This window comes from Pseudomonas sp. SJZ103, assembly GCF_007828335.1.
Classification (GTDB): domain Bacteria; phylum Pseudomonadota; class Gammaproteobacteria; order Pseudomonadales; family Pseudomonadaceae; genus Aquipseudomonas.
On the sequence record NZ_VIUN01000021.1, the window covers coordinates 57672 to 103261 of the forward strand.

The following is a 45590-nucleotide window of genomic DNA, read 5'->3' on the forward strand; positions in this document are numbered from 1 at the left end:
GCTCAATTTCTGAATAGCTGGGTGGTCGCGCCCAGTGGTGATTATGTGAGTTGTGTGGTCAGCTTGATGGCCGAGCGCAGCCCTTCAGGTGAGGTGGTGGGGGTGCTGGCGCTCGCCCACGACATCACTGAGCTGCGTAAGCAGCAAGTGCTTGAAGATGCGCGTTTACGCATATTCGAAACCATGGCCACAGGGGCTCCTTTAGACGAAACGCTGGCGTTGCTGGTGGGCTACCTTCAGTTGGCCTTGCCCCACCGTTCCTGTGGCGTCGTGCTTGCCGACCCGCAAAGTCTCGGGTCGTCGGCACGCAAGCCTTCTGCCCCGACTCTTGGAGAAGGCGTTCCTTCATTCTGGTCCGAGCCCATCGTGGATAACCAGGGGCACATCCTGGGGGCTTTCGAGTTATCTCAGTCGCCTGGTTCCCTGCCGCAAGAGAGCGACCTGCAGCGCGTACGCCAGACCTGTCACATTGCGGCCATTGCCATTGAGCGCTTGCGCTCCGAATCGTTACTCAGGGAGCGCGAGCGCCGTTACCGGGATATTTCCGACCATACCCTGGACATGTTGTGCCTGCTGGAGGTTACGCCACTCGGTGACCTACGCTGCGTTGAGGTCAACCCCGCGTTGCTGCAGGTGCTTGGAAAACCGCATGATGATGTTATCGGCGAGGCGCTGGAGTCGATTTTTGGTCGGTCGAACGCGCGAAAAATCCAGACGCTCTACGAGCAGTGCAGGGCCGCCGCACGGGTGGTGGAGTCGGATGAAGGCATGCTGGTTCGCAACGAAGTCCGTAACTTGCATTTTACCTTGGTGCCGGTGGCTGATTCCGGCAGCGCGGGCCAACGGGTACTGGTGATCTGTCGCGATGTGACTCATCTGACCAGGGCCCGGCAAAAAGAACTGGAACGCCAGCACGACATCAACGCACTGGTGGAAAACAGCCCGGACGCGGTCGCCCGATTGAGTGCTCAAGGCGAAGTGCTTTATGTCAATGCGCAGTTGAGGAAGTGGGTGGGCGGTGCCTGGCCGGAACTGATGGGCATGCCCATGGATGAGGTGTTTCCCCTGAACGCTCAGTCCCAGCTTTTTCGAGAGTTGGTGGCCCAGGTGATTCAGCAGAACAAAGCCACGGAGCAGGAATTTTTATTGTCGGGTTTGAAAACCGCGCCCAAGGTGGTGTTGATCCATTTTGTCCCTGAGCTTGACGGCCAGCGCGTCGTCAGCGTACTGGCCGTGGGGCGCGATATTTCCAAGCTGCGCGCTGCGGAACGCCGCCTGGCCAATTCCAACGCCCAATTACGTGACCTGTCGACCCGCCGGGAAACGGCGCGGGAAGAGGAACGCAAACTGATCGCCAGAGAAATCCATGATGAACTGGGCCAGCACCTGACGGCACTGCGCATGGGCATCTCGTTATTGAGGTTTCAGTTCGGCACCGATACGCCTGAGCTCACCCCTCAGGTCGAGCGCTTGATGGCCCTGACCGATAAGACGATCCAGGTGGTGCGTGATGTCTCCACCAGCCTGCGACCCTCCGCGCTGAACCTGGGGCTGGTGTCCGGTCTTGAATGGCTGACAGCCGAATTCGTCACCTCTACCCGGGTTCCCTGCGCGTTGAACCTGCCTTTGATTCCCTTGACCCTTCCGGACACCCACGTTACCGCTGCATTTCGCATCGTGCAGGAGTCGTTGACCAACATCGCCCGCTACGCCGAGGCGACACAGGTCAGCGTGACCCTGACCCCGCAGGAGACGCACTGGCTGCTGGAGGTCCAGGATAACGGCAAGGGGTTTGACCCCGATGCCGTCGGCCGCAAGACGTTGGGCCTGGCAGGCATGCGTGAGCGTGGCTTGATGTTGGGCGGCAAAGTGATCATTTTCAGCCACCCCGGACAAGGCACGACGGTCCAGGCTTTCATTCCGATGCACAAGGATAGGTATTGATGATTCGAATGCTGATCGCAGATGACCACACCATCATGCGCGAAGGGCTCAAACAGTTGTTCTCGCTGGTCGCCGATTTGCAGGTAGTGGCCGAAGCCGAGAGTGGAACGCAACTGATCGAATTGTTGCGTCAGGTCGAGATCGACCTGTTGCTGCTCGACATGAATATGCCGGGCATCAGCGGCGAGATCTTGATCGCGCGCCTGCATACCCAGTACCCGAACCTGCCGATTCTGGTGTTGAGCATGCATAACGAAATCCATATCGCGCAACGGGCATTACGTGCCGGTGCGCTTGGCTACCTCACCAAGGACCGCGATCCCGAAACCCTATTGGTGGCGATCCGTCGGGTGGTCAGCGGCCAACGTTACCTGGACCCTGGGCTGGCAGAACAGATCGCGCTGCAGAGCAGTGGCTTGAAGCAGCAGACCTTTGTCGAGAGCTTGTCCGACCGCGAATTCCAGATCCTGCGCTTGCTGGCGCACGGCATGAGCGTCAACCAGATTGCCGAGCAACTCGTCATCAGCAACAAGACGGTCAGTACCCACAAGACTCGGCTGATGGAAAAAATGGGATTTTCTTCCACCGCCGACATTGTGCGTTTCGCGATGACCCTGGGTATTTCGTGACACGCGTACGGGGGTAGGAATTTTCCTAGCCTGATTCCCGGTATCCCTACCCCAGAATAGGGATGCTCCGATGGTGGCGATGCCATTATTGGGCCAGTATTCCCTTCAAGCAGCCGAATTGCCGATCAGGCGGTGGCGACAGGCTTTGACTGGGAGATAGACCGTGACCGATCAGACACCATTTCCTAGAGCGGCTCTGGCTCTGTTTCCCGTCGCCTTTGCGGGCCTGCTCGGCGGACTTGCGATTGCCTACAGCGAGCGCTTCAGCCTGGAGGCGATGGTGGCAGGTGCCGCGTTGTTTGCGCTGTGTATTGGCATGGGCTTGTGGACGAACAAGCGGTACCAGGCACACTGCAATCGCCTTCAGCAACAGCTTGATCAAGCGGCTTCGGTGCCGCCGACGCTGGCCGTCGATAACGGCTTGGCACAAGTGTGCGTCAGCGTGCTGCCGATCTGGTCCCGGCAGATAGAAGCGGCTCGCTCGATCAGTGAAACGTCGATCCTCAAGCTCAGCGAACGCTTTGGCACGCTCTCCTCAAACATCAGTCACAGCGTGTCCAGCAACGGCGGCCAGGATGCCTCGCAACAATTGGTCGACTTGCTGGAAGTCGGCCAGCATGACCTCAATTCCATCGTCCTGGCCCTGCGTGCTGCGCTCTCCAATAAAGAGAATGAACTCAAGGAAGTCATGCAACTCTCCGGGTTCACCGAGCAACTTCAGCAGATGGCCAAGTTTGTCGGTGACATCGCCAGTCAAACCAACCTGCTTGCCCTCAACGCGGCTATTGAAGCCGCGCGAGCCGGGGAGGCGGGACGAGGGTTTGCGGTGGTCGCAGATGAAGTGCGTAAGTTGTCGAGCATGTCCGGCGAGACCGGGCGCAAGATCAGCGAAACCGTGATCACCGTCAACGCCGCCATTGCCCGTACGGTGCAAATGTCCCGCCACCACGCCGAACAAGACACCCTGACCCTCGCCGATTCGGAGCGCGTGGTCTCGCAGGTCATCGAACATTTTCGCGCGACCGCCCAGACCATCGTGCGCAACAGTCATGACCTGCAGCAGCAGAGCGCCAACGTCGCCGACGAGATTGCCCAGGTGCTGGTTGCCCTGCAGTTCCAGGACCGCGTCAGCCAGATGTTGACCTTGATTACCCACGACCTGGACAAGTTGCAGCAGCAACTGGACGAGCGCAATGAGTTGAGCCTCGGCGGACATACCCTGGCGCCGATGACCAGCGACCGTTGGCTGCACGAGTTATCAACGGCCTACACCATGCCGGAGCAGCACGCCATTCATGACGGTAAACCGCATGCGAAGGCGGATGCCAACGAAATCACTTTCTTCTAGAGGAGCTTTTCCGATGAGCAAAACCATTCTGATCGTCGATGACTCGGCCTCCATCCGGCAAGTGGTCAGCATCACGCTCAAAGGCGCCGGTTACGACGTGATCGAAGGCTGTGATGGCAAAGACGCCCTGAGCAAATTGGACGGTCGCAAAATCCACCTGATTGTCAGTGATGTGAACATGCCCAACATGGATGGCCTCAGTTTCGTCAAGGCCGCCAAGCTGTTGCCGGCCTACAAGTTTACGCCGGTCATCATGCTGACCACCGAAGCCAGCGATGCGATGAAGCAGCAAGGCCAGGCCTCCGGCGCCAAGGCCTGGATGGTCAAGCCCTTCCAGCCGGCGCAAATGCTGACTGCCGTCTCCAAGTTGATCCTGCCATAGCGATGACCAGCGACCGCTGGCCAGGAGGTTTGCATGAAAAGCTCCGTCCCGATGCTGCGTCGAATCCAGGTCATGGAGGGCCCGCTGACGATCTATACGGCTGCCGAGCAAAAGGACGTGCTGTTGTCGTTGTTTCCTCTGGCCCATGAAGTGGAGTTGGACCTGTCGAATGTCGACGAGCTGGACAGTGCCGGGTTGCAGCTGTTGATCCTCATCAAACGCGAGTCCCTCAAGGAGGGAACCCAGCTGTTGCTGAGCAACCCCAGCGCTACGGTGAGCGAAGCACTGCGCCTCAGCGGTCTTGACGACTACTTCACCAATGCCTGTTTCACCCAGTCGGTCGGAGCGTAATCGTATGGCCCAGCCCATGAACATGGATGATGTGCTGCAGACTTTCATTGCCGAAAGTCGCGAGCTTCTGTTGCAAATGGAAGATGCGCTGCTGCAGATCGAGAAGTCGCCGCAGGACCTGGACACTATCAACGGCCTGTTCCGCGTGGCCCACACCATCAAAGGCTCGGCCGGCCTGTTTGGCTTGATGCCGATCGTTGAGTTCACCCATGTCGCCGAAAGCGTGCTGGACCGGGTGCGCAGCCTGGAGGTGCGCGTCGATGAGGCGCTGAGTGCGTTGTTTCTCGACGCCCGCGACCATATCGGCCAATTGATTGACCTGTTGGCCGAGGACGGCAACCTGGATCGCTTGGATGAACCGCTGCGGGCGCAGGGTCAATCGCTCATTGAGCGGCTGTCGCTGTATCTGGAGGCGGCGGTCTCGACGCCAGCGCCGGCCCTTCAAGCGACGTCGCCGGCGGATGAGCAGGGCGGCAGTCCCGGCCATTGGCATTTGTCCCTGCGCTTTGGCCCGGATGTGTTGCGCAATGGCATGGACCCCTTGGCGTTCCTGCGTTACCTGAGCACGCTGGGGCGTTTGCTGCACACCGTTACCTTGTTCGATGGCTTGCCACCCCTGGCCGCCATGGACGCGGAAACCAACTACCTGGGGTTTGAACTCGCACTGGCCAGCGACGCCCCCCTTGAGGTGATCGACGGTGCCTTTGATTTTGTCCGCGAGGACGCGCTCGTGCAGATCCTCGCACCACACGCCACGGTGCAGGCATGTCGCGCCCATCTCGACGCACTACCCGAAGACAATGCCGGGCTGCTCGAGCTGTTGGTGCGTTGCGGCACACTGACCGAGGCCCAGGCCTTGCTCGTGACCCAGGACGCTGAGCCCGCACCGGTCGAGACACGCAGTGAGCCTGATGCCCAGGATCCGACGACGCCGTTGATCAAGGCCGGCAAGGCTGCGGCGAGCAACGAAGCCAGCCTGATTCGGGTCGATGCCGCCAAGCTGGACCAACTGATCAACCTGGTCGGTGAGCTGATCATCGCCGGTGCCGGCGCCAACCTGGTGGCGGTGCGCAGCGGCATCGGCGAGATGATCGAAGCCACCAGCCTGTTATCGCGATTGGTTGAGGAAGTACGCGACTCGGCACTGACCCTGCGCATGGTGCAGATCGGCGCGACCTTCACGCGGTTCCAGCGTGTGGTGCGGGACGTCTCCAAAGAGTTGGGCAAGGACATTGTGCTGCACATCGGCGGCGGTGAGACCGAGCTGGACAAGACCGTCGTCGAACGCATCGGCGACCCGCTGACCCATTTGGTGCGCAATGCCATGGACCACGGCATCGAGCCGGCGGCGACGCGCCTCCAGCGTGGCAAGCCGGCCCAGGGCACGGTACGCCTGAACGCCTATCACGAATCCGGCAGCATCGTGATTGAGGTGTCCGACGACGGCGGCGGCCTGGCCAAGGACAAGATCCTGGCCAAGGCCCGTGAGCGTGGCTTGGTGGGAGAGGGCCAGCAGCCGTCGGACAAAGACATTCTGAATTTGATCTTCGAGCCGGGATTCTCCACCGCCGACCAAGTCAGCAACCTGTCCGGCCGTGGCGTGGGCATGGACGTCGTGAAACGCAATATCACGGCGTTGCGCGGCAGCGTCAGCCTCGAGAGCGAACTGGGGCAGGGCACCACTGTGCGGATCCGCCTGCCGCTGACGCTGGCAATCATTGACGGCTTTCTGATCGGAGTGGGCAAGGCTTCCTATGTCATTCCGCTGAATATGGTCGAGGAGTGCATCGAGCTGGCGCCTCAGGCGGGAGCCGAAACCGATTACCTGGACCTGCGCGGGGATGTGCTGCCGATCCTGCGGTTAAGGGATCTGTTTGATGTGCAAGAGCCCGGAGGCAACCGCGAGAACGTGGTCGTCGTGCAATACGCAGGCCTGCGGGCCGGCCTGGTGGTAGATCGCTTGCAGGGGGAGTTTCAAACCGTGATCAAACCACTCGGCAAAGTGTTTGGTGACGCCCATGGGCTGGGCGGTTTCACGATCCTCGGCAGCGGAACCGTCGCCCTGATTCTGGACATACCCAATTTGCTGGGACGTATTGCCAAGGAAGCCACACACCGTTCGACCCCCAATTCTTTATCGACTCAATGAAGCGTCATCAGGAGTGCCTCGCCATGACCGTTATCAGAAACATCATGTTGTTGGTTTTCACGGCAATGCTGGGTGTCGTCGTGTTGGGTGGCACCAGCCTGTATCTGGCTGGTGAAATCAAGACGAGCGCCAGCTATGCCAACGTCAATACGGTGCCCAGCCTGCTGGAAATCGACCGTGCCGCAACAGCGTTCACCGACCTTCACGCATTGCAATGGCAGCGCTTGAACGATCCCGGAAAAAATCTGGTCGCCAGTTACGCGGACAGCGTGGCACAGGACTTCAGTGTGGTTGGCAAAGCCCTGGATCGCTATCAGGCCGAGTTGACCTCCGACGAGCATGACGCGTCGCTGTTGAAACAACTGCGTGGTCACTTGGCTGAGTTCGCTGCCTTGCAGGCGCGCTTCGACAAGCTTATCGACAACGGTGATCAAGCCTCGGCCCGTACATTGATTGAGACGAGCCAACCGTTGCAGACCACGGTGATTTCAGCGATCAGTGAGCTGCGCGAATACAACCTGGAGCTGGGGCGAAAAGGCCAATTGCAAGCCACCGCCATCGAGAAGAATGCGCGCTACATCATCCTGTTGGTGAGCGGCCTGACTCTGTTCGCAACCATCCTGGTCGGCACCTTGCTCGGGCGTAACCTGATGCGCCGGCTCGGTGCCGAACCGACCGTGGTGCAAGCCTATGCGGCACGTCTATCGGCTGGCGAGCTGAATGCCAAGGCGACGCTCAAGCAGGGCGACACCACCAGCCTGATGGCGAGCATGCAGCAGTTGGGCGCGAACCTGCACGCGTTGATCGTGGAGATGGACCGTATGTCCAGTGAACACGACAAGGGCGAGATCGACGCACAGATCGATGCCGGCCGCTTTCATGGCAGTTACCGCTCCATGGCCCAGGGCATCAACGATATGGTCAACGGCCACATCGCGGTGAAGAAAAAAGCCATGGCCTGCATACGCTCCTTTGGTAACGGTGATCTGTCTGCACCCCTGGAACAATTCCCCGGCAAAAAGGCCTTTATCAACGAAAACATCGAGCTGCTGCGCACCAACATCCTGGCGCTGATCAATGAAATGCAGCACATGTCCAGCGAGCATGAAAAAGGTGACATTGACGTCATGATTGACGTCGAGCGGTTCGCGGGCTCGTACCGTGATATCGGCCAGGGTATCAACGAGATGGTCAACGGCCATATCAGCGTGAAGAAAAAAGCCATGGCCTGTATTCGCGCGTTCGGCGAGGGCGATTTGTCCGCTCCGCTGGAGCAGTTCCCGGGTAAAAAGGCCTTTATCAACGAAAACATCGAGCAACTGCGTGCCAATATCCTGGCCCTTGTCGAGGACACCAGCCAGATCAGTGACAGTGCGCTGATCGGCAAGCTGGACACCCGGCCTGACGTGGCCCGGCACCAGGGGGATTTCCGCCGCATCATCGTCGGGATCAATGGTTCTCTGGACGCAATCATCGTACCGATTACCGAGGCCATGGACGTGTTGTCGGCGATGTCCGGTGGCGACCTGACTCGCACCATTACCGGTGACTACCAGGGCAAGTTCCTCGAGCTGAAGAACTCGGTCAACGACACGGTGGAAAAACTCTCGGAAATCATCGGCGAAGTGCGCGGGTCAGCGGACTCGCTGTCGAGTGCCTCGGAAGAGATCTCCGCCACCGCCCAAAGCATGGCTCAGTCGGCTTCCGAGCAAGCGGCATCGGTCGAACAGACCTCGTCGTCGATGGAGCAAATGTCGGCGTCCATTTCCCAGAACACCGAAAATGCCAAGGTCACCGACGGCATGGCGGGTAAAGCCAACAAGGAAGCGTCGGAAGGCGGTCGTGCCGTGAAGGACACCGTGGCAGCGATGAAAACCATCGCCGAAAAAATCGGCATCGTCGATTCCATCGCCTACCAGACCAACTTGCTGGCGCTCAACGCAGCGATCGAAGCGGCACGGGCCGGCGAGCACGGCAAAGGCTTCGCCGTGGTCGCGGCCGAAGTGCGCAAACTGGCGGAGCGCAGCCAGATCGCCGCACAGGAAATCAGTGAAGTGGCCAAGAACAGCGTGGCCTTGGCCGAGCGGGCGGGCAACTTGCTGGACGAGATAGTGCCTTCGATTGCCAAGACCTCCGACCTGGTGCAGGAAATTGCGGCTGCCTCGGAAGAGCAATCCATCGGTTCCGAGCAAATCAACAGCGCAATGTCGCAGATGAGCCAACTGACCCAGCAAAACGCGTCGGCCTCCGAGGAGCTGGCGGCGACGGCCGAGGAAATGAGTGGCCAGGCCGAGCAGCTGCAGGAACTCATGGGGTTTTTCACCGTGCAAAGCAAACGTGCCGGACGCAATGTCTCGACGCCCCAGATCAGCCGCGCGATGTCCACGCAGGACCATGACAGTCGCTCCTTGGACGGCGGTTTCGTCCGCTTTGGGAGTTGACCCATGGGCACCTCAGCGGTCAGGCAGGGCGCTGTCGAACCTGCGCCGCCAGTGGATGAACCGTTGCAGTACCTGACCTTCCTGGCGGCTCAGGAGATGTACGCGGTCAATACCCTGAGTGTTCGTGAAATCATCGAATACAACCAGGTGACCACCGTACCGATGATGCCGGCATTCCTGCGGGGGGTCATCAATCTGCGCGGCTCAGTGGTGCCGGTCGTGGACCTCAAGGCACGCTTTGACAAGGGGACGACGGAACTGGGCAGTCGGACCTGCATCGTCATCCTTGAGGCCGCGAAGGAGGGCGAATCCCAGGTCCTGGGGGTGGTGGTGGATTCGGTCAGCGAAGTCATCGAGATACTCGACATTGATATCAAGCCCGCACCGGCGTTCGGCAATCATATTCGCACCGACTTCATCCGGGGGATGACCAAGGTGCGAGGCGAGTTCGTCACGCTCCTGCAGATCGAGCATGTGCTGTGTGTCGATGAGATGGCCGGCCTGATGTCTGTTTGACGAGCACACCAGCGCCTGCGGGCGTGACTGGAAAGTATTTGATCCGAGGTGAATCATGGCCCTACCCATCGACAGTCCAGGCAATGCCACAGTATCGAGCCCGAGCCAGTACCTAACCTTTGTGCTGGGGGAGGAGATGTTTGCCGTGGGCACGCTCAACGTCCGGGAAATCATCGAATACGGGCCGATCACCAGCGTGCCGTTGCTGCCTCCCAGCATACGCGGGGTGATTAATCTGCGTGGCGCGGCGGTCCCCGTGCTCGACCTGGGGGTGCGCTTTCGCGGCGAACGCACGGTGCAGACCCCAAGGACCTGCTTTGTGATCATCGAGGTACAGGCCAATGCCCAGCGCAAACCGGTGGGCATCATCGTCGATGCGGTCAGCGAGGTACTGGAGATCGCCGATCAGGATATAGAGCCTTCGTTGAATTTCGGTACCGATGTGAGGGCCGATTTTTTACTGGGTATCGGCAAGCTGGAAAGCGGTTTTGTGCTGTTACTGGACATCGGTCGCGTGTTGTCCCTGGAACAGGTCGATGCGCTGTCCAACCTTGAGTCTTCGCTACCTTCGATCGCCTGAGTGTGCTGTGGGAATGTCCTTATGAACGTGATCCTTTCTGACGCCGAGTTCGCGCAGTTTCGTGACCTCATTTATCAAATCGCGGGCATCAGCCTGTCCGATGCCAAAAAACAGTTGGTGAGCACTCGCCTGGCCAAGCGCTTGCAGGTGCTCACGCTCAACACTTACGGCGCTTACTACAGGGTGTTGATGAAGGACAGCGCGGAGTTGCAGGTGGCGGTGGATCTGCTGACGACCAACGAAACCTACTTTTTTCGTGAGCCCAAGCATTTTGATTTCCTGCGTGATGTAGCGTTGCCCGAACTGCGTGGCAGCGGATCTTTGCGCATATGGAGTGGCGCGTGCTCGACCGGTGAAGAACCCTATACCCTGGCGATGGTCCTGGCTGACAACCTCGCCGGCCGGCCCTGGGAGATTGTCGCATCGGACATCAGCAGCAGGGTGTTGGACAAAGCCCGCCTTGGGCGTTATCCCCTCGACGGCACACGTGGCATCCCTGAGGCGCTGCTGAACAAGTATTGCCTCAAGGGCGTGGGCGCCAACCACGGTTGTTTCATGGTCGACCCGGCGCTGGCGGCAAAGATCAATTTCCAGTCGATCAATCTGAACAACCCGCTGCCGAAACTGGGAATGTTTGATGTGATCTTCCTGCGCAACGTGATGATCTATTTTGACAACGACACCAAAGTGCAAGTGGTCAAGCGACTGATCAGCCACTTGAAGCCGGGCGGGTACTTTCTGGTCAGCCATTCGGAGAGCCTCAACGGCATTACCGACCAGCTGCGACTGGTCAAGCCTTCCATCTACCGGAGGCCACATGCCTGACAGCCGACCGTCCAACGAGGTGTTCCTGAATCCTGGCGATTGGTTTTTCGGCTCGGGTGCGATTCACCTACGTACGGTGCTGGGGTCGTGTGTTGCCTTGGTGTTCTGGCATCCCCGGCGCTTGCTGGGGGGCATGTGTCACTACCTGCTGCCACAGCGCGCCGTGGCCAAACCCGGCGTCCTGGATGGCCGCTACGGCAATGAGGCGTTTGAATTGTTGCTCGCTCGAATACAGTCGATCAAGGCCCGGCCTGCTGAGTTCAGGATCAGCGTATTTGGCGGCGGGAACATGTTTCCTGGGTTTGTGCGCTCGGACAACGATTACGTCGGCCAGCGCAATGTCGAGCAGGCCATGCGCCTGCTCGATCTGCATCATTTGCAGTGTCAACACTTTCATGTGGAAGGCGTGGGTTATCGGACCATTGTGTTCGATCTCACCAGCGGCGAAATAGAACTCAACTACCTGGCCTTGCGAACCCCTAGCAGCCCTCATGGAGAGCGTGCGACATGAGCCTTATCAAAGTGCTGATCATTGATGATTCCGCCGTGGTGCGTCAGGTGCTGACGGCGACCCTGGGGCAAGACCCCGCTATTGAGGTGATCGGCGCGGCGGCAGACCCGGTGTTTGCCATGGACAAGATGAACAAGCAATGGCCGGATGTGATTGTGTTGGACGTCGAGATGCCACGGATGGATGGCATTACGTTCCTGAAGAAGTTGATGGCCGAACGCCCCACGCCCGTGGTCATCTGCTCCACGCTGACCGAAAAGGGCGCGGCCACGACCATGCAGGCCCTGGCGGCCGGCGCGGTCAGTATTGTGACCAAGCCACAACTCAACCTGCGTCAGTTTCTGACCGACAGTTCTGATGAATTGGCGGGCGCCGTCAAGGCCGCTGCCCGGGCCAACATGAAGCGTATGGTGCCGTCCAGTGAACGGGTACCGGCAAGGCTGACGGCCGACGTCATATTGCCCGCGGGTACCCAGGCGATGGCGCGCACCACCGAGAACATTGTCGCCATTGGAACGTCCACGGGCGGCACCCAAGCCCTGGAGTTGGTGTTGACCGCCTTGCCCAGGGTTTGCCCGGGAATCGTGATCGTGCAGCACATGCCCGAACACTTCACCGCTGCGTTTGCCGAGCGCCTCAATCGACTGTGCGAGATCGAGGTCAGGGAGGCGAAGAACGGTGACCGGGTTACCCCCGGTTGCGCGCTGATTGCCCCCGGTGGCCGACACATGGTGCTCAAGCGCAGTGGCGCCCAATACCAGGTGGAAATTGTCGACGGTCCGCCGGTCAGCCGCCATCGACCTTCGGTTGATGTGCTGTTTCGTTCGGTTGCCCGCAGTGCCGGGAGTAACGCGTTGGGGATCATCATGACGGGGATGGGCGACGATGGCGCCCGGGGCCTGAAGGAAATGCACGACAACGGTGCCCGCACCCTGGGCCAGGATGAAGAGTCCTGTGTGGTGTATGGCATGCCCAAAGAGGCGTTCAAGCTGGGTGCCGTGGAGCGTGAGTTGCCCCTTGAGCAGATCTCGGCGGCGATTCTGCAATCCATGCATCAGCGCCGCTGACTGTTCAGCCTGGGCATAACGGCCACGCTTTCATGCATCGAGCGCCTGCTGCCGGGCAATTTCCTGATTGCGCAGAATAAAGCGTTGCAACTTGCCACTGGGGGTCTTGGGGAGCTGGTCGACGAACTCCACTTCCCGGGGATAAGCATGCGCGGCCAGGCGTTGCCGCACATGCAGGCGCAGTACTTCGGCCAGCTCGGCACTCGGCTGATACTGGCTGCCGAGTACGACAAAGGCTTTGATCAGCTCGGTGCGCTGCGGGTCGGGCTTGCCGATCACCGCCGCTTCGATCACCGCCGGGTGTTCGATCAGCGCGCTCTCGACGTCGAACGGCCCGACGCGGTAGCCGGACGTGGTGATCACATCATCGTTGCGGCCAACGAAGCTGATACTGCCGTCGTCATTCAGTTCCACACTGTCGCCGCTGAGGTAATAGCGGCCCACAAAGGCCCGAGTGGGCATACCCAGGTAGCCGTCGAACCAGCAAAGGGGCGAGCGCTCGCGATCCACCGCCAGGACGCCCGGCTGACCCGCCGGCAATTCCCGATGCGCCTCATCCAGCACGACGATGCGGTAGCCGGGCACCGCATAACCCGCCGAGCCCTCACGGACCGGGTGACGCAAACCATGGTGATTGCACAACACCATGCCGATTTCCGTCTGGCCGTAATGGTCGTGAATGGTCACGCCGAGTTGCTCGGCAAACCAACGGATCACGTGTGGGTTGAGCGGCTCGCCGGCACTGCTGACGGCACGCAGGCGGCCGCGCACGGCGCCGGCGAACGCTGCGCCTTCGGCAATCAACAGGCGATAAGCCGTGGGTGAGCCGGCCAGATGGGTGATTGCGTACTTGGCAATGACTCGGCACGTACTCTCCACCGTGAAAGGGCCGTTGTAGAACAGCGTGGCATGACCACACGCCAGCGGGCCGGTCACTGCGTAATACAGGCCATAGGCCCAGCCGGGATCGGCCAGGTTCCAGAAGCGGTCGTCCTCACGCAGGCCAATCGAATCGCGCATATAGCCCTTGAAGGCCAGCATGGCGCGCAACGGCACTTCCAGAGGCTTGGCCGGCCCCGTGGTACCCGATGTGCACATCAGCAGGAACGGCGCGTCGGCGTCCAGCAGCACCGGTTCGCATTCGGCGCCCTGGCAATCCAGGGTGCTCCAGAACGGGTAATCGCTTGGGTTTCGCGGGCAGTCGCCGGTGATGACGACGCTTGGGCAGTTGGCAATCTCATCCAGCTTGGGACGGTTTTGGGGATCCGTTACGATCCAGCGCGCGTTGGAGCAGCCCAATCGTTGCTCGATCGCCTTGGGACCAAATGCGGTGAAGAGCGGCTGATAGACAGCGCCCACCCGCCAGGTCCCCAAGATGGCAATCAGCAGTTCAACCGTGCGTGGCATCAGGCCGGCAACGCGGTCGCCCGGTTTTACCCCTTGCTCGCGCAAAAAATGACCGAAGCGTGCAGCGCTGGCCTGCAACTGGCTGAATGTGTATTGCGTGGCGCTGCCATCCTGCGCTTCGCAATACAACGCCACGGCGTCGTCGTGGGCGTGTCGGTCGCAGCATTCGACGCAGGCGTTCAGGGCAGTGAGGTCGCCGTGCAAAGCCCGCTCGGCGGTCTGCTGGTAATTGAAGGATGTGGCCACAGCTTGATAATCACGCATAACGATACCTGGTTCTTATTGTTGGGTGTGTACTGCCAATAGTTGCGTTGCCCACGACTTGCCCATTGAACGACGACGCGTCGCTGAGGGGGCTAGCTGTCCATCATGTCGGCCGCTTGCTGGGTCGCCTGGCTGGTGCGGGTCGCCAGCTTGCGAACTTCATCGGCGACCACCGCGAACCCGCGTCCGGCTTCGCCAGCGCGGGCGGCCTCAATGGCAGCGTTCAATGCCAACAGGTTGGTCTGGCTGGCGATGCCCTGGATGGTGGCGACAATGTGCGTCAGCTTGCGCAGGGTCTCCTGCATCACTCGGTGCTGGTGTTCCTGAGCCTCACGCAGGGTGTTTTCTTCATGGTGGGCATGGATATCGGTGATGGCGCCCACCACTCTTTGCGGGGAACCGTCCTCTGCGCGGCGCGTTTGCCCACGGCCGCGAAACCAGCGGTAATTGCCACTGCTGTGCTTGAGCCGATAATCGACATCAAAGGGTGTTTTTCCGCTGTGGTCTTCGACGTGGGCGACAAACGCCGCGATTGCCCGCGCGCTGTCGTCTGGATGCAGGCGTGAGGTCCAGCTTTCCAATGTATTGGGAAATTCCTCAACCGTGGTGTAACCCAGCAGTCGCCGCATTTGCGAAGACCACCAGATGGTGTTTTTCGGGTTCGCCGGATCACCCGCCACCACCTCAATGTCCCAGAGCCCGTCATGGAGCATTTCACGGGAAATCTCGAAGCGTGTGGCCGCCAGTTCGAGTGACTCTTCGTGCAGGCGCTGTTCATGGATGTCACGCAGGTTTCCGCCGATGGCGACCGGTACGCCTTGCGCATCGCGGCGCGCGACTCCGCTGATCCTGCACCAGCGATAGTCACCGTCTGATGCAAGGGCCATGCGTACGTCCAGCGTAAAGGGGGTTCGCCCGCTGCGATCAGCCAGGTGCCGGGCAAGCGCGTCAAGATGGCGTTGCCGGTCCGTCGCGTGCAGTTGCTCGTTCCAGCGGCCAAGTAGATCAATACCTTGGGTCGGGATCGACGCGGACCCTGTCCACCTCATGGCCCACTCCGGCGCGGGTGCAGCAACACCTGTCGGTTCCAGTTCCCAAAACAGTTCACCTGCGCCTTGAGCGATAAGCGCCCAGCTAGCCTCCCGTTCCTGCAGAAGCGCGTCGCGGCGGGCCAGGTGCTCGGCCAATTGGGCGGCTTCCAATGCCAGCGCGTGTGTCTGTGCTTTCAGTGCTCGCCGCTCTTGCAGCAATGTCTCGACGCCCGCCAGGATGCGTCGCAATAACGGGTTGCTCGACGACAGCGGTGTACTCGCCTGGTCAGGCTCATCCAGTCTGTCGGCAAGCGGAGCCAATACCCAGCGGTTGGTTCGGCTGAAAAAGAGCATGGGCCACCTCTATCTCGGATCAAATGGGGTCGATCGCCATGGGCTGTGTGGGTATGCGGACAAGGGCCCGTTGGTCAAAGGCTGTCGCCCCTGGCAGTGCCTGCCAGGCCAGGGGGCCGGCGGCGATTTCCCGCGCACTCAGCAGGCAGGTGTCGAGCTCGCGCTGTAACGCGTCGGTGTCGAGCCCCTGGCCGATAAACACCAACTCCTGCCGGCAGTCGCCGACCACGCTGTCCCATTTGGCCATGAGGCTCTGCAGCCGATATTCATCCTGGGGCCATTGCGACGGCTCGATGAAGTTCCACCAGCGCCCGACATAGTCCCACTGGAACCGCTTGCCGCTTTGCACCAACAGGCCGGTTTCCAGGTGGCGGCTGGCAATCCAGAAGTAACCTTTACTGCGCAGCAACCGCCCGTTGCACCAGGGCCGCTCGAGAAAGTCGAGCAAACGTTGCGGGTGGAACGGTGCGCGCTCACGGTACACCCAGGACGTTACGCCATAGGTGTCTGACTCGGAGACCGCCGCGTCTGCCACTTCCATTTTCCGCATCCAGCCCGGCGACGCCGCGAGGCTGGGTAAATCAAACAGATGGGTGCCAAGGAGGCTGGCTAACGGCACGTTGCCGTGGGCCATCGGCAGGATCCGCGCAGTCGGGTTGAGGCCCGTGAGGATCGCCTGCACGGCCTGGTAGTGCGCCGCATCGATCAGGTCCAGCTTGTTGACGAGAATAACGTTGGCGTACTCCACCTGTTCGATCAGCAGATCGGCCAGATGGCGCTTGGGCGCGTCCGGTGTTGCGTCGTCGCGGTCAACGGTGTCCGGTGATTCGAGCAGTTCCTGGAAACGACTGCCATCGACCACCGTTACCAAGGTATCCAACCGCGCCAGTTCGCTGAGGCTGAAGCCCTCAGCGTCAAGGAAGGCGAACGTCTCCGCGACCGGCATCGGCTCGGAGATCCCCGTGGATTCAATCAGCAGGTAATCGAAACGCTGCTGGCGTGCGAGCATACTGATCTGCTCGAGCAAGTCAGCGCGCAGGGTGCAGCAGATGCAACCGTTGCTCATCTCGATCAGCTCATCGCGACCCCGGTGCAGCGCGACATCGCGCTGCACCTCTTCGGCATCGATATTGACTTCGCTCATGTCATTGACGATGACGGCCACGCGCAGGCCTTCGCGATTGCGCAGGATATGGTTGAGCAGGGTGGTTTTGCCGGCGCCGAGGAAGCCCGAAAGGACCGTCACCGGCAGTCGACTTGCCTGGGCGCCGTCTGTCATGGGTTCACCGCGCCCGCGCCGGCGGCCTTGTCCAGGTAGCTTTCGAACAGGTCGACCACCACAAAACCCTCATCGGCCGCATCCCCCCACAAGTCTTTCACGGCAAACTCGACGTGGTAGGTGGGTTGATGGGCGGCGCTTACATCGCCATGGCCAATCGCGTCGGGGAAGGGCCATTTCTCTGACGTCCGGTGCAGGACCACGCCTTCCTTGCCGCGCACGTAGGCGGGCATGCGGATATGCCCGGCCACATATTCGTCTCGCACGACCACCCGATCTCCCACCTCGAAGGGCGGCCGCCCCGTGATCGCCGCGCGGCCCTCGGCATGGGCGGGATTCGCCAGCTTGAAGTGGGAGCCCAAGGCCTGATCAAGCTCAGCCTGGGTGATCACGCCGGTTTCGACCAGCAGGGTGGCGGTCGCGATGACGTAGCGTTCGTAGTACTGGGTGCCGACATGCTGGCGCACGTCCAGGCGTTCGACGGCGTGACGCACTTCGTCCACGCTGAACTTTTTCAAGTGGTCGGCACCGATGAACATCAAGCTGTAGGCCAGATGTTCCCAGTCCTGCTTGAACACCTGTTTGTAGCTCAGGCTATTGATGGTGTGAGGGACTTTTCCAAAGCCTTGGAAACCGCCGAGATCGTGAAAGCCATCCATAATCAAAACTCCGGGAGTGAACGATGATGAGGTGTTGTTTTCAGCCCACGCGGGGCAGGGCGACGCCAATCAGCACGTCTTTGGTCACCAGCGTTCGAAGCTGCTCTTCGCTCATGTGTTCTGAGCCTTCAGGCCTGACCGGCACGACCAGGTAGCGGCTTTCGGCGCTGGTATCCCAGACCTTGACCACCATGTCCCGCGGCAACTCCGTTCCCAGTTCGCGCAGTACCGTACGCCCCTCCCGGACCAGGCGTGCGCGAAACTCGAAACCCTTGTACCACTCCGGTGGCAGGCCGAGGACCGGCCAGTTGGTGCAGGAGCACAGGCTGCAGACAATGACGTTCTTCACCGTCGGCGTATCCTCCAGGGCGACGATGTATTCGCCCTGGGGGCCGGTGTAGCCGAACTGGGCGCACGCAGCGGTGCCGTCCTTGAGCAACAGTGCCCGGAACTGCGGATCGACCCATGCCTTGGCCACCACACGGGCGCCGTTCTCGGGGCTCCAGCCGTGCTCCATCAATTGCGTGAGCTGCTCGACATAGCCCTCCGGGATGAGTTCCTTGCTCTTGAGGACTTGAAACAATGCCCAGGCTCTTTCGCCGGGGGTTGAAGTAGCTGTACTCATGGGGTTATTCCTATCAGTCAACACGGGGGTAAAGTCATTGGATTTCTTATCGTTCTTCGGGCGCCGGCGACGCCCGTAGGCGGCTCAGAGCGTGCGCCAGTCCACGGATGCTTCAAACGCCGCCGCAGCCTGGTAAAGGGTGCCTTCGGCATAGTGTTTGGCGACGAGCATCAGCCCGACGGGCAGGCCGTCTACCCGCCCGCACGGAATCGACATGGCGGGATGCCCGGTGATGTCCTGTGGCGCGGTGTTGCCGATCATTTCCAGTGCGCGCGCCACGTACTCAGTGATCGAGCAATCGGCCGGTGGGTGGGGTTGGGCGATGATCGGCGTGGTCGGCATCACCAGCAGGTCGTAGGTCTGGAGTGCCTTGTCATAGCCCTGTCGGGCAAAGCGCGCGAGGTTTTGCGCTTTGGCGTAATAACGCCCGTTGTAGTGGGTGAGTCCGTATTGACCGACGAACATGCACAGCTTGAGCGACGCGGATAATTGGTCGGCCTGTTCGCGCCAGCCGGCCTGTTTGTCCAGCAGGCCGACATCGTAGAGGCCTTTCCAGTTAAAGCCCGCGCCGTTGCCATGCATCATCTGCATGGTCAACCCTTCGCAGCCGATGGGGTGCCACAACGACCCTGCCAGGTTGTGCTCGGGAACGGACACCGGCTCGACATGCGCGCCCAACGCCTCGAGACGGGCGATGGCGTCACGCACTTTCTCGGCGACGCGAGGATCCTGGTTGGCAAGCGCAAACCCCTCTTGCAATACGCCGATCCTGAGCCCGCGCACACCCCTCGCCAGGTAGCTCTGATAGTCATCGACCTGCGGCGAGGCCTGGCGTGGGTCAAGCCCATCCGCGCCGGCCATGGCTTGCAGCATCAGCGCGTTGTCGCGCACGTTGGCGGTGATGGGGCCGACATGATCGATCGTGGCTTCAATCGCCATGACCCCGGAGTAGGGCACCAGGCCGTGGGTCGGCTTCATGCCGTAGGTGCCGCAGAAGGACGACGGGATTCGGATGGACCCGCCTTGATCACCGCCAACGGCCATGTCCACCTCTCCGGCTGCGACCAACGCCGCACTGCCCGAGGAAGAACCGCCGGCGGCGTAACCGTGACGATGGGGGTTGTGCACGGGGGCCGGATCAGAAGTGTGGCTGCCGCCGGACAAACAGTAATGCTCACAGGTGGCCTTGCCCAGGATCGTCACCCCGGCATCCAGCAGACGCGTGACCACGGTGGCGTCGAATGACGGTACGAAACCGGCCAGCGGCGCCGCGCCGTTCATCATCGGCACACCCGCCAGGGAAATGTTGTCTTTCAACGCGACGGTTTTGCCGACCAGCAGGCCCTCACGGGCACCGTTCACTTCAGCCCGGCAGTACCAGGCGTTCAGCGGGTTTTCCTTGTCCGAGGGCCGATAGCCCGAACTGCGTTCGTAGCGTATGGGCGGAACGAAATCAGGCAGTTCGTCGACCAGGTCGTAGGCGTCGAAACTCGGTTGCATCAGGTCCAGATACTGCGCTGCCTGTTCAGGCGTCAGTTGCATGTGCAACTGGGTGGCGAGGTCCTGCAGTTGATCAAGCGTGGGACGAATAATGGCCATGATTTTCCTTGAATTCATCGGTGGTCGGTGGGAAGACGTGAGGCTGTTCAAACACTTCCTGCACCTTCGGGGTCGGATCATTCCGGGTGGCAATGGAGAACAAATTAGGCCTGTTTTGCCACGGCGGCTTGGTTGAACAGGACACTCGTTTGGCTGAACAGGACAGCTCAGCCCGGTGCCACTTCAAGGGCTTGGCTTTTGACGAACGGCACCATTCCCAGCGCGACTCGACGAGACTTCATGGTCAAATACCTGCCAAAAAGTGGCCCCGACCTCATGCGCTAGAGACGAGGGCCAAAAAATAATCGGGACGAAGGGCGCGGTGCCGGGTGTCAGCTTTGCGCGACACCTGCATCACGCAACATGCCGGTCTGCGGGTGGCAGTTGATGTACTCGAACAGCTGGCTCTTGGCGTCCGAGACCGACACTTCGTGGTACAGCCGCAATTTCACCAGGCCGGCCGCCACGCGGAAGAAGGTGACGAAAATGCGCAGGTGGGTGGGATGGGATTCCGCCCAGCGTTCCAGTTTCTCGACCGAACGCCAGTGGCCGATGTTGTAGCTCATGTCGAGGAAGTTGCCGTCGAGGTCGATGTTGCGTACGAATCGATTGCTGTAGCAGCCCAGGGGCGCCCCGTTATCGCGCAGGAAATCCATGCCGTCCTGCAACGTCGGCAGGATTTCGTCGAGGTACAGTGAACGCTCGTCAGCCTCGGCGTCAGCCCAATCCTGGCCGGAGCGTATCAGCGCGATGTTGTCATGGCCCATGACGATGACGCGGCCACCTTTGGCCGGGTCGCCCAGCACCACCTTCAGTTCGCCCGTGGGGCTCATCCAGTTCGTCTGGGACGCCGGGAAACGATCGCGCATCGAGCCCCAGTAACCGTGCTCTTCGATCTCGCCGCTGGTCGTGTCCATGATCGCGCCCACCCCCGGCAACTGCTTCTGGAAGGCGTAGAGGGTTTCGAATTGCTCGGCACGCGGCGCGGTGATTTCGCGAAAATAACCCAGGCCGTCGTTCAGGCGATCCGGCGATGCCCACCAGTCATTGACGGGCGGTGATCGCAACCAGCGGCAATAGGCCGCCGCGTCCTTCCAGTAGCCGACGATCATCAGGTTGTCGTAGCCACTGTTGTCCGTGTGGTGGGTCAGATCATGGGTCTGCGGGCCGTCGGGCAGGCTGAAGCTGCCGACGATGTCGCGCATGGCCTTAAGGGCGCGCGCACGCTGCGCCTCACCGCGAAACTGCACGCCCAGGTAGGCCATCACCACTTGCTTCAAGTGTTCGTCGGCGCGGCCGACCCACATAGGGAAGGGCGGCTGGTAGTCCTCGGGCACACGGCGGGACAACGTCCGTGGGCATCTAAGGTGTTTGTCGATCGCAGATTCCATGGGCGGCTCCTTGTTTTTTTTCAGGTTCAGGCGTAGCGGGCTGGACAGGCCGTGAGGTCATAGTCAGGCATGTGCGAACCGCCTCGCTTTGTTCGCCAGGACAACCGTTTGGTTGGAAAAGACAGGTGCCGGATGCCAGGGCTCAGGAGCGATAAAGGGGGCTGGGCGTGGTCTGAATTTTGCTTCCCAGGATCGACCGGCAGCGTGTCGCTGCTTCAAGTCGTTGCATTAAGGTGAGTGCCATGGCTCAGAACAATCAATATTCCACCCTTGCCGTTTCGCAACCGCGTCGCTTCGATTACTGGAAAGAAGTGGTGTGTCGCCATTGTCTTATGGCTGACAGCAAACCCTCGACCCAGAGCGATTTCAACGGAACGCTCCAGGTCTCCGGTGTGGGGGCGCTGGATGTCTCCAGGCTGTCGTCCCCGCTGCATCATTGGGTCCGTTCCGAGCGGCATTTACGCAGTGGCCCCGCAGAAGACCTGTGGCTGGGCTTCACCCTCAATGGGTATGGCGAAATTGAGCAAGAGGGGCGCAAGGCCACACTGGGGGCCGGTAATTTGTTCCTTTATGACGCAACCCGACCGTTCCGATTCAGCCTGGGGGGGAGCGAAAACCACTTGATGCGCATCCCTCGGCAGTTACTGACTGAGCGGTTGCCGCGTGTGGCGGAATGCACCGCAATGGTGCTGGATGACCGCCGCCCCGGCGTGGTGCCGTTGCGCGAGATGCTGCGCCAGATGGCGAACACTCCCGTGCTTCTGGAGGATGGAGGCATTTGCAATCGTTACTCCAACACGATAATCGACCTGCTCGTGATCAGCCTGGAACTCCAGGACCTGAAGACGACTCATCAGGAGCTGGATCTTTATGCGCGGATAATGACCTATATCCAGCACCACTTGAGCGAGCGAGAACTGTCGATCGAGCTGATCGCCCAAGCCCACCACGTGTCCACCCGAACGGTGACCCGTGCATTCGCCCGTCATCAGAAAAGCCCGGTCGCAGAGATCTGGAAAGAACGGCTGAATGCCAGTCGCGCGGCCATCGAGTGCGGCCAGGTGCGCAGCGTTTCCCAAGCCGCACTGGACTTCGGTTTTTCCGATTTCTCCCACTTCAGCCACGCGTTTCGCAAGGCGTTTGGTGTTGCGCCTCACACGCTCTTGACGCGCAACTGACGGGGCCCCAAAAAAAGGCGGGGGTTATTGGCGTCCTGCTCGATAAAATTGACGAGATGAAAGGGTTAAGTTGCTAGCGATCCCCCTGCCGATTCAAGCCCGAGTCGCGACCGACGCAGCCTCGCCGGGGCTCGGCAGCTACGGATTTGACAGGCGTCAGGAATGCTCGATCACCATCACCGCCGTGGTGTCCGCCTCAAGTGCCTCGAACACATGAGGCACATTCGCCAAGTAGCTGATGTAGTCGCCGGCGTTGAGCAATACCGGGCCACTCGCCGGGCCGATACGTGCACTGCCACTGCACAGCACCACATGCTCTACGGTGCCCTGCGGGTGAGGCTGAGACAGACGAACTTCGCCGGGCTGCACCTTGAGTCGGTAGATATCGCGCTGTACGCCGGCCGGGCAATCGGCAAGCAGTGTCGCTGCGTAATGGGCCGTCTCGGCATAGGCGGTCATGCCCTCGTTAGCGCGAATCACCCGCAGGGCCTGCCGGGGCTGTTCGAAGAACCGGGTGACTTGCAAGCCCATGGCCATCGCCAGCGACCACAAGGTTTCGATGCTGGGGTTACCGATGCCCGACTCCAATTGAGACAAGGTCGACTTCGCTACCCCGGCGCGCTTCGCCAGCTCGGTCAAGGAAAGCCCGGCGGCCAGGCGCTCGCGCTTGATTGACAGCGCCAGCAGATCGATTCGACTCGGATTATTTCCCGGCAGGTTGTTCGTTATATCGGTCATTTGTTTTATAAACCATCCTTGAATAGGTTGACGCTCTTGGGGGGTATGTTCAGTATATCGGCCATTAGTTCATTATAAAGTTGTATTTGCCAGCCTATTTCCCCGCGAACGGTGGCTTGGGCCAGGGTGATGTCGATAGCAAGGAAGCCATAAGTGATGAAGTCGAAAACCCGTGGGACGCTCGAAATGACCTTGGCCATGGCCATCTCCGGCACAGTCGGCTGGTTCGTCGTCATGTCGGGGCAGAGCCCGGAGGCGGTGGTGTTCTGGCGTTGCCTGTTCGGCGCCATGGCGATGCCGGTCGCGTACCTGGTGCCTGGGGGGCTGCGCAGCGCGCGGATCGCTGCCCGGCCATTCATTCTGGTGTGCCTGGGCGGGGTGGCGCTGATCCTCAACTGGGTGCTGCTGTTCGGTGCCTACACACATGCCTCTATCGCCATTGCCACGGTGGTCTACCACGTTCAGCCGTTCATGCTGGTCGGCCTGGGTGCGCTGTTTTTTGCCGAACGCCTCAGTGTCGCCAAGGTCGGCTGGCTGCTGTTGGCCTTCGCCGGGCTGATGCTGATCGTGTCCGCCAAGTGCCGTGGGCAGGCCACCGGCGCCGACTACCTGCTGGGCGTCTGCCTGGCGCTGGCTTCGGCCTTTTGCTATGCCGTGGCGGCGGCTATCACCAAGCGTCTCAAGGATTTTCCCGCGCACCTGATCGTGCTGATCCAGATGGTGGTCGGCGTGCTGGTGCTGGCACCGTTCGTGGACTTCACTGGGGGCGAAACGCTCAAGGGCGCCTGGACTTACCTGATCATTATCGGGGTGGTCCATACCGGGCTGATGTCGACCCTGCTGTACAGCGCCATCCAGAAAATCCCCACGGCACTGGTCGGGGCACTGTCGTTCATCTATCCGATTGTCGCTATCCTGGTCGACTGGGTAGCCTTCGCCCATCCCCTCAGCACCCTGCAAGTGATGGGCGCAGGCGCGATCCTGCTGGCGGCGGCGGGCATGAATTTTGGCTGGTCGCTGGGCCGCGCGGGGCGTCAGGACGTGACGTAAGGTCGGGCGCCCAACCGCCATCGAGTCAAAAGACGTCACGCCAACCACTGGCGGCAATGCGCCTGGGAAGAACATCCATGAATACTCATGGTTCTGGTGTCACGGCCTGTCATAATCCGGGGGGGCGCGCCTGGATCCGGGAGCGAGTGGCGCAGAGCCCGCCCGTATCCATGGCTCTCGGCAGTCCGGCCCGCTTTCACAACCCTCTAGGAGTCCGTGCCATTCATGGTGCTGTTCAATCGATTGAGCGCGTTTTCGATCCAGGCGCGCAGGGCACTGGGACTGGTGTGGGAAACCTCACGGCCACTGTTCACGGGGCTGTTGCTGGCGACGATTGTCGCCGGACTGCTGCCCGCACTGGCCGCCTGGATTGGACAGCGCATTGTTGATGGCGTGGTCCACGCCATGCAGGTTCATGCGGCCGGCAGCCAGGCACCCGTGTGGCTGGTGATGCGCTACGTGCTGGCCGAGGCCGGTGTGCTGGCGTTGTTGGCGGCGGCGCAACGGGCGCTGTCGATGCAGCAGTCGCTGCTGCGGGTGAAGCTGGGCGTGAAGGTCAACTTGATGGTCTTGGAGAAAGCCCAGACCCTTTCGCTGCTGCAATTTGAAGACGCTGAGTTCTACGACAAGTTGGTGCGTGTGCGCCAGGGTGCTTCGACGCGCCCGCTGAGCCTGGTGACGAAAGGACTGGGGTTGGTGCAGAACCTCATTTCGCTGGTCAGCTTTGCTGTCCTGTTGGTGCACTTTTCGCCGTGGGCCCTGTTGATTCTAGTGGTCGGCGCGTTGCCGGTGTTCTTCGCCGAGACGCATTTTTCCGGCAATGCGTTCCGCTTGTTCCACCGGCGTGCACCGGAGACGCGTCAGCAGAACTACCTGGAATCCTTGCTCTCCCACGAGTCCCATGCCAAGGAGGTCAAGCTGTTTGGCCTGGCACCGCTGTTCCTCCAGCGCTATCGCGACAACGCCCAGCGTTTGTATACGGAGGACCGCCAACTGACGCTGCGCCGTGACGCCTGGGGCTTCGCATTGGGCCTGCTGGGCACCGCAGCGTTTTACCTGGCCTACGCCTGGGTGGTACTCGACACCGTGCGTGGCCAGACGAGCCTGGGCCAGATGACCATGTACATCGTGCTGTTCAAGCAGGGGCAAGCCGCAATCACCGCCAGCCTCAGCGCCATTGCCGGGCTGTACGACGACAGCCTGTTTCTCTCGGACCTGTATGAATACCTTGAAACCCCCGTGATCACGCCGCGCGGCCGACTCACCCAAGGGGCGCGCCCTGGCGATGGCCTGCGCTGCGAACAGGTGGGTTTCACCTACCCGGGTGCTGAATCTGCCGCGCTGCGCAATATCAACCTGCACCTGGCACCGGGGAAAAGCCTGGCGCTGGTGGGTGAAAATGGCTCCGGCAAAACCAGCCTGATCAAACTGCTGACCCGTCTGTATGCCCCGGATGAAGGCCGCATACTGCTGGATGGCAGCGACCTGCAGGAGTGGGACGAACACACCCTGCGCCAGCGTATCGGCGTTATTTTCCAGGACTACATCCGCTACCAGATGACCGTCGGCGAAAACCTGGGGGTGGGTGACGTCGACGCCCTGGACGACCAGGTACGCTGGCGCAGCGCTGCCACTCAAGGCGTGGCGGCCGATTTTATCGAGCGCCTGAGCCATACCTATTCAACCCAGCTGGGACGCTGGTTCGGAGGTCAGGAACTGTCCGGTGGGCAGTGGCAGAAAGTCGCCTTGTCGCGGGCGTACATGCGTCAGGATGCCGATCTGCTGATCCTCGATGAACCCACCGCCGCGCTGGATGCCGGGGCTGAGGCGGCGGTGTTCGAGCACTTTCGCGAGCATGCCAAGGGCCGCATGACCCTGTTGATTTCCCACCGTTTTTCCAGTGTGCGCAGTGCGGATCACATTATTGTGTTGGAACGCGGGCAGATTCTGGAGGAGGGCAGCCATAGCCAGCTGATGGCTGCGGGTGGACGTTATGCCGAGCTGTTCGACGTTCAGGCGCGGGGTTATCGTTAGGAAACCCACCGCCGCGTATCTTCCGATCCCTTCAAGCGACGTGTGCGGACCTCTATTTGGCAGGGCCGGATTTGAACACGCCGCTGAGTACAAACGCATAGCGTTCCGGGCGGATAAAGAAGGTGGTGCGGTCGCAGCAGCGCCCGTCGGCAAAGTAAGAGCTGCGCTCCATCACCAGCAGCGCGGTGCCGCGTTTGACGTGCGGGATGCTGGCCAGGCTGGTATCGGCCGTTTGCGCACGAATGGCCAGGTCGGCACGGATGACGGCCAGGCCGGGTGAATTCGTCGCGATCCTCGGGCCGTCCGGTTGCGCCTGGGCGGCGCACGCATCAAGGACCGCTATCGCGGCGCCTACTGGACCGGAGAAAGGCGCGTGACGGGAGCGGTCATCAACGGTTTTCGCGCCTTGGGCCTCGATCACCCGGAGCAAACCGTATGGCGCAAGGACGCCACGACCCTGGCCTTTCGCACCGACACCAACGGCGAAACCGACAGTATCGAAATCGACCTGTCGCAATTGGCCGGCGCGACGTTGCAGATCCGCAGCCGCATCGACAACTACATCAAGGTCGGCGATCCGTCTGAACCCCAACGCGGGGTAAGCCCGCTCGCCACAAGGGGCCGGTTCAGCTCAGGCATTGCGCCCCGGCTTTGGCCACCTGTGCATCCTGGCCAGACTTGACCCCGGACACACCGACGGCGCCGATTACCTGGCCGTCGACGATGATCGGCACACCGCCTTCGAGGGAGGTCAACAAGGGCGCTGACAAAAAGGCATAGCGTCCGCCATTGACAATCTCTTCATACCCTTTGGACTCACGCCGACCCAGTGCCGAGGTGCGGGCCTTTTCGGTGGCGATGTAGGCACTGACCGGCGCGCAGCCGTCGAGGCGTTCAAGGGCCAGGGGATGGCCGCCGTCATCGACAATGACGATGGTCACGGCCCATTGATTGCTGTGGGCTTCGGTGCGTGCAGCCGCAAGGATTTGGCTGACTTCGGTCTGGCTCAGTACGGCTTTGGTTTTCATGGGGATTCTCCAGTACTGGGTGAGGGCAACGCGGCCTCGACCAGTTCGATCCAGTGCCTGACCGGGGTGCGCCCCGCTCCGTCGAGGTGGGACTGGCAGCCAATATTGGCGGTGGCGATGACGTCGGGGTGGCCGCTTTCCAACGCAGTGAGCTTGTTATCGCGCAGTTGTCGCGACAATTCGGGCTGGGTCAGCGAGTAGGTGCCCGCCGAGCCGCAGCACAGGTGGCTGTCGGGAACAGCGGTCAGGTTGAATCCCAGGCTTGTCAGCATGGCTTCAACGGCACCGCCGAGTTTTTGCGCGTGCTGCAACGTGCAGGGGCAGTGGAACGCCAGGCGCTGGTCGCTGTGTATGCCAAGCTTATCCAGCGGCTCGCCGCGCAGCACTTCAACCAAGTCCCTGGCCAGGGCACTGACCCTTTTCGCCTTGTCGGCATACGCCGGGTCGGTGCTGAGCAGGTGGCCATAATCCTTGATAAAGGCACCGCAGCCGCTGGCGGTTTGCACAATGGCCTCGGCACCGCTTTCAATGCTCGGCCACCATGCATCGATGTTGCGCCGCGCACGCTCAAGGCCGGCCGCCTGAGCGTCGAGGTGATAGTCCACGGCACCGCAGCAGCCTGCCTCATGGGTCGATATGACGCTGATCCCCAGTCGATCCAGCACCCGCGCCGTGGCGGCGTTGGTATTGGGGGACAGACTCGGCTGCACGCAGCCCTCAAGCATCAATACCTGGCGGGCGTGGTGTGGGGTCGGGCGCGGTTTGACCGGGTAGGCGCGGCGAGGCAACTTGGCCTGCAAGGTGTTGGGCAACAACGCCCGAAATAGCTGGCCACTGCCGATCAGCACGTTGAATAGCGCGGGATTGGGAACGACGCTGCGTAACCCTTCGCGCAGCAAGCGTTGACTGAGCGGGCGTTGCACTGCCGCGTCGACCACCGCCCGGCCGATGTCGAGCAAATTGTGATAGTCGACGCCGGAGGGGCAGGTGCTTTCGCAGTTACGGCAGGACAGGCAACGGTCCAGGTGCTCCTGGGTCTTGCGCGTGACTTCATTGCCTTCGAGCACCTGCTTGATCAGGTAGATGCGTCCCCTCGGGCCATCCAGTTCATCGCCCAGCAGTTGATAGGTCGGGCAGGTGGCATTGCAAAAACCGCAGTGCACGCAACTGCGCAGGATGCTTTCGGCTTCTTCAGCGCGAGGCAGTCGGCGGGCGTCTTCGCTCAAGGTGGTCTGCATGGTTCAAAGCTCCGCGTACAGGCGACCGGGGTTGAAGATGCCCCGTGGATCGAGTTGCTGCTTCAGATTCCGGTGGTAGCGCATCAAGGTGTCGGGCAGCGGTTGGAAGGGACTGTCGATCAGGCCCGGGTGGTAGCAGGTCGCATGCCCGCCGAGTTTATCGACCACCGTGCGAATGACACTCGCGTCGGCGTCGGATTTGAGCCAGCGCTGGGCGCCCCCCCAATCGATCAGTTGCGTCCCTGGCAGCGACAATCGGGGCGTGTTGTGCGGCAAGGACAGGCGCCAAAGGGGCAGGTCCTCATCGAAGAAACTCAACCGGTGTTCGTTCAGGTCATGCCAGTAGGCAGCGTCCAGACACTCACCGCCCAGGCGGTCATGGGCCGCCGCCACCGAGCCTTCACCCCCTTCGAGTCGCAGGTGCAGGCGCTGGCCATCGTGACACGCGGCGCTGATCGGCAGCGGTTGTTGCCCCCATTCCGCCAGGCGCAGCAAGGCACGGTCGGTGTCCAGCTCCAGGCTTATGCTCAAGGTTTGCCGTGGTTTGGGCAGGACCTTGAGGGACACTTCGGTCACCACCCCAAGCGCGCCGTAACTGCCGGCCATCAAGCGCGACAGATCGTAGCCGGCGACGTTCTTCATGACCTCGCCGCCGAAGCGCAAATGCTTGCCCTGTCCGGTGATCAGCCGTGTTCCGAGGATGAAGTCGCGGACCGATCCTGACCACGGGCGCCGTGGCCCCGAGAGTCCGCTGGCAATCATGCCGCCCACGGTGGCGTGTTCACCGAAGGAGGGCGGTTCGCAAGGCAGCATCTGTTGCGAGGCGTCCAGCACTTCTGCCAACTCTGCCAAGGGCGTGCCGCAACGGGCGGTGATCACCAGTTCAGTCGGGTCGTAGCTGACGATGCCACGGTGGGCGCGCGTGTCGAGGACTTCACCTGTGACTGCGCGTCCAAGGAATGCCTTGCTGTTGGAGCCCTGGATACGCAGCGGCGTGGCGTTGTTCAGCGCCTGGTTGACCTGCTCCAGCAGCACTGCGCTGGCGTCGATAGCGTGTTCGCTGTGCATCAGAAACGCTCCAGGTCGGGGAAGGGCATCTGACCCAGATGAACGTGCATGGCGCCAAACTCGGCGCATCGATGCAACGTCGGGATGTTCTTGCCAGGGTTGAGCAATCCGCCTGGGTCGAATGCGGCTTTGACGGCGTGGAACACGTTCAGCTCATCGCTATTGAACTGGGCGCACATCTGATTGATCTTTTCGCGGCCCACACCATGTTCACCGGTAATGCTGCCGCCGACCTTCACGCACAATTCGAGGATCTTGCCGCCCAGGGCTTCGGCGCGATCGAGTTCGCCCGGTTGATTGGCATCGAACAGGATCAGCGGGTGCATGTTGCCGTCGCCGGCGTGGAAAACATTCGCTACCCGCAGGTCGTACTCGGTCGATAACGCCGCGATAGCGTGCAGCACGCCAGGCAGTTCGCGGCGCGGGATCGTCCCGTCCATACAGTAATAATCCGGTGAGAGGCGGCCCACCGCCGGAAACGCATTCTTGCGCCCGGCCCAGAAACGCACGCGTTCGGCCTCATCGCGAGCCTGGCGCACTTCGGTGGCGCCGGCCTGTTCCAGCACCTGGCGCACGCGGTCGCAGTCGTCGTGGACGTCGGCTTCTACGCCATCGAGTTCACACAACAGAATCGCTTCGGCGTCCACCGGGTAGCCGGCGTGAATGAAGTCTTCGGCGGCGCGAATGGCCAGGTTGTCCATCATTTCCAGGCCGCCTGGGATGATGCCGGCGGCAATGATGTCCCCCACCGCACGGCCAGCCTTTTCGACGCAGTCGAAGGCTGCCAGCAGCACTTTGGCCGTTTGTGGTTTGGGCAGCAGCTTGACCGTGACCTCGGTGATCACCCCGAGCATGCCTTCGGAGCCGGTGAACAACGCGAGCAGATCGAAACCCGGAGAGTCGAGGGCCTGGGACCCCAGGCTCACGTGTTCGCCGTCGACGGTTAGCACGTCGACGTTGAGCAGGTTGTGCAAGGTCAGCCCATACTTCAGGCAATGCACGCCACCGGCGTTTTCCGCCACATTACCGCCGATGGAACAGGCGATCTGCGAGGAAGGGTCCGGCGCGTAATACAAGCCAAATGGCGCAGCCGCCTGGGAAATCGCCAGGTTGCGTACCCCCGGCTGAACCCGGGCGGTGCGGGCGGCGGGGTCGATGTGCAGAATGTTGTTGAAGCGCGCCATCACCAGCAACACGCCTTTTTCCAGCGGCAGCGCACCGCCGGACAAACCAGTGCCCGCACCACGAGCCACAACCGGTACACGCCGCTCATGGCAGACTCGAAGCACGCCCTGCACCTGATCGATGTGGCGCGGCAGCACCACCAGCATGGGCGTGGTGCGATAAGCGGAGAGGCCGTCGCATTCGTATGGCTTGAGCGCTTCGCGCTGGTGCAGGATTTCCAGATCAGGCAACCGAGTCTGCAGGGCGTGCAGCAGCGCCTGTTTGTCGACGTCAGGCAGGACGCCGTCGACGCGTTCATCGTAGAGAATGTTCATAGTCGGTAGGCGACCCTCAGTTGTTTTTATTCGAGGTCTGTTCCGATGCAGCTGGCTTGCATCATTCGCCTGGGGCGTTTTACTGTCTATGGGTTGTTGGTCTGGTCGAACCAGTTGTTTAATCGTTGTTTCTTTATTCGGTTAAAAAAGACCATCAAAAACAGTTGATTAGCCAGGTGTTTGAGCACTGGCGAGTCGGACGCTGAAGCTGGTCATACCAGTTGGAGATCGCATGGACAGCACAGAAACGGGCCGTACCCAGCAAGTTGCCGACGTGGTCTGTGAGCGGATCGAGCGCCTGATCGTCGACGGTGTGCTCAAGACCGGGCAACTGTTGCCCTCGGAGCGGCGGTTGACGGAAAAACTCGGCGTCTCGCGTACCGCCCTTCGCGAGGGACTCAAGGTGTTGCGCGCTCGCGGGATTATCAACACCCAGCAAGGCAAGGGCTCATTCGTGGCCGACCTGTCGGGGCCGGGCGTGGCGTCACCGCTGCTGCACCTGTTCAGCTCGCAGCCGCGGACGCTCTACGACCTGTTCGAGGTGCGTAGCCTGCTCGAGGGCGAATCCGCCCGCTTAGCGGCCCTGCGTGGCACCGACGCCGATTTTGTCCTGATCACCCGCGCTTATGAGGCATTGCTCGATGCCCACGGCCATTTGCTGGAGGCGAGCGAACATGCTCGGCTTGATCATGCGTTCCACCTGGCGATCTGCGAGGCGTCGCACAACCCGGTGCTGGTGCAGACCTTGCGCTCGCTGACGGACTTGCTGCTCAACACCGTCTTCGCTTCGGTCAACAACCTCTATCACCGTGAACCGCAGAAGCGCCAGATCGATCGCCAACACGCACGGCTGTATAACGCCGTGACCGGGCGCCTGCCGGAGCAGGCGCGCAAGGCGGCCATCGCGCACATCCAGAGCATCTGCGAAAACCTCAGGGAAATTGAAAGCGAAGAGCAACGGCTGATTCGGTCCACGTTGCGACTGGAGGGGTGGGCGTGATGCAGCGCCTGGGTCTATTATTCATTTTAGGAATAAGAATAATAGAATATATTCCTTGGTCGTATTAATCATCATGCTACCTTGCTGTCACCGGACCGCCGGATATGTTCAATCCTATTGTTATGGTACGACTATGTCTGGCGCCCGAATCTTCCAAATCAGCCTTGAGGCTCTGTCGCATGACGGCGCCCACGCAGCGATTTATCACGCCGGCAATATCCGCATCAGTTCTTTTTCCTCCATTGCCGTTCCATTCGTTACCGGCAAACCTCTCCCTTGTCAGGCCAACAGCGAAGCCTGCAGTGCAATCAGCGAAGGCTTGGCGTTTCTTCTCTACGCCATGTGAATCGTCGTTGTTGGGTGGACTGCCCCCGGCATCGTAGACATCTCCAGCTAAGGCTCTGTCCAGGCGCAGGTGAGCGCCTGGTAGAGCACGTCACGCTTCTCAAGCTGGAAAATGAGAGACCCAGCCGGAGCGGTCTCATCCTCAAACGACTCAAAAACTTACCCAGCAGTGTCGGTCTGCCGTCATTGAAGCTCCTCAAGGAATTCACAGCCATTATGAACAACGCTAAAAAACTGACTCTAGTGGCTGCTCCACCTGGCACAGATTTCCATCGCGGTGACGGTTTCAATAAGAAGTTCGTCGCTTCCAGATGCTTGGTACTTGCAGTGTCGCTTGGTGGGTTGTCGACATTAGCTTCCGCCGCGTCTCAATCCCCGCCGTGTGAAACACCACCGGGCGGGATAATGTTCATTACTCAAGACTGCGTCGATCCGGAGTTCGACCGCCCGGTAATAGATAGCCGAGAAGATTTGAAAAGCCCTGTTCTGACGCATCGCGTTTCCGGGCACTTCGAAGGCACCGATGTAAAGTTCAGCTTTTTCTTCCCGCCGAAAGCCCAATGGAAAGGGCGTTTCTTCCACAAGGTTTATCCCTTGGGTGACGGTAGCGTTCCGGACCGGGTAATCAAATTTGGTGCCGACAGCGGTGCGTATACCGTGGATACTGTTTCGCCCTCTGGCTATCGAGCCAACGCGGCGGCTGCAAAGTTCTCGAAGATGGTCGCTGGGGAATACTATGGACTGCCCGCTTCTCAGATCCACGGCTACATCTATGGTGGCAGCGGCGGGTCTTATCTGACCATTGCAGCGGCTGAGAACTCGTCGGGGGTATGGGAGGGTGCCGTTCCATTCGTCATTGGCGTTCCAACATCCATTCCTACCAATTTTTTTGTTCGTGCTTTCGCACGTCTTGTACTCGAAGATAAAGCGTCACACATTGCCGACGCTATGCGACCGGGAGGTAGCGGCGATCCTTTTGCAGCACTTGACGCCACGCAGGCCTCGGTTCTTGCGGAGGTCACGGCAATGGGCGTGCCCCTGCGCGGTTGGGATAATTACGCCTACATCCTGGGTCTCAACGACCCGCAAGGTTTACTGGGGTTTGCCAGTTCGGTCAAAGGCATTGATCCCGGTTATGCAGATGACTTCTGGAGTAAACCTGGCTACCTCGGTACCGCGCAATCCACTCTGGGCACTCTTGTACGAAGGGCGAAAATTGAGCGCGTAGTGTCGGTTCAAAGGATAGATCGTGACTCGGCTGGTAAGCCATTAAGCTTGCACGTGTCCGGGTTGTCGCACCTCAAAAACAGCTCTTGGTTGGACTTCACTCTCGAAGGGGCAGAAGGGGGCAATCGAAAATTGCTTGGGTCTTTGGATGCCGAACGCGGAGTCATTACGCTGTCCGCGCAAAATCAAGTCGACATGCTCAACACTCTGAGAACTGGAACCAAGATTCGTGTCGACAATCGCTGGGCAATTGCGTTGACCTCCTACCATCGGCATCAGGTACCGGTTTCTGGTGGATTTGCTGTGTGGGATCAATTTCGCAATGCAGACGGTTCTCCGCGCTACCCGCAACGCCCCCAAGAGGTAGGTTCAATAATCAGCGCAGGTGTCAGCGGAGGCGGTAGCTTCACCGGCAAGATAAACAGCAAGATGATAATCATAGCCAATGCACTTGATGTCGATGCCTACCCTTGGGATGCCAACTGGTATGGCCAGCGATTGAAGGCGGGAGAGGGTAATCAGTACGACGCGAAGGTGCGGATCTGGTTAAACGATAATGCAGACCATTTGGATGGCAGCGTTGTTGCCTCGGGCGCGGCTGACAATCAGTTTGTGAGACTTGTAGATTACAACGGCATCCTCGAACAGGCCGTCAGGGACGTAAGTGCCTGGGTGGAAAATGGTACAGCGCCGCCTCGCTCCACTCAGTATGGGCTCAATAATGGCCAGGTCTCATTACCTGCAGACGCATCAGCAAGGCAAGGCATCCAGCCTGTTGTGAAACTCACGTCCAGGAGCGGTGAGAGAATCATTGCCAAAGTCGGGGAGCCCGTCACGCTGCTGGGTGACATTACCGTCCCGCCATCTGCCGGCAAAATTGTGAAAACGGAATGGAGCCAGACGGGGAACGATGATTTTCTAGACGCTCCGCTTCCTCATCAGCCGTCAGAAACGCTCGCTATACATAAAACACTCACCTACTCGGAACCTGGCACCTACTATCCCGTGCTCCGCGCTACCGTCCAGCGTGAGGGTGACGCCACGGCGGAGTTTACGCGGGTCGGAAATCTGGCAAGAGTGCGAGTAGTAGTGGAGTAGGAAATGCCCAGGTAATTTCTCACGAATTCGGCCATAGGCCATTGGTGCTGCGAGTAACATGCAACCGGTAGGCCGGGACTTGTTTTGCAGCGATGTTCCTGCTGATAGGTTCAGGGTTTGAGAGCAGCCGTAGCTGGTGTCCGTGCCGGTTCAGCTGCCGTTCGCGGCGCTCTTCATCCCAGCGATAGAACCCTTGCCCGCTGCGCAGACCGGTGTTGCCTGCGGCCACTTTCTCCCTGAGCAGCTCGATGAGTCCACAGTAAGGGCATCGCTGAAAAACCGCCTGCTGTCGCTGCAATCAAACCGACCAGTTGCAATCCAGGGTAGCCACTTAGGGGCTGGCGAACCACCCCAGCGCTGAGAGCTCTGCAGCAAAAGCGAAATGACCTGCGCGCTCCTGGCCGCGATCAGAGGAGGCACACAGCAGAGGCATCAAAATGATCGCTGCTAACTTGGAAGTGCAGCCGCAAGTCCGACATGTGAACTGCATGCTGACCGCATTGCACGCCTAATTAGACCCCACCAAAATACCTGCAAATACAAAGCACAGCCGAGGAGGACAGGACTAAAAGAGTTGCAATAATGCCGGCGTTACGACCAAAAATATTATTGGTTGTAAACGAAAGTGCATAGCCATGCAGAATGCGACCAACAAGCAGTATTGAACCAAGTGCGTGCAGTTGCCATTGCGGTGAGCCGCTTAATTCTAGAAGTCCAATCAGCAAGAGTGCCAGTGGAACGTACTCAGCGAAATTGCCGTGTCCTCTGATGCGCCGAAACATGACGGGGTTGCCACCGTCACCAAAACTGGGACTGCCGGGACCTACTCTTCCAATAATTACTCGGACACTTAGCACAACGAACAAAATTGCAAGTAGTCCGCTATAGAGGATTGTAATCTTCATTATGTGTTCCTTGCCCAAAGAGGGGGCTTGGCTAGTGTCTAAAGTCGCTCGCTTCGAAGTGTTGTGCAGTCCGTGTAGTGGCCATCTTCGCTCTTTCAATTGCGCTGCGTTAGTCGAAGCTGAAGCATTGCTACTGGACGTCTCCCAAGGAAGAATGCGATTTTGATATGGCGGAAACAGGGCAAGAAATAGTTTGCCCTGATACAGGAGTTAAGCGTCAGCACCGCCTAAAATATTTTCAAGTTGCATTTCTTTTAAAACACGGTCTTGAATGGGCTGCTTGGCAGCGTTAATTTCATCAACACCCCAAACCATGCCGACAGCTGTGCGCGTAGGGCGTTTGCCAGCAGGCATATCTGCTAGCGCTAAATAAGTATCTACGACCAGCTGTGGATCGGGTGCTTGGTCAGACTGCATGAATTTCGCGAACTCAGCGAACATAGCGCCAGGTATCTTTGCCAATTCACCATAACTGTCAAGCACGTCAAGACGGGAAGGCTCTTGCCCGCCTGCACTCAGACCTGTAGGGAACGGGCCTGGTTGTACGATGGCAACATCAATACCGAAGGGAGCCACTTCGTAACGTAAGCCTTGGACGTAGCCTTCCAGAGCGTGCTTGGTGGCGGCGTATGTAGAGAAATACGGCGCTGAGATCTGGCCGACCATTGATGAGGTGTTAATGATCAGGCCGGACTTGGCTTCCCGCATCGCGGGCAAGACAGCCTGTATAATACGCATAGCGCCATAGTAGTTGGTTTCCATCTGTTCCCTGGCTTGGGCAATACTAAATGCCTCCGTAATACCAAGGTACATTACGCCTGCATTGTTAATCAAAATATCAATCTTGCCCGCTTTAGCCAGCAAACCGGCAACGGCTGTTTTGACGGATTCGTCGCTGGTGACATCCATATCTACAACATGGATGAGGTTGCTATACGCTTCCAGCTCGGCCTTGACTGCGGCGTTCTTGCCTTCTGTGCCACGCATGGTAGCGAACACTCGGTAGCCCTTGTCGGCAAAGTCTTTCACTGCTTTTAGGCCAAATCCGCTGCTGCTACCGGTGATGATTACGTTTTTTTGTGCTTCGCTCATTTTTCTTTCCTGCCTGGCTGTAAATTAAGTACCGTGTGGTACGATAATGTGGGGTGGCATCATGTGTCAAGTTAAAATACTGGGTGGTACGAAATGATTTTAGATCCAACAAAACCTTTAAGGGGACGACCTAAGACCCTAGACCGCGATCACGTTTTGGATGTGGCAATGGAAGCCTATTGGAAAGAGGGTGTACGTGGTTTGTCCCTTAATGAGATTTGCAGAAGATGTGATATATCGAAGCCAGGTCTTTATCGTGAATTTTGGAATGAAGATGGCTTGATGAAAGCGGTTATTCTTAAATATCAGGAACAGGTGCTAGATTCTGTGCTGCAGATGTTAAACACAGAAATGCCGTTTCGAGAGGCGCTTGATAACCTAGTGTCATTTGCCACCTCAGTGAGTGATAGTCAAGAAGTTCCAAAGGGATGTCTTTTGATAAAGATGCGCGAATCACGCATGCACTTGGGTGAAGCAACACGAGCACAAATTGACTTCATACAGGAGCAAGCTTTGGCTGCCTACAGGAAATGGGTGGAGCGTTCAAAGGCCAAAGGTGAGTTTTCTGCAGACATTTCATCAGAGTTTGCATCTGCCTATATCGATGCACAGTTAAGTAATGCTGCGTCGCAGATATCTCGTGGTGAGGATCCGCAAATTGTAAAGAAAATGCTATTAGTCGCTTTTTCTGTGTTCTGAGGAGTATGACTCTTTGCTCAGTGTTTCTGGTTAGGCGAAAAACCAGTGTACTGTCGCCGAAATCGTTTACGGCCTGAGCGCTGCCCTTTGGGTAGGCGAGTTGGCGCGAAATAAGCTCGTCACGACCGGCAGCGGACGGTGCCTTCCTATGACGTTGGTGGGTGCGGCTGGACGGCTGTTGGCGCAGCCGACCATTCCATCAAAATTTAAATGAGTACCGGAAAATCAGGCGGTTTTCGTTGGCGCTATCGGCGTACGTCGACCGATTGGTCGAGTTGCGCCACTGCGCTGACACATTTTTGAACGGCCCACTCTGGACGGTGTAGGTGATATTGGTCACTCGCTCCCATTCCTTACCGTCCTCTCCTCCGAGTCGCAAGCGGGCAGCCTGACGTGTAGTCAACCGCCAGATAGGTGAAATGATCGGCTTTTACAGGCTTGTACCCAAAGGCCGTGAGCCGTTCGAAGTCGGTTGAGTTGCGTTGTGGTGCAACGCAGTGCACGAAGTTGGGCGGGGCGTAACAGGGGGGAGGTTATTCTTCCAGGTGGCCGCGTCGATAGGCGCCAGGGCTGACGCCAGTCCATTTCTTGAAAGCCCGATGAAACGCGCTGGTTTCCTGGAAGCCGGTGGCGGCGGCGACTTGCGTTACCGTCATATCGCCACGCGACAGCAGGTCAATCGCCATGTCGCGGCGAAGGTCGTCCCTGAGGCTTTGATAATGCGTGCCCTCTGCCTGCAAGCGGCGTTGCAGCGTGGAGTTGGACATGTGAAGTTCCACCGCCAGGTCATCACGTTCGGGCCATTTTTCCGGGCAGTCCAAGAGCGCATGGCACATCAGTTTGAAGCTGCCGCGACGCATGGGATGACTGTCGATGCCAAAAAATTCATCGTCCAGCAGGTTGGCTATCTCCACCCACAGTCGGGCAAAGGAGGTCGCTGAGACCCTGGCTTTTGGGGCGTTGAGCAGTTGAGGGTCGAAGTCTGCATTGGCTAACGCAGCTGTCAGGTCCAGTTGCCTTCGCCTGGCGCTATACAATGCTTCATGCACCAAGGCAATTGACGTGGTGCCTTTATCCTGGAGGGGCGTCATGGATATTCCGCACAGGTGTGATTGGCAATAATGTAGGGCTAACGCCGGTTCACCGCCAGTGCGACGAGCCGCTTCAGCAGAGAAGAGCCGCTTCCCAAAAAAGGCGACGAAATAGGAAGCGGAAGAACGGAAGTCAGCGTAGAGACTTCATCCTCGTCTAACCATACAACCGCTGTTCAATCTCTTCGAGCGTGCTGCCTCGTGTCTCCGGTACCCACACTGCAACGAAGGTCAGGGACAGAAGTCCTGCTCCCACGAACACAAAGAAGGTTTGGCCGATCCCGATCGTTGCAACCAAGGATGGAAAGAACATGCCGATCATCACGTTGGTCAACCAGAAGGCTGCGATCGCCATGCCCATGCATCCGCCACGGATGCGCATTGGGAAAATTTCTGCCAAAAGTACCCAGAAAGCAGGCCCGATCAGCCCTTGCATGGAGGCCAAGAACATCGCCATGGCGCCGAGAATGAGCATGGCGCGGGTGACGGAGGGGTCGACAAAAACTGAAACCAGGCCAATCAACAGCAAAGACAATGTGGTGCCGGTGAAGCCGAGCAACATCATTGGGCGACGCCCCACGCGGTCCAGCAGAGCAATACCCACGAACGTTGCGCCAATCGAGATAATGCCGTTTACGACATTGGCTATCAGTGCGCTACGTTGTTCCAGGCCTGCTTCTGTGAGGATCTGGGTGCCGAAGTACATGATTGAATTGACTCCGGTCAGCTGCGACGTAACAGCGATACCGATGCCAATCAAAAAGATTCGTCGCGCGCCTTTTTGAGACAGATCGCGCCAGCCACCTTTTTTGATGAATCGCTCGTTGCTGATCTGCTGAGTGATGGCCTCCATCTCAGCCTTGGCGTAGTACTCCTCCCGTACCAGTTTCAGTACCTCCAGGCCCTCTCTGAAGCGCCCTTTGGTGGCTAGCCAGCGTGGGCTTTCCGGCATGTAGAGCATACCCAACCAGAGTGCCACGGCTGGCAGGGTTGCCAAGGCAAGCATCCATCTCCAAACACCATCGAGATCGCTGAACAAATTGCCCAGTGTGGCGTTGGTGGTGAAGGCCAGGAATTGCCCGGTGACGATCATCAGCTCGTTGCGAGTGATGATGCGACCGCGGATGCTGGATGGGGCCATTTCCGCAAGATACGCCGGCACGACGACCGACGCGCCGCCCACCGCTAACCCCAGCGTGAAGCGGGCGGCCACCATGACGTTGAGGGTGGGCGCCAGCGCACAGGCCAACGCGCCAAGAAAAAACACTACGGCGAGGAAAAGAATGATACGGCGGCGACCCTTGAGGTCCGATAGGCGACCGCTGCACAGCGCCCCCATCATTGCGCCGATCAATAGGGCGCTGGCGACCAAGCCCTCCGTAAATGGCGTCAGGCCCAAGTCATCCTTCATATAGAGCAGGGCGCCATTGATGACGCCGGTATCGAAGCCGAACAGCAGGCCGCCAAACGTGGCAATCCAAGTCACTTTTTGCAGGTAGCGCTGTGCCTGGCGTTTTTCAGGACTTACATAGGCGGCTGAAGTGTCTGCCGTATTTCCGTAGGAATTAATTGTCATTGTGATATTCCTGACTGAAACTTATGGGGATGCTCACTCGCCATTGCGGTGAGCGATTTAATATGGAATTACATTGGTTTTTTCTCGTGGTGCGATTCAGATGGACTGGGGTTTGAAATCGCTGGCGGCAACCGGCATGACGCTCTTTAGCAGTCTTACGGACTTTTCCAAGCCCTCGAGGCTGTTGAGTAAAACGTCCTCATGCTCAATCGATAGCCAGCCATCGTAGCCAGCCATCTTCAAGCGGTAGCAGAATTGCCGCCACCATTGCTCACCGTGGCCGAATCCAAGCGTGATGTAGGACCAGCTTCGGGATGAGATATCCATCAATGAGCCATTTTCCAGGAGTGAATCCACGGCCTGGACTGGCGCGTTCAGCAAAGTATCTTTGGCGTGCACATGGTAAATGGCGTCGCCCAGTGCCTCGGCGGCGACCAGCGGGTCAGCGCCCATCCAGAACAGATGCGAGGGATCCAGGTTGGCTCCTATCACCGGTCCGATCGCATTGCGTAGTTTCAGCAGCGAACGGACGTTGTAGACGCACTGGTTACCGTGCAATTCCAAAGCGATACGCTCCACACCGTTCTCCTTGGCCAGATCAGCGATCTCGCTCCAGAAGGGCAGCAGGCGTTCTTCCCATTGATAGCGCAGCATTGTCTGGGTTTCGGGAGGCCATGAGGCAACCACCCAGTTCGGCATCCTATCGCCGGCCCGACCCTCTGGTAAGCCGGACATGGTGCAAACGGTCTTGACTCCCAGTTCACCGGCTACGCGTATCGTGTCCTTGAGACACTGGCCTTGCTCGGGCTGCGTGGGATGCAAAGGGTTGCCGTTGGCGTTCAGGGAAATGATTTCCAGGCCGTGCTCCTGGAAGCTGCGTTTGAGTGCCTGGCGTTCCTCGGCGCTGGCGAGCATCTGCGCCAAGTTAAAGTGCGGCGCGGTCGACCATCCGCCGGTGTTGATCTCCAGGCCCGACACTTCCAGGCGTTCAGCCTGCTTGAGCATCTCCCGCAATGGCAGGTTACCGAGGCTGTCGGTGACGAATCCCAGCTTCATGACGTAGCTCCTTCTCGCGATCGGTAGAGGGGCGGTACTTCCAGCGTTGGCAAAACTACCCGGCGACGCTGATTGAGTGCCTCGATACCGGCTTGGGCGACGATGGCTGCGCAATAGCCGTCCCAGGCATTCGCGGCATGGACAGGGAATACGCCTGTGTTGATGAACTCCACGAATGCTTTGTTCTGCAGGCGGTAGGCGTCGGCGAAACGCGGCCGCCAATCGGCAGCGTACCGTTCAAAGCCTTGAAGACGGGTATTGAAACGAGCATTTACGGGTGTGGCCAGTTGCACGGAACCCAGCTCGCCCACGAGCTCGCCACGCACGTCGTACCCGTAATGGGCGTTGTTGTTGATTTCGATGTTCACCAGATGGCCTTCCCGGGTTTCCAGCACCATGAATACCGGAGCACCGGCGCCATCCTCAGACGTGCGGGTAGGTTGGAACACTGAAATGGCAACGTATTCAGTGTCGAGCACATGACGGGCCACATCGAACTCATGAGGCGCGGAGTTACTGATCGCCATTTGCCCGCTGAAGTTGGCGGGAGCTTCTACGTTGCGATGGAAATTGTGCATCATCACAGCCCGACCTATCACGCCGTCGCCCAAGGCACTTTTCATTTCCCTGTACGACGGGTCAAACCGGCGCATGAAGCCCAGTTGCACGAATTGGCGACCCCGGGAGGCCTCTTTGTCGATGACCGCCAGGCACTGGTCCGGGCTTTGAGACAGCGGCTTTTCACACAGTGCAGGTTTCCCAGCCTCGATGGCTGCCATGGTCAGGACCGCATGGGTTTCGTCCGGGCTGGCGATGATGATTGCATCGACATCGGACCTTGAAAGTGTGAACAGTGGATCAGTGGAAACGTCAGCGGCGCCATAACGGTCAGCTATCAGCTTCGCTCGCTCTGGCGACGCATCACACACCACATGCAACGTGGCTCCCGGAAGGTCCTGGGCAATGATGCGGGCGTGATCTTCCCCCATAATCCCTGCGCCGATAACGGCGATTCGTATGCTCATATTCAACTACCTATCAATGGGCGAAAGTCATCAACGCGGCGTCGAACTCGCGAGCGTGTTGATTGAGAAAGGCGATGCACAATGGGGCAAAAGCGGCGTAGCCGCGGCGGTCGAAATCAACCGATGGGGACGAGTTACTCATGGGGCGATCCTGGCGGTTTGTTGTGTTTGTTATGCCTCGATTATTAGCACCGAAAAAGCAATCATCAAGCAGCGCCATAGGCGGTTTATGATGTAAAACACCTCAAATACGAAGATGCTTTCATGCCTGTCATTGCTCTTGAAACAATTATTAGCAATGCGTATATGGTGTAAATAACATCAAAAAAGGGCTGGCTATATGACCATGCAAACATCGGCGCGTTTATGGAAGGGGCCCACTGTTCAACAGGTCGCCAAGGTGGCCAGGGTCGGGGTAGCGACCGTTGATCGTGTGCTGAATAACCGTCCTGGCGTACGGGAAAACACCCGTCTGAAAGTGCTGGCGGCGCTGGATAAGCTAAAGAAAGATTTGGCTGACGGCATGGCAACTTTGCAGATCAAGCTATTTTGCGATTCGGGTGAAACCTTCAATGCTACGTTGGCCGGTGCCGAGGCGTTGGTGAACGCTTCGACACCTGGCGTCGTCGTGCATGGCTACTATGTACCGACTAACCAGGTCGATCCCGCCACTTTTGCTGATCAGGTTCAGGCTGAGGGCGCCTCAGCGGATGGTGTGATCGTCGTATCGCGCGAGCATCCGGCGATCAACCGAGCGATTCGCAAACTGTGCAGCCTGGGTATCCCCGTGGTGTGCCTGACCACCGACCTGCCTAACTCCGGGCGTAGTGCTTACGTTGGCAATGATCAATATGCGGCGGGCAGTGTCGCCGGATTGCTGATCGGCAATGCTTTACCTAAAAAGCCCGCGAAAATCCTGCTGGTGACCAGTGTGCCGTTTCGCTGTCAGCAGGAGCGGGAGATGGGGTTTCGCAGGGTGCTCCGTTCCGAGTTTCCGTATCTGAAAATCGACGAACGAGTGATGTCCGACGATCGCCCTCAGACCACGACTGAACAATTGACGCGCTATTTTTCCAAGCACAACTATCCCGCAGCCATCTACAACGTGGCCGGCGCCAATCGGGGTGTTGCTCAGGCCATAGAGACTATTGCGGCTGAGGATCGGCCTATTTTTGTCGGTCATGAGCTGACGGTTCATACGCGGGCGATGCTTGAGTCCGGCGTCATGGATTATGTTATCTCTCATGATTTCGTTGGCGAGACTGCCGCAGCGGTGCGCTGGATACGAGGAGCGATTGAGGGAGCGGTGACAACGCCACCTTCAACACAGATCTTGATTCACACCCGATACAACTGTGGTGCGTAAGGTCACGTTGCGGTCGGTATCCAATTTTGTACTTCGACCACTGCGTCCTCGATGCCTACATAAAAGCGTATGGGACAACCTGGTGGCAGGCCTGCAAAAGGAGGTTCCCTACGACTCAACCGTCGTTGTTTTCTTCGCTTCGTCTAGCATCCATTGAGCAAACGCTTGTATTGGTTCTCTGCTCAATGCGATGGGCTCGGGGAGGATGAGACAGAAGGTTTTGGAAGTGGTTTTCCCCTCTGGCCACGGAGCGACCAGACGTCCTAACGCAAGTTCGGTTTCAACGTAAAGACGCGGGACCAGCGCAACACCGAGGCCGGCCAATGCAGCCTCGATCAACATGCCGTGAAGATCATAGCGTGCACCAATCGCTGGATTGGTAAGTGGGATCCCCGTTTCCAGGGAATAGCGCTGCCAAGCATCCGGGTTCTGGCGTCGGTGCAGGCGTGGAAGCTTGTCCAGTGTTGCTGCTCCTGTGCTCTCCTGGAGCAATGCAGGATGACAAACAGGAATCAGCACTTCATGCAAAAGGTGGTGAGTCCGCATCCCCGTCCAGGCTGGGTGCTCGAAATGGATGGCAGCATCGAATCCGCTCCCGGCGAGAACGAAGGGGTCCATGCGCTCAGCCAAATGCACAGTGATGTTCGGGTGCTTTTGCTGGAATCGTGTCAAGCGAGGGATGAGCCATCGCATCGCGAAAGTCGGGATAGTGGCGATGTCCAGGCTCGCGCCATCGTTCGGCTGCCCCATTAAGTACTGACTGTCCCGATCCAAGCGGTCCAGCGATTCGCGAACTTGGGCCGCGTAGCGTTCCCCGTTGGGCAGGAGCCGGACACGATTGCCGACTCGCTCGAATAGCGCGACACCGAGGAAGGCTTCCAGCCGGCCAATCTGGCGACTGATGGCGCCTTCAGTCAAAGACAGTTCCTCTGCCGCGCGCGCGAAGCTGCCGTGACGAGCGGCCGCTTCGAATGCTGTCAATGCCGTGCTGCTCGGGATCTTCTTTCGCATAAGCGTTCTCGGTCTAAGGAGGGTGATCCAGCTTAGCTTGATCTTTTGTCACTGAAGCATACCGAATAATCGTTTTATGCGCCGAGATCAAGGTCATACGATGATGAGACATCAACAAAGAGGGCCGGACGTACAAGAAGTCCGGTAGCGAGTGATCCATGATCTACACCGTAGAGTGCAGCTTTGCCGACCCAGCCAGCGAAGCAGAGTGGAATGATTTCTATAGCCTGGAAAAGCTACCCGCGCTTATTTCCGTGAGCGGGTTCCATACCTCGCAGCGCTTCAAGGCGTTGAGCACGGGTTGCCCTGTCTACCTTGCCGTGCATTCGATCGACGGTCTGGCCGTGCTTGAGGGCGATGAGTATCGCCAGAAGGGCGGGGGCAACTTCGCACGTTGGCAGCAGCACATCACCGATTGGCACCGCAATCTTTACGGCGGCCTTGAGCGTGCACCTGCCATCGGTGAAGGCGAGCATCTGATCGTGAGCGCAGTCGGTCCCGAGCCGCTCATCGAGATGGGGCTCACGCCTGAGCAGATGTGGGCTGTCGCATTGGAGAAGTGTCCTGAAAACAGGTGGCTGGCGAAGCTGGATAGCGCCATTAGTCTCGGTTTGGATGCGCTTCCGAAGGGCGTGCATCTCTATGCCCCGATGACCGCGCAATTGACGAGTCACGATGGCACAGTGCCGCAGACCCAGGTGTAGGACCATGCCTAACCTGACGATCTTCATCCAGGCGGAAAACATGCCGCCCGAAGCGTATCTGTCGGAACTCACTGAAGAATGCACTCGGCTTTGCACGGATGTCCTACAGGCTACGTGAATCGCCCCGGGTTTCGTAGACACCTCCATGCCTTAAAATGAGGCCAATCAGGAGGTGCCATGAGCAACCCGCGTTATCCCGAAGAATTCAAA

General features: G+C 59.2%; 39 protein-coding genes and 7 pseudogenes (1 of these 46 only partly in view). 23 read left to right on the plus strand and 23 right to left on the minus strand.

The window, feature by feature from the left end; genetic code table 11:
* From FBY10_RS29330 to FBY10_RS29385, 13 genes and pseudogenes are all read left to right on the plus strand, one after another.
* A protein-coding gene (locus FBY10_RS29330) for a PAS domain S-box protein (protein WP_145338658.1) crosses the window boundary here: on the plus strand, nucleotides 1-1944 show its 3' portion. Its footprint begins 954 nt before the window's first position; the window shows 1944 of its 2898 coding nt (coding positions 955-2898); its start codon lies beyond the left edge, outside the window; its stop codon occupies nucleotides 1942-1944.
* Nucleotides 1944-2573 (plus strand): response regulator transcription factor, encoded by a 630-nt coding sequence (locus tag FBY10_RS29335; RefSeq protein ID WP_145338659.1) that lies wholly within the window; start codon nucleotides 1944-1946, stop codon nucleotides 2571-2573. Before FBY10_RS29330 ends, FBY10_RS29335 begins: the two co-directional genes overlap by 1 nt.
* Nucleotides 2574-2889: 316 nt before the next feature.
* Nucleotides 2890-3921, plus strand: coding sequence for a methyl-accepting chemotaxis protein (locus FBY10_RS29340; protein WP_256663611.1), 1032 nt, complete (start codon nucleotides 2890-2892; stop codon nucleotides 3919-3921).
* 13 nt (nucleotides 3922-3934) lie between these two features.
* Nucleotides 3935-4303 carry a response regulator gene (locus FBY10_RS29345; protein WP_027605685.1) on the plus strand — a complete coding sequence of 123 codons (369 nt, stop codon included), beginning with the start codon at nucleotides 3935-3937 and terminating at the stop codon, nucleotides 4301-4303.
* Between the two features lie 33 nt (nucleotides 4304-4336).
* Nucleotides 4337-4654 carry a lipid asymmetry maintenance protein MlaB gene (locus FBY10_RS29350; RefSeq protein ID WP_131696443.1) on the plus strand — a complete coding sequence of 106 codons (318 nt, stop codon included), beginning with the start codon at nucleotides 4337-4339 and terminating at the stop codon, nucleotides 4652-4654.
* A gap of 4 nt (nucleotides 4655-4658) precedes the next feature.
* Nucleotides 4659-6803 carry a chemotaxis protein CheA gene (locus FBY10_RS29355; RefSeq protein WP_178116814.1) on the plus strand — a complete coding sequence of 715 codons (2145 nt, stop codon included), beginning with the start codon at nucleotides 4659-4661 and terminating at the stop codon, nucleotides 6801-6803.
* A 23-nt stretch (nucleotides 6804-6826) separates the two neighbouring features.
* Nucleotides 6827-8344, plus strand: a pseudogene (locus FBY10_RS32375) (MCP four helix bundle domain-containing protein); the annotation flags it as partial.
* A 321-nt stretch (nucleotides 8345-8665) separates the two neighbouring features.
* Nucleotides 8666-9244: pseudogene (locus FBY10_RS31940) on the plus strand (methyl-accepting chemotaxis protein); the annotation flags it as partial.
* Nucleotides 9245-9247: 3 nt separating this feature from the next.
* Nucleotides 9248-9760, plus strand: a complete 513-nt coding sequence (locus tag FBY10_RS29365; protein WP_131696441.1) for a chemotaxis protein CheW — start codon at nucleotides 9248-9250, stop codon at nucleotides 9758-9760.
* Between the two features lie 55 nt (nucleotides 9761-9815).
* A complete protein-coding gene (locus FBY10_RS29370; RefSeq protein WP_131696440.1) occupies nucleotides 9816-10340 on the plus strand; it encodes a chemotaxis protein CheW in 525 nt (174 codons plus the stop codon).
* A gap of 21 nt (nucleotides 10341-10361) precedes the next feature.
* The gene (locus FBY10_RS29375) at nucleotides 10362-11165 is read left to right on the plus strand and encodes a protein-glutamate O-methyltransferase CheR (protein WP_145338661.1); all 804 of its coding nucleotides are present in this window, start codon (nucleotides 10362-10364) and stop codon (nucleotides 11163-11165) included.
* Nucleotides 11158-11676: a chemotaxis protein CheD gene (locus FBY10_RS29380; RefSeq protein ID WP_131696438.1), complete on the plus strand. Its 519-nt coding sequence runs from the start codon at nucleotides 11158-11160 to the stop codon at nucleotides 11674-11676. Before FBY10_RS29375 ends, FBY10_RS29380 begins: the two co-directional genes overlap by 8 nt.
* The gene (locus FBY10_RS29385; protein ID WP_145338662.1) at nucleotides 11673-12743 is read left to right on the plus strand and encodes a chemotaxis response regulator protein-glutamate methylesterase; all 1071 of its coding nucleotides are present in this window, start codon (nucleotides 11673-11675) and stop codon (nucleotides 12741-12743) included. Before FBY10_RS29380 ends, FBY10_RS29385 begins: the two co-directional genes overlap by 4 nt.
* Nucleotides 12744-12773: 30 nt before the next feature.
* Here the strand turns inward: FBY10_RS29385 and FBY10_RS29390 are convergent, their stop codons facing one another.
* The 8 genes and pseudogenes from FBY10_RS29390 to FBY10_RS29420 all read right to left on the minus strand — a co-directional run bounded on the left by FBY10_RS29390 (nucleotide 12774) and on the right by FBY10_RS29420 (nucleotide 21352).
* Nucleotides 12774-14414: an AMP-binding protein gene (locus FBY10_RS29390; RefSeq protein ID WP_145338663.1), complete on the minus strand. Its 1641-nt coding sequence runs from the start codon at nucleotides 14412-14414 to the stop codon at nucleotides 12774-12776.
* 116 nt (nucleotides 14415-14530) lie between these two features.
* Nucleotides 14531-14800, minus strand: a pseudogene (locus FBY10_RS32380) (methyl-accepting chemotaxis protein); the annotation flags it as partial.
* Nucleotides 14786-15799 (minus strand): annotated as a pseudogene (locus FBY10_RS32075) (PAS domain-containing protein); the annotation flags it as partial. The pseudogenes FBY10_RS32380 and FBY10_RS32075, both read right to left, overlap by 15 nt.
* 19 nt (nucleotides 15800-15818) lie before the next feature.
* Nucleotides 15819-17078 carry a GTP-binding protein gene (locus FBY10_RS29400; RefSeq protein ID WP_131696434.1) on the minus strand — a complete coding sequence of 420 codons (1260 nt, stop codon included), beginning with the start codon at nucleotides 17076-17078 and terminating at the stop codon, nucleotides 15819-15821.
* Entirely contained in the window at nucleotides 17075-17737 is a 663-nt protein-coding gene (gene nthB / locus FBY10_RS29405) for a nitrile hydratase subunit beta (RefSeq protein ID WP_145338665.1), read from the minus strand. Before nthB ends, FBY10_RS29400 begins: the two co-directional genes overlap by 4 nt.
* A gap of 40 nt (nucleotides 17738-17777) precedes the next feature.
* On the minus strand, nucleotides 17778-18362 hold the full coding sequence (gene nthA / locus FBY10_RS29410; protein ID WP_131696432.1) for a nitrile hydratase subunit alpha: 585 nt from the start codon (nucleotides 18360-18362) through the stop codon (nucleotides 17778-17780).
* 84 nt (nucleotides 18363-18446) lie between these two features.
* Nucleotides 18447-19961, minus strand: a complete 1515-nt coding sequence (locus FBY10_RS29415) for an amidase (RefSeq protein WP_145338666.1) — start codon at nucleotides 19959-19961, stop codon at nucleotides 18447-18449.
* A gap of 332 nt (nucleotides 19962-20293) precedes the next feature.
* Complete coding sequence (locus FBY10_RS29420) at nucleotides 20294-21352, minus strand: phenylacetaldoxime dehydratase family protein (RefSeq protein WP_145338667.1); 1059 nt, start codon at nucleotides 21350-21352, stop codon at nucleotides 20294-20296.
* 242 nt (nucleotides 21353-21594) lie between these two features.
* On the opposite strand from FBY10_RS29420, the gene FBY10_RS29425 reads away from it, so the two are divergent.
* Nucleotides 21595-22530 (plus strand): helix-turn-helix domain-containing protein, encoded by a 936-nt coding sequence (locus FBY10_RS29425; RefSeq protein ID WP_131696429.1) that lies wholly within the window; start codon nucleotides 21595-21597, stop codon nucleotides 22528-22530.
* A gap of 156 nt (nucleotides 22531-22686) precedes the next feature.
* Here FBY10_RS29425 and FBY10_RS29430 read toward each other — a convergent pair whose 3' ends face one another.
* Entirely contained in the window at nucleotides 22687-23268 is a 582-nt protein-coding gene (locus tag FBY10_RS29430) for a helix-turn-helix domain-containing protein (protein WP_131696651.1), read from the minus strand.
* Between the two features lie 156 nt (nucleotides 23269-23424).
* On the opposite strand from FBY10_RS29430, the gene FBY10_RS29435 reads away from it, so the two are divergent.
* Both FBY10_RS29435 and FBY10_RS29440 read left to right on the plus strand, forming a co-directional pair.
* Nucleotides 23425-24318, plus strand: a complete 894-nt coding sequence (locus tag FBY10_RS29435; RefSeq protein WP_145338668.1) for a DMT family transporter — start codon at nucleotides 23425-23427, stop codon at nucleotides 24316-24318.
* A gap of 225 nt (nucleotides 24319-24543) precedes the next feature.
* Entirely contained in the window at nucleotides 24544-26352 is a 1809-nt protein-coding gene (locus FBY10_RS29440) for an ABC transporter ATP-binding protein (protein WP_145338669.1), read from the plus strand.
* 52 nt (nucleotides 26353-26404) lie between these two features.
* On the opposite strand, the pseudogene FBY10_RS29445 reads toward FBY10_RS29440, so the two are convergent.
* Nucleotides 26405-26626, minus strand: a pseudogene (locus FBY10_RS29445) (UTRA domain-containing protein); the annotation flags it as partial.
* Between the two features lie 27 nt (nucleotides 26627-26653).
* On the opposite strand from FBY10_RS29445, the pseudogene FBY10_RS32080 reads away from it, so the two are divergent.
* Nucleotides 26654-26944, plus strand: a pseudogene (locus FBY10_RS32080) (hypothetical protein); the annotation flags it as partial.
* A 34-nt stretch (nucleotides 26945-26978) separates the two neighbouring features.
* Here the strand turns inward: FBY10_RS32080 and FBY10_RS29455 are convergent.
* The 4 genes from FBY10_RS29455 to glcD are packed head-to-tail and all read right to left on the minus strand — an operon-like array spanning nucleotide 26979 to nucleotide 31185.
* Nucleotides 26979-27380, minus strand: a complete 402-nt coding sequence (locus tag FBY10_RS29455) for a heme-binding protein (RefSeq protein ID WP_145338670.1) — start codon at nucleotides 27378-27380, stop codon at nucleotides 26979-26981.
* Nucleotides 27377-28618 carry a glycolate oxidase subunit GlcF gene (gene glcF, locus FBY10_RS29460; protein WP_145338671.1) on the minus strand — a complete coding sequence of 414 codons (1242 nt, stop codon included), beginning with the start codon at nucleotides 28616-28618 and terminating at the stop codon, nucleotides 27377-27379. Before glcF ends, FBY10_RS29455 begins: the two co-directional genes overlap by 4 nt.
* A 3-nt stretch (nucleotides 28619-28621) precedes the next feature.
* Nucleotides 28622-29686 (minus strand): glycolate oxidase subunit GlcE, encoded by a 1065-nt coding sequence (gene glcE / locus FBY10_RS29465; protein ID WP_145338672.1) that lies wholly within the window; start codon nucleotides 29684-29686, stop codon nucleotides 28622-28624.
* The gene (gene glcD / locus FBY10_RS29470; RefSeq protein WP_145338673.1) at nucleotides 29686-31185 is read right to left on the minus strand and encodes a glycolate oxidase subunit GlcD; all 1500 of its coding nucleotides are present in this window, start codon (nucleotides 31183-31185) and stop codon (nucleotides 29686-29688) included. The genes glcE and glcD overlap by 1 nt, the downstream gene beginning before the upstream one ends.
* A gap of 232 nt (nucleotides 31186-31417) precedes the next feature.
* On the opposite strand from glcD, the gene glcC reads away from it, so the two are divergent.
* The 3 genes from glcC to FBY10_RS29485 all read left to right on the plus strand — a co-directional run bounded on the left by glcC (nucleotide 31418) and on the right by FBY10_RS29485 (nucleotide 34855).
* Nucleotides 31418-32185 carry a transcriptional regulator GlcC gene (gene glcC / locus FBY10_RS29475; RefSeq protein WP_145338674.1) on the plus strand — a complete coding sequence of 256 codons (768 nt, stop codon included), beginning with the start codon at nucleotides 31418-31420 and terminating at the stop codon, nucleotides 32183-32185.
* A 133-nt stretch (nucleotides 32186-32318) separates the two neighbouring features.
* Nucleotides 32319-32531: a hypothetical protein gene (locus FBY10_RS29480; RefSeq protein ID WP_053187656.1), complete on the plus strand. Its 213-nt coding sequence runs from the start codon at nucleotides 32319-32321 to the stop codon at nucleotides 32529-32531.
* A gap of 215 nt (nucleotides 32532-32746) precedes the next feature.
* Nucleotides 32747-34855, plus strand: a complete 2109-nt coding sequence (locus FBY10_RS29485) for a Tat pathway signal sequence domain protein (RefSeq protein ID WP_256663609.1) — start codon at nucleotides 32747-32749, stop codon at nucleotides 34853-34855.
* 512 nt (nucleotides 34856-35367) lie between these two features.
* Here the strand turns inward: FBY10_RS29485 and FBY10_RS29495 are convergent.
* Together FBY10_RS29495 and FBY10_RS29500 are read right to left on the minus strand one after the other, a co-directional pair.
* Nucleotides 35368-35760, minus strand: a complete 393-nt coding sequence (locus tag FBY10_RS29495; protein WP_145338675.1) for an MAPEG family protein — start codon at nucleotides 35758-35760, stop codon at nucleotides 35368-35370.
* Nucleotides 35761-35970: 210 nt separating this feature from the next.
* Complete coding sequence (locus FBY10_RS29500) at nucleotides 35971-36852, minus strand: SDR family oxidoreductase (RefSeq protein WP_145338676.1); 882 nt, start codon at nucleotides 36850-36852, stop codon at nucleotides 35971-35973.
* A gap of 168 nt (nucleotides 36853-37020) precedes the next feature.
* On the opposite strand from FBY10_RS29500, the gene FBY10_RS29505 reads away from it, so the two are divergent.
* On the plus strand, nucleotides 37021-37551 hold the full coding sequence (locus FBY10_RS29505; protein ID WP_178116815.1) for a TetR/AcrR family transcriptional regulator: 531 nt from the start codon (nucleotides 37021-37023) through the stop codon (nucleotides 37549-37551).
* A 199-nt stretch (nucleotides 37552-37750) separates the two neighbouring features.
* Here the strand turns inward: FBY10_RS29505 and FBY10_RS29510 are convergent.
* From FBY10_RS29510 to FBY10_RS31960, 6 genes and pseudogenes are all read right to left on the minus strand, one after another.
* Nucleotides 37751-37954: pseudogene (locus FBY10_RS29510) on the minus strand (OprD family outer membrane porin); the annotation flags it as partial.
* Nucleotides 37955-38084: 130 nt separating this feature from the next.
* Nucleotides 38085-38642, minus strand: coding sequence for an AraC family transcriptional regulator (locus tag FBY10_RS29515; RefSeq protein WP_145338678.1), 558 nt, complete (start codon nucleotides 38640-38642; stop codon nucleotides 38085-38087).
* Between the two features lie 157 nt (nucleotides 38643-38799).
* On the minus strand, nucleotides 38800-40218 hold the full coding sequence (locus FBY10_RS29520) for a sugar porter family MFS transporter (protein ID WP_131696418.1): 1419 nt from the start codon (nucleotides 40216-40218) through the stop codon (nucleotides 38800-38802).
* 96 nt (nucleotides 40219-40314) lie between these two features.
* Nucleotides 40315-41274, minus strand: coding sequence for a sugar phosphate isomerase/epimerase (locus FBY10_RS29525; RefSeq protein WP_131696417.1), 960 nt, complete (start codon nucleotides 41272-41274; stop codon nucleotides 40315-40317).
* Nucleotides 41271-42299, minus strand: coding sequence for a Gfo/Idh/MocA family oxidoreductase (locus tag FBY10_RS29530; RefSeq protein WP_145338679.1), 1029 nt, complete (start codon nucleotides 42297-42299; stop codon nucleotides 41271-41273). The genes FBY10_RS29525 and FBY10_RS29530 overlap by 4 nt, the downstream gene beginning before the upstream one ends.
* 13 nt (nucleotides 42300-42312) lie before the next feature.
* A complete protein-coding gene (locus FBY10_RS31960) occupies nucleotides 42313-42441 on the minus strand; it encodes a hypothetical protein (RefSeq protein ID WP_256663610.1) in 129 nt (42 codons plus the stop codon).
* 198 nt (nucleotides 42442-42639) lie between these two features.
* Here FBY10_RS31960 and FBY10_RS29535 point away from each other — a divergent pair, with 198 nt between their 5' ends.
* Complete coding sequence (locus tag FBY10_RS29535) at nucleotides 42640-43665, plus strand: LacI family DNA-binding transcriptional regulator (protein WP_145338680.1); 1026 nt, start codon at nucleotides 42640-42642, stop codon at nucleotides 43663-43665.
* Nucleotides 43666-43773: 108 nt separating this feature from the next.
* On the opposite strand, the gene FBY10_RS29540 is transcribed toward FBY10_RS29535, so the two are convergent.
* A complete protein-coding gene (locus FBY10_RS29540; RefSeq protein WP_145338681.1) occupies nucleotides 43774-44676 on the minus strand; it encodes a LysR substrate-binding domain-containing protein in 903 nt (300 codons plus the stop codon).
* Between the two features lie 158 nt (nucleotides 44677-44834).
* Between FBY10_RS29540 and FBY10_RS29545 the strand changes: the two genes are divergently transcribed.
* A complete protein-coding gene (locus FBY10_RS29545; protein ID WP_145338682.1) occupies nucleotides 44835-45380 on the plus strand; it encodes a sugar ABC transporter in 546 nt (181 codons plus the stop codon).
* Nucleotides 45381-45590 lie beyond the last annotated feature (210 nt).

Coding starts and splice junctions, on each gene's coding strand:
- FBY10_RS29435 (WP_145338668.1), top strand. CDS start 23,425: ATGAAGTCGAAAACCCGTGGGACGCTCGAAATGACCTTGGCCATGGCC.
- glcD (WP_145338673.1), bottom strand. CDS start 31,185: ATGAACATTCTCTACGATGAACGCGTCGACGGCGTCCTGCCTGACGTC.
- FBY10_RS29390 (WP_145338663.1), bottom strand. CDS start 14,414: ATGCGTGATTATCAAGCTGTGGCCACATCCTTCAATTACCAGCAGACC.
- FBY10_RS29340 (WP_256663611.1), top strand. CDS start 2,890: ATGGGCTTGTGGACGAACAAGCGGTACCAGGCACACTGCAATCGCCTT.
- FBY10_RS29380 (WP_131696438.1), top strand. CDS start 11,158: ATGCCTGACAGCCGACCGTCCAACGAGGTGTTCCTGAATCCTGGCGAT.
- glcE (WP_145338672.1), bottom strand. CDS start 29,686: ATGCACAGCGAACACGCTATCGACGCCAGCGCAGTGCTGCTGGAGCAG.
- FBY10_RS29505 (WP_178116815.1), top strand. CDS start 37,021: ATGGAAGCCTATTGGAAAGAGGGTGTACGTGGTTTGTCCCTTAATGAG.
- FBY10_RS29335 (WP_145338659.1), top strand. CDS start 1,944: ATGATTCGAATGCTGATCGCAGATGACCACACCATCATGCGCGAAGGG.
- glcF (WP_145338671.1), bottom strand. CDS start 28,618: ATGCAGACCACCTTGAGCGAAGACGCCCGCCGACTGCCTCGCGCTGAA.
- nthB (WP_145338665.1), bottom strand. CDS start 17,737: ATGGATGGCTTTCACGATCTCGGCGGTTTCCAAGGCTTTGGAAAAGTC.
- FBY10_RS31960 (WP_256663610.1), bottom strand. CDS start 42,441: ATGAGTAACTCGTCCCCATCGGTTGATTTCGACCGCCGCGGCTACGCC.
- FBY10_RS29525 (WP_131696417.1), bottom strand. CDS start 41,274: ATGAAGCTGGGATTCGTCACCGACAGCCTCGGTAACCTGCCATTGCGG.
- FBY10_RS29400 (WP_131696434.1), bottom strand. CDS start 17,078: ATGACAGACGGCGCCCAGGCAAGTCGACTGCCGGTGACGGTCCTTTCG.
- FBY10_RS29520 (WP_131696418.1), bottom strand. CDS start 40,218: ATGACAATTAATTCCTACGGAAATACGGCAGACACTTCAGCCGCCTAT.
- FBY10_RS29485 (WP_256663609.1), top strand. CDS start 32,747: ATGAACAACGCTAAAAAACTGACTCTAGTGGCTGCTCCACCTGGCACA.
- FBY10_RS29480 (WP_053187656.1), top strand. CDS start 32,319: ATGTCTGGCGCCCGAATCTTCCAAATCAGCCTTGAGGCTCTGTCGCAT.
- FBY10_RS29350 (WP_131696443.1), top strand. CDS start 4,337: ATGAAAAGCTCCGTCCCGATGCTGCGTCGAATCCAGGTCATGGAGGGC.
- FBY10_RS29420 (WP_145338667.1), bottom strand. CDS start 21,352: ATGGAATCTGCGATCGACAAACACCTTAGATGCCCACGGACGTTGTCC.
- FBY10_RS29440 (WP_145338669.1), top strand. CDS start 24,544: ATGGTGCTGTTCAATCGATTGAGCGCGTTTTCGATCCAGGCGCGCAGG.
- FBY10_RS29355 (WP_178116814.1), top strand. CDS start 4,659: ATGGCCCAGCCCATGAACATGGATGATGTGCTGCAGACTTTCATTGCC.
- FBY10_RS29415 (WP_145338666.1), bottom strand. CDS start 19,961: ATGGCCATTATTCGTCCCACGCTTGATCAACTGCAGGACCTCGCCACC.
- glcC (WP_145338674.1), top strand. CDS start 31,418: ATGGACAGCACAGAAACGGGCCGTACCCAGCAAGTTGCCGACGTGGTC.
- FBY10_RS29425 (WP_131696429.1), top strand. CDS start 21,595: ATGGCTCAGAACAATCAATATTCCACCCTTGCCGTTTCGCAACCGCGT.
- FBY10_RS29345 (WP_027605685.1), top strand. CDS start 3,935: ATGAGCAAAACCATTCTGATCGTCGATGACTCGGCCTCCATCCGGCAA.
- FBY10_RS29375 (WP_145338661.1), top strand. CDS start 10,362: ATGAACGTGATCCTTTCTGACGCCGAGTTCGCGCAGTTTCGTGACCTC.
- FBY10_RS29535 (WP_145338680.1), top strand. CDS start 42,640: ATGACCATGCAAACATCGGCGCGTTTATGGAAGGGGCCCACTGTTCAA.
- FBY10_RS29370 (WP_131696440.1), top strand. CDS start 9,816: ATGGCCCTACCCATCGACAGTCCAGGCAATGCCACAGTATCGAGCCCG.
- FBY10_RS29430 (WP_131696651.1), bottom strand. CDS start 23,268: ATGACCGATATAACGAACAACCTGCCGGGAAATAATCCGAGTCGAATC.
- FBY10_RS29515 (WP_145338678.1), bottom strand. CDS start 38,642: ATGACGCCCCTCCAGGATAAAGGCACCACGTCAATTGCCTTGGTGCAT.
- FBY10_RS29500 (WP_145338676.1), bottom strand. CDS start 36,852: ATGAGCGAAGCACAAAAAAACGTAATCATCACCGGTAGCAGCAGCGGA.
- FBY10_RS29455 (WP_145338670.1), bottom strand. CDS start 27,380: ATGAAAACCAAAGCCGTACTGAGCCAGACCGAAGTCAGCCAAATCCTT.
- nthA (WP_131696432.1), bottom strand. CDS start 18,362: ATGAGTACAGCTACTTCAACCCCCGGCGAAAGAGCCTGGGCATTGTTT.
- FBY10_RS29540 (WP_145338681.1), bottom strand. CDS start 44,676: ATGCGAAAGAAGATCCCGAGCAGCACGGCATTGACAGCATTCGAAGCG.
- FBY10_RS29385 (WP_145338662.1), top strand. CDS start 11,673: ATGAGCCTTATCAAAGTGCTGATCATTGATGATTCCGCCGTGGTGCGT.
- FBY10_RS29495 (WP_145338675.1), bottom strand. CDS start 35,760: ATGAAGATTACAATCCTCTATAGCGGACTACTTGCAATTTTGTTCGTT.
- FBY10_RS29530 (WP_145338679.1), bottom strand. CDS start 42,299: ATGAGCATACGAATCGCCGTTATCGGCGCAGGGATTATGGGGGAAGAT.
- FBY10_RS29365 (WP_131696441.1), top strand. CDS start 9,248: ATGGGCACCTCAGCGGTCAGGCAGGGCGCTGTCGAACCTGCGCCGCCA.
- FBY10_RS29545 (WP_145338682.1), top strand. CDS start 44,835: ATGATCTACACCGTAGAGTGCAGCTTTGCCGACCCAGCCAGCGAAGCA.